Here is a 57,671-nt window from a genome sequence, read left to right on the forward strand (position 1 = left end):
AAAGTCCCCCCCGGTCAGACCTGCCGCCATAATCTCCACCATGAAGGCGAGTGCTGCCCCCTTTGCGTCACCCGCCGGGATCATGGTGCCCGCCATTGCCGCCTCTGCGTCCGTCGTTGGTTTGCCATCGATATCGAGCGCCCAGCCCTCGGGGATTTTTACGCCTTTCTGCCGGGCGGCCATGACCTTTCCGCGCGCCACTTTGGACAGTGCCAGATCGATGACCAAGGGGTCCTGACCGGAAACCGGCGCTGCAAAGGCAATCGGGTTGGTGCCAAATAGTGGTTTGGTGCCACCCCATGGTGCAATTGCCGCGGGAGCATTGGCGACCATCAGTGCCACCAGACCCTGCTCGGCAAAACGTTCCACGGTCAAGGCCATGACACCCGCGTGGTGTGAGCGCGAAATGGCAGCCAAGGCAATGCCCTGCTCCCTGGCAATAGCTGGCAGTTCGGAAACCGCTGCATCCAGCGCTGGATAGGCGTAGCCATGGGCAGCATCGATAGCCAGAACGCCCGGTTTCAAACGTCTCGTTGTCACGACAGCCTTGCCGTCAACCTTGCCGGCGCGTGTCTGTTTGACATAGGCCGGAATGCGTCTGAACCCGTGACCGCCCTGCCCGGCAGCTTCTGCTGCAACAAGCGCTTTTGCGGTGGAGCGGGCGCTTGTGGAAATCACACCATTCTTTTCAAAAATATCGGAAACAAAATCTTCCGCATCGGAAATACTGAACTTCATAAAATGCTGGCCTTTTCTCAAATGCACCGCAAACAAACGTCTACGGAAAAGCACGTCATGACAAGCGATAGCAAGCTACCCTTGTCATGACCAGACGAGCATTCGGGATCATCCGTTGTAAATGCAGTTCACCACTCAGCGAATGGTGAACTGCACCGGTGCGACAATCGTCTTGCTGACGCCAGGTGGCGGGGCCGGAACCGGTGAGGCACGACGGACCATGGAAACGACTTCTTCGTCCAGTGCAGCAGAACCGGAAGAACGCGACAGCGAAACCGACAGGACATTGCCGCCCTCATCAATCTGGAACCGCACATAGGCCGTTCCCTGTTCCTTGCGGGAGCGAGCATCTGACGGGTAACGCTTGCGACGCTCCAGATGCGCCATTACTCGGTTTTGCCAACGGGCAGGTGAGACGGAAGACGAGGATGAACCAACACTGGTCTTCTGGGCCGCGGTACGATTGGACTCGGTCGCATCGACCTTGGCCATCTGCGAGGACTTTGAAGCTGGCGGCGGCTTTTTAGGTTGCGTGTCAGGCTTCTTTTTCTTGTCTTCGACCTTCTTTACTTCAGCCTTCTTTTCAACAGGTGGCGGCGGACGGCTGACCGGCAACGGTACTTCCACATTTTCAAGTGCAGCAACCATTTCCTGCTGAATCGGATCAATTTCTTCGATCGGTTCCGGCAGTTCTTCCGGCAGAGGTTCTGCAACCTCTTCTACCGGCTCAGGTGGTGTTTCCTCGACAACAGGCTCCGGGATAGGCTCTGGCTCAGGTTGCGGCTCAGGGGGCGGAGGAACCTCGGTCACTTCTTCGACTGGTTCTACCGTGTCACTCTTGATATCTTCTGCTTCAGCCGTATCGGGATTGATGACATTTTCCGTCGTATCAACCGATTCCGGCAGGGCAGCCATTTCAATCATGATTGCTGCCGGAGGCGCGTCCTGTGCCGCAGTCGGTACTGGTTCCAGCAACAGCAGTGCCGCAAGCCCTGCATGTGCCGAAAGCATAACGACGGCAGCGAAAGACCAGACCAGGATTTCTCCTACTCTGGAATGTCTTGCCTGCGGCTGACGGAGCGTTGTCATTGAGCCGTTCCCGTTGTTCCAGCGTTTGGCGCAGTTCCGGTTTCACCCGGCGCCGTTTGAGAAACCGGTGCGGGCAATGCTTCAAGCCCGACCAATGCGATTTTGAGATAACCCGCATCACGCAGCGCATTCATGACTTCCATGAACTGCCCGTAATCGACAGTTTTGTCTGCGCGCAGAAAAATGCGGGCATCCTTGTTGCCCTGCGTCTTGCCATCCAGCATCGAGGCAAGATTGGCCTTTTCGACGGGATCATTGCCAAGATTAAGGCTCAAGTCTTCCTTCACCGTCAGATAGATAGGTTCATCGGGACGCTCTGCAGGTTTGGCCGTCGAGGCCGGCAGGTCAACATTGACGTCGACCGTGGCCAGAGGTGCTGCCACCATGAAGATGATGAGCAGCACCAGCATGACGTCGATAAATGGCGTGACATTGATCTCATGGTTTTCGGAGAGATCGTCGCCGCTTTCTTCACGAATGCCGCCAGCCATAATCCTTATCTCCCAACAAGCGAAACGGAAGGTTTGTTGTCGCTAGGGGGAACGCGACGGAAATCGAGATCACGGCTAACGAGACGCTCGACACCTGCCGCAACGTCTGCCAGCAGGTGGCGATAACCGGTAATCGAACGGGCAAAGACGTTATAGATCACAACAGCAGGAATAGCGGCGACCAGACCGATCGCAGTTGCCAGCAGAGCTTCAGCGATACCCGGTGCCACAACGGCAAGGTTGGTGGTCTGCGATTCCGAGATGCTGATGAACGAGTTCATGATGCCCCAGACCGTGCCAAACAGACCGACAAACGGTGCGGTGGAACCAATGGTCGCCAGTACACCCGTACCGCGCGACATGCGACGCCCGCCGTGGCTTTCAATACGCGACAGGGCAGAGGCCACGCGCTCCTTGATGCCGGCGCCATCGGTGTGTTCGACAACTGGATCGGAAACCTTCGTTTCAAACGATGCCACCTTCAGCATCAATGCTGCAGGGCCGCCCTTGTTTTCAACCGCCTGAACAGCTTCCTCCAGCGAACGGGCACGACGAACAATGCGCAAGGCGGCGCCAACGCGCACGCGCGCACCGGCCAGTTCGATAATCTTGGCAAAACCAACGGTCCAGGTGACGATCGATGCGAAAGCAAGCCCGATCATAACCGCCTTGACCACCCAGTCCGCTGCCATGAACATGCCGACAGGCGACAGGTCGTGCGGAATGTCGGAGCGTTCGCCTGGGCTCTGGAAAATCTGCTCCAGCATGGTAGCGGGCTGCTCAGCTTCTGCTGGCGCAGCTTCTGGCTCCTGCGCTGCTGGCTCGGACTGCGGAGCAGCCGCTGGCTGTTGTGCGGGACCAGTCTGGGCCGCATTCGGCGCAGGTGTAGCAGCAGGTGGTGTCTGTTCACTGCCTGTTGCTGGCGCGTTGGTTGATGGCTCGGCGGCCTGCGGTGCAGGTGTCGCTGCCGGTGTTGTAGGAGCCGCCTGAACCGGAATTGCTTGCGCAGGGTTTTGCTGGGTCGATGTTGCCGGCGCCGGCGATACCGGGGCGGTGGTCGCTGCAGGTGCCTGGACAGCTGCCGGTTGTTCAGAACTTACAGAAGGAGCCGAAGTCTGCGCCGCGACACTACCCGCAGTCATAAGAGCTGCTAAAGCGACAGCGTAAAAAGACGCAATGGATGTATTGCTGCGTCGCGCGCTGGTAGCAGATGAGGTGATGGACGTTTCGGCGAGCATGATATTGGTTTCCCGGTCTACCGTAAAAAAAGAGCACCCATGAATACCGTCAAGCCTTTGGCTCAATTGAGCGAGGATGCCCCGGCTCTCTTTCATAGCAGTCCGATAATAAACATGAGTACGTTTGGCAACTATATATTTACCGATTTGCAGAGTCTTGTACTTTTTGGATGTTTTTGTACGAACCATGGCCTTGACCTGCGGGGATTTGCCCACAAGCCCATGTGAAGATCACAAATTGGTGTAGCGCGACCGCAACCACAGGTGACGCATACTGCGCCCTATCCCTTGCGTTCAGGGCCGATTGAACCGAGAGGCTGCGATGTAAAGTTGCAGTGATCAGGGGAATGAGCCTACAACAAAAGCTCAAGCATTCTATTTTGAGTCGGACCCGACCCGCGCATCACCACGGCTCGCCGGCCCGCGAAACCTATTCGCAGTCGAGCAGATCATGACACGACAAAGACGCCGCTCTCTTATCAAGGCCAAACGCACCGGCATGGGTATTGCCCTTGTCGCTACCCTTTCCTTTATCGCCGGCATGACAGACGCCATAGGTCTTCGCATGTCCGGCGACTTCGTCTCATTCATGACAGGCAACACAACACGGGCAGCCATGTCATTGCAGGACGGTAACTGGGGCCATGCCCTGAAACTGTTGGGGGCTATTGCCACCTTTGTGCTGGGAAATGCGGTGGGGATTGTCATTGCGCACAGGGCCGACAACCGCATCTTTGCGGTGCTTGCCGCAGTTGGTGCAACATTGGCCGTCGCCTCGGTCATGCCGACCAGTGAACTGCCGCTTGTACAATTCTATTTGGTGGTTCTGGCCATGGGCATGATCAATGCCGCCGTCGAGCATGTCGAAGGCCTGCCGATCGGGCTGACCTATGTGACCGGGGCGCTGTCCCGCTTCGGGCGTGGCATTGGCCGCTGGCTGATCGGTGAGCGCAAGATGGATTGGACCATCCAAATTGTACCGTGGCTTGGCATGTTGAGCGGGGCTTTATGCGGTGCTGTTGTCGGGGCGTATATGGACTATGCGTCCCTTTGGATCGTTGCCGCTATCGTCACGCTACTGGCCTTCATCACCATGCTGATGCCGCGCTCACTGCGGCATCGTTACAATCAGCGCGTGACGATAAGAAAGATGCCTGGCCCCTGAAACGGGTGCAGGCGGATCAGTTCTTGGAAATGGTCACAAAACGGGTGCCGCGCACGCGAACCGTCATCTCGCACTGGCGCTCATCGGTGCGTTCGCAATATTTCGGATGCATCTTGAATACGAAGACCATGTTGCCGAAACGCTTGATGAAGTCATAGCTGTAGAGCTGCGCCGTTGCGATCATGATATGACCGCCTTCCTGAACCTGGACATAGAAGTTGTAGGGGCAACCTTCGTCGGTGCAGCTCATGCCCTTCTCACCGTCGCAGGTGATTGCGCCGTGATTGGTAACCACATCCATAAGGCCGTCATTATTGATGTCCAGTTGCGTAATGAAGTCATCCCCAAACTCCACTTTCTCGCAGACCTTGCTGAAGTGGGCTTGTTCATATTCGGCAGGATCCCGCACCAATTCCTGCTGCGCCAACGCACCTTGCGAAAAAAAGGGCAACATGAATATCAACTGAAGCAGGATTACGATTGGCAATCTCACGGCATTTTCCTTTGCATTGCTTTCCGCTATGGATGTCTGCGAAGCTTGGCCCAAGAAATTAAGCCATTGTGCTTGCGTGACACTGACGCCGTTTTGCTGAATTCGAGGTAAATTGCATGACCCTGCTCGGTTTTCTTGATTATGCAGGCGTTGCCGTGTTTGCCGCGACGGGCGCTCTTGCCGCATCCCGCAAACAGCTCGACTTTATCGGCTTCATGTTTCTGGCTGCCGTAACAGGTATTGGCGGCGGCACGTTGCGGGATCTAGTCCTTGGTCGCGCTCCGGTCTTCTGGGTCCTCAACCCGACATACATTCTCGTTTGTGTCTCGGTGGCTGTCCTGGTGTTTTTTACCGCACACTTGTTCGAGTCACGGTACCGTCTGCTGATCTGGCTAGATGCCATCGGTCTGTCGGCCTATTGCGTGATGGGCGCCGCCAAGGGCCTTGCCGCCACCGGCTCACCGACCGTTGCCATTGTTACCGGCACACTGACCGCAACATTCGGCGGCATCTTGCGTGATCTTCTTGCGGGAGAACCATCTGTGTTGCTGCGCCCTGAGGTCTATATAACCTGCGCACTGGCAGGCGCCTGCGTTTTCACAGCAGCCAATGCCATGAGCTTTCCGCTTTATGCTGCATCGGCCGCTGGCGTGACGACTGCATTTGCGATCAGAAGCGGCGCATTGATTTTCGGCTGGACTTTCCCGCGTTATCGCACACGTCCAGGCCGACCGCCGGAAGACGTTCTATAATAAAGACAAGAAAGTCGAAAATTCGCGGTTCAATCGCGGGTGCGGCGAAGCCTGATGACAACATCCACATGGGCGATTTCCATGCCCGGAGGAGGCTCCGGCAGATTATCGATCTGAATGTTGCTGACCGGGATGTCGAGCACTTCATTGTCGTCTTCGACAAAGAAGTGGTGGTGGTCAGACACGTTGGTATCGAAATAGGTGCGCGCACCTTCCATGGCCAACACACGGATAAGCCCGGCTTCGGTAAACTGGTGAAGCGTATTATAGACGGTAGCCAGAGAAACCGGTACGCCAGCCAACACGGCTTCTTCATGCAGTTCTTCGACTGTCAGGTGGCGGTCACCCTTGGCAAACAACAGGTCACCCAGCGCAACACGCTGCCGTGTTGGGCGCAAGCCATAACGGCGAAGCCGGGAACCGATATCGATATTTGCGTCTAGTGACATACAGGCCGTTCCTAAAAACCATCCAATTTCAGGTTAATCTCTTAAAGCATATAACTTTTACAAGAATACGTTTCAATAGCTTCTATAGCCTGCAGAAGCTGCAACACCTGTGAATTGGCCGTGTTTTTGATTTTTTCTCTGGTTCATAAGGACTGCTTCCTGTATGCGGACCGGAAAGAACATTAGGATTTGTTATTTGCATGCATCATGATGACGCGCCGCCGACCCCTTGCAACGCTTCATTTTGAACCTCACATGCTCTAGACAGATTTGAGTTGAATAGTATTGGGGAAACGGAAAAGAGCATGACGACGAGGCAATCAAGCTACAATTACGAGGAAATCCTGGCATGCGGCCGCGGAGAGCTTTTCGGCCCCGGCAACGCGCAGCTCCCTCTGCCTCCCATGCTTATGGTTCACCGCATTACTGAAATATCCGAAACCGGCGGCGCCTTCGACAAGGGCTACATTCGTGCAGCTTACGACGTGAGCCCTGACGACTGGTATTTCCCTTGCCATTTCCAGGGCAACCCAATCATGCCTGGCTGCCTTGGCCTCGACGGCATGTGGCAGCTGACTGGTTTCTTCCTTGGCTGGCTAGGTGAAGAAGGCCGCGGCATGGCGCTTTCCACCGGCGAGGTGAAGTTCAAGGGCATGGTTCGCCCACACACCAAGCTTCTCGAATACGGCATCGACTTCAAGCGCGTCATGCGTGGTCGCCTTGTACTGGGCACCGCAGATGGCTGGCTGAAAGCCGATGGCGAAACCATTTACCAGGCATCCGACCTTCGGGTTGGTCTTTCGAAAGAAAAGACTGCCTGAACCTGGCAGTTAGAGTCTGACAGGCGCCCGGCGGTATTTTGACCGCCAAGCGACAATCTAAAGAAAAGGTCCACGTTCATGAGACGCGTAGTTGTCACCGGCCTCGGCATTGTTTCTTCCATCGGCAGCGATGCCGCAGAGGTAACAGCATCCCTCAGAGGCGCAAAGTCCGGCATTTCCTTCTCGCCAGACTTCGCCGAACACGGTTTCAAATGCCAGGTATGGGGCAAGCCTTCGCTTGACCCGACCGACCTGGTTGATCGTCGCGCCATGCGCTTCCTGAGCCAGGGCGGTGCATGGAACCATGTTGCCATGAAGCAGGCGATTGCGGATTCCGGTCTTGAGGACAAAGACATCAGCGAAAACGAGCGCACCGGCATCATCATGGGTTCCGGCGGTCCATCCACGCGCACCATCGTTGAAGCATCCGACATCACGCTGAAGAATAACAGCCCGAAGCGCATCGGCCCGTTCGCCGTGCCGAAGGCGATGTCTTCAACAGCGTCCGCGACACTTGCCACCTGGTTCAAGATCCACGGCGTCAACTACTCGATCTCTTCGGCCTGCTCGACATCCGCACACTGCATCGGCAATGCTGCTGAAATGATCCAGTGGGGCAAGCAGGACATCATGTTTGCTGGCGGTCATGAAGACCTCGACTGGTCGATGTCCAACCTGTTCGACGCCATGGGCGCAATGTCTTCCAAGTACAACGACACACCTGAAACGGCTTCGCGCGCTTATGACGCAAACCGCGACGGTTTCGTCATCGCCGGCGGCGCGGGCGTTCTGGTTTTGGAAGAGCTGGAACATGCCAAGGCACGCGGCGCAAAAATCTACGCGGAAGTCGTCGGTTACGGCGCAACCTCTGACGGCTACGACATGGTTGCTCCGTCGGGCGAAGGCGCGATCCGCTGCATGCGTCAGGCTCTGTCGACCGTAAAGGGTGACGTAGACTACATCAACACACACGGCACCTCGACACCTGTTGGCGACAGCAAGGAAATCGGCGCGATCCGTGAAGTGTTCGGTTCCAACATCCCGCACATCCAGTCTACCAAGTCGCTCACGGGTCACTCACTCGGCGCTGCTGGCGTACAGGAATCCATCTATGGCCTGTTGATGATGCAGGAGCGTTTCATCGGCGAGAGTGCCCATATTTCCGAGCTAGACCCGGAATTTAATGGCGTGCCGATCGTTCGCAGCCGTATCGACAATGCAAAGATCGATACCGTTCTGTCCAATTCCTTCGGTTTCGGCGGCACCAACGCCACGCTCGTATTCCAGCGCTACAACGGATAACAGCCATGAATGGCATCATGCAGGGAAAACGTGGCCTCATCATGGGTGTGGCCAACAACCATTCTATTGCCTGGGGTATCTCCAAGGCGCTCTCTGCACAGGGTGCCGAGCTTGCCTTTACCTACCAGGGCGAAGCACTGGGCAAGCGCGTAAGACCGCTTGCGGCAGAGCTGAATTCTGATTTCGTGGTGCCATGCGATGTTGAAGACATTGCTTCTGTCGACGCGCTTTTTTCGACTTTGAAAGAACGTTGGGGCAAGATCGATTTCGTCGTTCACGCTATCGGCTTTTCCGACAAGAACGAGCTGAAGGGCCTTTACGCCGATACGACGCGTGAAAACTTCAGCCGTACCATGGTCATTTCCTGCTTCTCGTTTACGGAAATTGCCAAGCGCGCTGCTGAACTGATGACCGATGGCGGTTCCATGCTGACGCTGACCTATAATGGTTCGCAGCGTGTAATCCCGAACTACAACGTCATGGGCGTTGCTAAGGCCGCTCTTGAAGCGTCTGTACGTTATCTGGCTGCGGATTATGGTCCGCGCGATATTCGCGTCAACGCGATCTCTGCCGGCCCGGTACGCACACTTGCTGGCGCAGGCATTTCCGATGCACGCGCCATCTTTGCCTGGAACCAGAAGAACGCCCCGCTTCGTCGCACGGCCGACATCGAGGATATTGGTGGATCTGCACTTTACCTGTTGTCCAACCTGTCACGTGGCGTGACCGGTGAATGTCATTACGTCGACTGCGGCTTCAACATCACCTCGACGCCAACGCTTGAGGTAATGTCGAAAGCCGATCACGACTGATCCAGTTTCAGACGACACGATCACAGCCTGCCGTTTTATCAACGGCAGGCTTTTTGTTTTGAAACCGGTCATTTCAGCAAAAAAAATGACCGTTAAAGCTACATTTGCGTCGCATTCTTCCGACCAGCGCAAGATATTTTAAACATTGAGCTTCTAACGTGACCGCGTATTGCCGTTGATGAGCATCGGCAGGCGCCATGCATCATGAAGATAGTCACGCCTCATGCGTTCAGTATTCAGATTTTTCGGACAGATCAGAAAACTGCGGAAATCGAGCGATGGCGCCGCCGCGATAGAATTCGCAATTCTTGCCATTCCCTACTTCATGATCATCTTTGCGATCGTTGAAACCTTCATTGCCTTTACCGGCGAACAGCTGGTTTCCAATGCCGTTGAAAACATGTCGCGCAAATTGCGCACGGGGCAGATCACCTACAAGATCGATTCCACGACGGACAAGGAAGCCGAACAGTTTCGCCAGCTGTTCTGCAATGAAATTGCCATCATGATCACTTGCTCCACGACGGAGGCAAAGACACCACAAAAGCTGTTTATCGACGCACGTACCTTTACCAATTTTGCCGATATGCCAAGCTCAGTGCCCGTCAAGAACGGTGATCTCGACACGTCGGCATTCAAATATGAACCCGGCGGTCCCGGCACGATCAACATGCTGCGCGCCTATTACAAGTGGCAGGTCATTACTGACCTTATCCGGCCTTATATCAGCAATATTCGCCCGACGGATGCCTCCGTACCGTCCTATTTTCTGATTGTCGCAACATCGGCCTACCAGAATGAACCACGATTCAATTGAGCGGACGATGAAGCAACAACGTAGCTTTTCCGGAATATTCAGAAGACTGGCGAAAGATCGCGAGGGCATGGGTGCCGTCGAGTTTGCGATTATCGTGCCCATTTTGCTGATGGTCTACATCACATCTTTCGAGTTGACGATTGGCTTGAGCGTGGCAAAACGTGCGACGCGTGCGTCCGGCTCAATCGCCGATATCGTGACGCAGCAGACCAGCGTCAACAAGGCCTATCTGAAAACCATGATCAATGCTGCCGACGGCATTTTTGAGCCTTACGGCATCACCGGGCTCAAGCTGAAAATTACTGGCATTTCCATTGATGCGTCATCAAAACCGACAGTCGCCTGGTCTTGGGCACAGGACGACTCGCGGCCTTATGCTGTGGGTGCAGCTGTGACCATTCCAAGCGCCCTTACAGTTGCCAATACGTTTCTTGTCCGGTCGGAACTGACTATTCCGCATGAATTGCTGATGTTCATGCCAAGCGTTATGCCGCCGCAGGTCAAGACGGTGAATATTTCGCGGGAAGACTTCTTCCGTCAGCGTGCTGGTACGACGCTTGCCTGCACAAATTGCTGATCAATCCAGGGATATCCGCAGCAACATTCCGTAAAATCCTCAAGGCCGCCCCCGAGGATTTTTTCTTTCAAGGCAATCAATAAACGTCGCGCAGATATCGCTTCTCGCGCTTCAGCCCATTGACGTAATCACCCGCTGCTTCCGCTGACAGGCCGCCATGGCTGGCAACGATATCATGCAAGGCATCGTCGACATCCTTGGCCATGCGCGTTGCATCACCGCAGACATAAAAATGGCCGCCCTCTTCCAGCCAGGCATAGAGTGCCTTGCCATTTTCCTTCATGCGGGTCTGCACGTAGATTTTTTCTGCCTGATCACGGGAGAAGGCCAGATCAAGGCGTGTCAAAACGCCGTTGCTGCTCATTTCGCCCAGTTCCTGCTCGTAGATGAAGTCATTGGCACGATGCTGGTCACCGAAGAACAGCCAGTTCTTGCCCTTGGCACCACGCTGCTGCCGTTCCTGCAGGAAGGCACGGAATGGTGCAATGCCGGTGCCCGGACCAACCATGATCATGGGTGCGTCATTGTTGGCTGGCACCCGAAAGGCCTTGTTCTGCGACACGAAGATGCCAGCATTTTCTCCCTGCGCAACACGGTCGGCGAGATAGGTTGAGCAAACACCACCATGATCACGACCCTGCGCGTGGTAACGCACGCTGGCAATGGTGAGATGCACGCTACCTTCGGCGGCAAGTGGGCTGGACGAGATGGAATAAGCGCGATGCTGCAGCGGCTTCAGCAGCTTCACAAAATCTGCCGCGTTCAAATCCATCGCCGAGTTAAGCGACAGGAGATCAAGTGTGTCCTTGCTCCATAGGAAGGCGTCCAGCGCCTGCTTGTCACCATTGCGCAAGATATGGTTCAACTCTTCATGATTGGCACGCTTGCCAACATCCTGCACCAGTTCGCGAGACGGGGTCGAAATTTCAAACTGTTTCAGCAGGGCATCGCCAAGTGGCTGATCGAGACCGGCAACGGCATCATCGGCTTTGGCACCAAGACGCTGGAGAATGGCGTCAACCAGCGCCGGATCATTTAATGGTACAACACCCAAGGCGTCACCGGCTTCATATTCCAGACCACTGTCACCGAGATCGAATTCGTAATGGCGGATTTCCTTACCGGAATCGATACCCGACAGGCGACGATTGACCGAAACAACCGAAGAGAACGGGCTCTTGCGGTTCCATGTCGATTTCACCCTTGCCGGTTCCGCAACAGCGAATGGAACTGCATTCGCCGCGGCATCACCACCATCGACAGCGCCAGCGACGGGCAGTGCCTCACCAATCCAAGCGGCAGCGGCATCTTCATAATCGATATCGCAATCAAGGCGGGCATGCAGACGCTTAGCACCCAATTGTTCAAAGCGTGTATCGATCAGTTTTCCGGCCTGGCAAAAGCCGTCATAGCCGGTGTCACCCAGCGCCAGCACCGCAAAATTCACGGCCTCCAACCGTGGCGCGGTATCGGCGGAAAGCGCATCCCAGAACAGTTGGGCATTGTCAGGCATTTCACCTTCGCCATAGGTCGAGGCAACCACGATCACCCGCTTCATAACGGCGAGGTTTTCCATGGAAATATCGTCCAATGCGGCGACAACCGGCTGCATGCCCTGTGTGCGGGCAGCGGCCGCAATATCCATCGCCAGTCCTTCGGCATTACCTGTTTGCGTACCGTAAAGTACATTCAGTACCGCAGCTGCGGCCTTCGGCGACTGACCTGCGACAACGGCTATACCGCTTTCACCACCAATACTGATGCGTGAGTGCAGGCCGGCCAGAAAACCGGACAACCAAGCACGCTGGTCGCCATTGAACGGAGCATCTTCTGGAATGTAGGGTATCTTCATCGTTCTCACTCAGTTCAATCTGTCTCAGTCAGTTCTGTCTGGCTGCGAGGGCAAGGTCCGGCAACGCATTGGCTGCGAACAGTTCCTCGAAGCCCGGCAGGCGTCCGATCTTTTCAATGTTTCTGGCATTCTGCTGAATGATCCAGCCATAGGTGCCCGGGCTGTCCATAGACAGTATGTTGCGCTTGGAAAGCGCCTGCCTGTAGTCGTCCAGTCGCTTGGCGGCGATCATCACAGCAAGCTGCTCGTCATTGTGGCCGGCCAATGCTTCACGTGCATATTTCAGCAGGCGTTGCATCAGCGCAAAATCTTCGGTCAGAATGAGGTTGCGTACCGCCTTTTCAATCGCCGGATCGGATGGGCCACGCGCCAATGGCACACGCTGCATGGCAATGGCCTGCGCCATGCTGAGCACCGTGTAATTGTTCAGAAGAGCATACATCTCCTCGGTATCGGTCTCGCCATAACCAGGTACCGAACCGTTCAACACCGCCCGCTTGTCACGATAGGCCAGCTTGAACTTGCGAACCTGATGGGCAGCAAGCGCCGTTGCCAGTTCCTCCAGCAGTTCCTTGCGGGGCTTTGCCTTCAGGATTTCGTTGCTGTCCTGGTAAAGCAGCAAGGCGCGCGGCATGCCGTACACGAAGTTATGCTGCTCGCTCTCCCAGTTTTCCAGAAGCCATGCGGCCTTGGCAGAGCCGGTTTCGGCAACATGCCAGCTCAGCAGCTGGTGAACGGCCTGATTGTGGATCGCGGCCTGTTCATCATCACCGGTGATCGAGCCCAGAAGAATGGAATCGTGGCTGACCTTCTTTGGCAGATCGCCATAGGGGTCATACTGGTAAACGAAACCGCCACTCATGCCGTTGCCGAACCCCTTGCCGAAGCTGCCGAGGTTCAGGACCGCACCATTGGTCATGTATTCGCAGGCAAAGTCGCCCACACCTTCAACAACCGCTGTCGCACCGGAGTTGCGCACCGCAAAGCGGTCACCCGCCTGCCCTTCAACAAAGGTGCGACCACCCGTTGCTCCGAACAGGGCGAAGTTGCCAACCAGAACATTACCACCAGCCTCGGCCGAACCGCCACCTGGCGAACGCACAACAATGGTGCCGCCGCAGGCACTTTTGCCAACGCCGTCGTTGCAGGTGCCGGTGTGAACCATGACCATGCCGTCGTTGCAGAAGGCACCGAAGGATTGACCGGCAGACCCCGATGTGGCGATACGCACGGCACCGGGCTCCAGAAAACGACGACCACGTTCATCCTGGCGGACGGCAGGCAGTGTCGCCACCTGTTCATCACTCAGTTCATGGTTCAGAATGCGCTCGATATCGACCGCAAGCTGACCGCCAACACTCTTGTTGCAGTTGTTGAGGAAGCGGTTGCCACCAAGCTCGATGGTGTCACGCTTGCCATCAACCAGGGCCGAACGCACCAGTTCGATGAAAGCATCATCGAGGGCGAAGTCCTTTTCCATGTAAACCGGGTTGGCGATCTTCACCTCCTCAACCACAGTCAACATTGCCCGGAGGTCAAGCTGGCCAACGCTGGATGGATGGTCGAGAAGGTGAAGAAGATCGGAACGGCCACGCGCCTGCGCCAGAGACTGCAGACCAAGGGCCGCCAGGATCTCGCGTGTTTCGTGGGCAATGTTCATCAGATACTGCGCCAGAGCGCGCGGGTCACCATTGAACACTTCCTGGTTTGTGGTGAGACCAGCCGGGCATTTGATGTTGCAGTTCTTGGCCATGACGCATTTCAGCATCATCAGCGCCGTGGTGCCGAATTCGAAGCTGTCGCCACCCAGGAGCGCTGACTTGACGACATCACTTGCGGTCTGGTGTGCGCCGGAGCAACGCAACAAAACCTTGGCACGCAGACCATTGGCGCACAGTGCCTGATGCACTTCGGCAATGCCGATTTCCGCCGAACGGCCGGTATATTTCAGGCTGGTAACGGCAGCAGCACCCGTACCGCCGGTGTTGCCGGCAACGTTGATGACATCTGCACCGGCCTTGGCAACGCCAACCGCAATCGTGCCAATGCCTTCCGACGATACGAGCTTGACGATAACCCGGACACGCGCCGCTTTGGCATCATGGATCAGCTGCGCCAAATCTTCGATCGAATAGGTGTCGTGGTGCGGTGGTGGCGAAACCAGTTCAACGCCCGGCGTGCCGCCACGAGCTGCGGCGATTTCCACCGTGACCTTTGGTGAAGGCAGCTGACCACCCTCGCCTGGCTTTGCACCCTGACCGATCTTGATCTCGATCTCTTCCAGCATCGGGTCAGCAAGATAACCTGCCCAGACGCCAAAACGACCGGACGCGAACTGCTTGATACGCGAGGCACGTATGGTGCCGTAACGCGAGATATGCTCACCACCTTCGCCGGAGTTGGACATGCCGCCAACCATGTTGGTGCCATGCGCCACCGCTTCATGAGCGGCGGCAACCAGCGCGCCATGGCTCATGGCGCCGGAAGCGAGAAGTCTGGTGATGTCACTTGCCTTTTGAACATCCTCAAGCGGGATGCTGGCAGGCGCAGTGTGGATCAGCGACAGGTAATCCAGTGCCTGTCCCTTGACCTGAACGGCCAATGCGCCGCCCTCCAGCCAATGACCGACAATATCCTGCCCGAAACGGATGACCAGTGATTGGCCAAGGGCAGCAAGCCGTGTCAGGTCACTACCGGACGGGCCGGTCAGACGCAGGCGGAACTCTTCGTCACCAACGCTCTCAACCGTCAGCCCACGCACCATGAAGCTGTTGTTGCCCTTGCGGGAAAAACGGCCCATTTCCTTGCGGAATTCTGCTGGCGAATTGGCAAAGGTGACGTCAGCTGGCAGGTCCAGCACATCGCGCAACGCAGACGGACGGCGCATACGTTCTTCGCTCATCATGCGGGTAAAGGCACGATAACCCGGCGTGATCTGAAACTTGTCGATTGCCTCCGGTGTCAGACGGTCGAAGCTGTTGTGGTAATAGGCGGAATCGTTGAGGCCGAAGGCATCTTCCAGCCGGTTGAGCGGCAGCAGGCGCAACACGTCTTCGTTTTCGCCAACGCCGTTTTCGGCGTCCTTGTCGAACGTGATCTTTTCCTCGGTCATGTCAACGAAACCACGCACAGCCGTGGTGCCATAGGAATGGCCAGCACCTTCGGCACGTTCCTTGAACAAGCCAAGCAGCGGAATGTCGTTCTCACCCTTGACGGTCAACGCCTTGCGGTGCCAGTCGGCGACGGCCTGCGCGATAACGGCAAAGTTGACACCACCAACCGGCGTCTTGACATTGGGGAAGTACTTCTTCAGCACCGGATCGCCGGTGTCGAGAAAGTTCGGTTCAAAGAACTCACCGCCGATATAGCTTTCAGCCGTGCAGAGCCCGACCTTGCCCATGGTCTTCATCAGAGACTTTTCAGCAGCCTTGGCGAAACGCTTGAAGGCCTTGTCGGCATCCGCACCAAACTTTTCCTCGGCGCGGAACTGCACACCGAGCGGATAAACGCCGGATGCACCAAAGCCGAGAGCCGCTGCAATGTGATGCGACGAGGAGAACTGACCGCTTTCGGCAATCAGCGACACGCGAAGGCGCAGGCCTTCCTCGATCAGCTTCTGGTTCAGGGCAGAGATCACAATGATCATTGGCAGTGCAGCGCGATCAGTCGCAACGTGGCGATCGGTGATGACAGCAATGCCACCCTCTTCTGCGGCGAAGGATGCGACCTTGTTGCAAACACTGTCGATACCCGCCTGCAACGCGGCCTCGTTGGCCTTGGGATCGTTGTAAACCGGGGTGTAGAGCATCTCAAAACGACGAACCGGCGTTTCCGTCTGTTCACGGATTTTCAGCATGTCGAGATGAGTCAGGATCGGCGAGCGCACGACGATCTGGCGGGCAGCCTTTGCGTCGATATTGGGCTTAGCACCCAGCGCAACGCGCAAGGTCATGCCGTCTGCTTCACGGATACTGTCAAGCGGTGGGTTGGTGACCTGCGCAAAACGCTGCGAGAAATACTTCGCAACGCCGCCTTCCTGATCCGACAGCGCATTGATGGCGTTGCCGTAGCCCATGGCGGAAATTTTTTCAGCGCCGGTCGCCAGCATCGGGTCCATCAGGAACTTGAAGCTTTCCTGATTGTGCGAATAAGCGACATAACGCTGATGGCGTTCCAGATCGCCATTGTAACGCTGGGGCGATCCCTGATTTTCTGCAGGAATCTCAGGCAGTTCTTCCAGCGTGACACGGGCTTCACGCAGCAACGTTGGATAATCGCGGCGCGATGCCAGCATTTCCAGCGCTTCGACGGTCGACCATGCACGGCGCTCAGCCTGATCGAAATACAGCATGCCGCCGGCTTCGATACGCCCGCGATGGATGACACTTTCCGGCGGGAAGGCAATCTGGCCTGCTTCCGACATTACGCACAGATACTCGTCTGTTTCGACCGTGCGCAGTGGGCGTAAGCCCAGACGGTCCAGGCGCGCACCGACGATGGTGCCATCGCCAAAGATCAGCGCGGCGGGACCATCGTTCTTCTCTTCGTAAAGTGAGAAATATTCAAACATCGCCCGCACTTGCGGCGACAATGTCTCGTCATTTTCCCAGGCTGGCGGCATCATCGAAACAACAGCCGTTACGAGGTCAAGCCCGTCTTCCATAACGCGGGCCTGCAGCGTCTGGTCGAGACGGCAGCTATCCGACTGCCCCTTGGGACGGATGATGCTGGCATTGCGTGCCAAGGCGACAGCAGCTTCAGACAGGCGGTTCTTCTTGTCGGTGTTCAGTTCGCCATTATGCGCCATCAGGCGGAATGGCTGCGCCATGGATGGATGCGGGTCGGTGTTGGTGGAGAAGCGGGTGTGAAAGTACATCGTGTGTACTTCATGGCGCGGGTCCACCAGGTCGCAGAAGTATGGCATGACTTCCGTCGAATTGAGACGACCTTTGAAAACCTGGGTGCGGGCACTCAGCGACAGTGGGTAAAAACCCGACAGTTCCGGGCGCGTGTAGGCAATGGCTTCGATGGCCAGCAAGGCCTTATGGATACGCCAGTCAAACTCGCCACGATCGCGGCAACCTGCATGGGCCGAAAACACCCATTGGCGAATGGGAAGCTGGTAACGAACCGCAGCTTCACGAATGGCGCTGTTATCAACCGGGACGTCGCGCACCAGAAGCACGGAGAAACCCTGCTCCTCAAGCGCCTTTTCGATGATCTCTATAGCCTTATCATGGAAGGCGGCGTTTTGCGGCAGGAAGAAATTACCGACACCAAACCGACCGGCTTCCAGTTCGACAGAGCCGGTCAGTTGACGAAAAAAAGACAGGGACAGATCCACCGAGATACCGGCACCATCACCAGCGCCTTCTGCCGACATGCCACCGCGATGCGGCACGGCACAAAGCGCCTCGTGGCCACGCTTCAGCACGTCATGGGTCTGTATACCGTCTTTGCGCGTAATAAAGCCAACGCCGCAGCTGCTCTTTTCGGCAGCAATGTCATAAAGGCCATAATCAGGGTCATTCACGCTCATCGGTCTCTCCCGTTCCGGCGCAGTTGCGCAGCGAGGCGTCACCTTTTTCACCCGCAGGCGGAGCCGCAGGTGACCTGACTGCTCCTTTTCAGATTTCTGTTATCGGCGTTTCGCGGCGCGAATAATCGACGTGCGCGTATTGGCTGGCAACGCGGTGCCGGCAATCGCCGCTTTCATCGATTTTATGGTCGAAACGTATTTCATGACCCGCGCCAAACTGTGCTGTCGACACGAACATCGCGCCAATTTATGTCAGCATGACTTACATATCTATGTTGATTTCAGAAATCAAGATTAATTAACGTCGGCGCAATAAAAATACGAAAAGCCGTGAAATCCTTTACGAATTTCACGGCTTCAAGGTTACTTAGGTTAGTTTGTTACTAAAAATCAATCAGGTCGCATCGAGCGTTGTGCTGAATGCAAGAGCAATAAGCGTTGCGACCGCGCCGGACAGCAAATAAAGTCCGGCCGCTATGAGACCAAATTCTGACGAGAACCCGAGAGCCACCAGCGGTGCAAAACCGGCACCGATGAGCCAAGAGATGTCCGATGTCAGAGACGCACCGGTATAGCGGTATTCACGACTGAAACGCGAAGCAAGCGCACCGCTTGCCTGACCGAAGGACAGACCCAGCAGCGAAAAGCCGATCAACACGAACAGGTAACGGCCAATATCACCCGAGTTAAGCAACAGTGGCGTTACGAGACTGAAGAGCGCGATCAGAACAGCAGCCGCGCCGAGCAGTTTGCGACGGCCGAATTTGTCAGCCAGTACGCCGGACACGACAATCATGCCACCACAGATGATGGCGCTAACGAACTGTACGAACAGGAAGTCTGAAATCTTCTGGTTGGTGTTGAGCGTGACCCAGCTGAGCGGGAACACGGTGACCAGATGGAACAGTGCAAAACTGGCCAGCGGAACGAAGGCACCGGTCAGAACGATGCGTGACTGCGACCGCAGCATTTCGAAAACCGGCCTGGGTTCCAGCTCATGGCTTTGCACCATGGCCTGGAATTCCGGCGTCACGATCATGCGAAGACGGGCAAACAGCGCCAGCACATTAAGTGCCAATGCCACGAAGAACGGGAAACGCCAGCCCCATGCCAGGAATTCAGCATGTGACAGTTGAGTGAAGAAAACGATGAAGAAGGCGCTTGCCAGGCCAAAACCCATGGCCGCACCGATCTGCGGCATCATGGCATACCAGCCACGTTGTTTCGCAGGTGCGTTCATCGCCAGAAGCGAGGTGAGGCCGTCCCATGCACCACCAAGACCAAGTCCCTGCCCTATACGGAACACGGCGAGCAGGACTGGCGCCATCATGCCGGCGTCCGCAAAGGACGGCAGGAAGCTGATCGCCATGGTGGAACCACAGAGTGTAAACAATGCGACGGTCAATTTCGCCGCACGCCCAAACTTTCTGTCGATCTGCAGCGAGATCATTGAGCCGATGGGGCGGGCAATAAAGGCCAGTGAAAAGACCGCGAAGGAATAAAGAGTTGCTGTCAGTGGATCTGCATATGAGAAGAAGACGTAGGGAAAAACCAATGCCGATGCGATGGCGTAGACAAAGAAGTCAAAAAACTCTGTCATTCTTGCCAGAATGACCGCGATGGTGATGCGGTCCGGATCGACTGTCGCAGGTGTTTCAGGATAGGTCTGCGAACTATTGATATAACTCATTTTATTCCTCCTGCGTATGGCGCACCATGTTGGGTAACGCGCTGGCTCCTCTTCCGTTGCGTTACCTGCGGCGGATTGTCACACAGTCTGCGCACAGCCGTCAAATGAAGATTACAGGAAGGGCTTGCTCCAAGGGCCTTCTATGAGATAATGCACCCAGCCATGCCGTGGCTGTTGCGCTGCGGCGATCCCGCTGCACCGCGACAAAATACCTCATTACAATAATGACGTTTGGCAATTATTCGCGGTACAATTGAAACAGTACGAGTTTTAAGAACGTGCCCACGATCAAGAAATTTTCTTCTGCCTTCATGGCATTTTCGTCGTTGCTGCTGCTCAGCGGCTGCGATCTCGTGGTTATGAACCCTTCCGGGGACATTGCCATCCAGCAACGTGATCTCATCATCACCTCAACAGTGTTGATGCTGCTCATCATCGTTCCGGTTCTTGCATTGACGCTGTTCTTTGCATGGAAGTACCGTGAATCGGCGAAGGCTGAAGATTACGATCCAGAGTGGCACCACTCCACGCGCCTTGAAATGGTGATCTGGTCTGCTCCCGTTGCCATCATTCTCATGTTGGGAACCGTGACTTGGATCGCAACCCACCGTCTGGATCCGTACCGCCCGATCGACCGCATTGATGCGGACCGTCCTGTGACAGCCGAAACCAAGACCCTGACGGTCGAGGTTGTGGCCATGGACTGGAAGTGGCTGTTCTTCTACCCGGAACTGGGCATTGGCAGCGTCAATGAATTTGCTGCCCCGATCGATGTTCCGATCAACTTCAAGATTACCGGCACCACGGCGATGAACTCGTTCTACGTGCCTGCACTGGCTGGCCAGATTTACGCCATGGGCGGCATGCAGACCAAGCTGCACGCAGTCATCAACAAGGAAGGCGTTTATGACGGCTTCTCGGCGAACTTCTCCGGCCCTGGCTTCTCGCACATGCGCTTCAAGTTCCACGGTCTGAGCAATGAAGGCTTCGACCAGTGGGTTGCCAAGGTCAAGGACGGCGGCAAGGGCTTTGGCCGTATGGAATACCTCGAATTCGCCAAGCCGAGCGAGCGTAATCCTGTCGAGTACTTCGCCAGTGTCGACCCACAGCTGTATGACGCAATCCTCAACCGCTGCGTAGAGCCGAACAAGCTTTGCATGCGTGACATGATGCACATCGACGCCAATGGGGGCGGCGGCAAGGAAGGCATCGATATCGCCAAGGCGCTGAACTCCGTGATCTGCACCCCGCTTTCGCCTTACGGCATGGCATCCGGTTCGCAGTCCACGCCAGCGGCTATCGAAGGCCAGACATTCGTTCCTGCTGCTCTGCCTGACATCAAGGCTGCCCTGCCGGAAAGCAAACCGGTTGCCGGCTGACTGGCATCACTGACTTTCAACGGCGCGGAACCCCCGCGCCGACATTTGTTTTGAATCGCAAGAGGCTAAAATGGTCGTCAATTCCGATCAAACGTCCTTCCTTTTCGGGAAGCTGACGTGGGAGTCCATCCCGCTCCACGAGCCAATTCTCGTTGTAACTTTCGCGGCTGTTGCCCTCGGTGGCGCGGCACTTCTCGGTATTCTCACCTATTTCCGCGTTTGGGGCTACTTGTGGAAAGAATGGTTTACCAGCATCGATCACAAGAAGATCGGTATCATGTACATCATTCTGGCCCTCGTGATGCTGCTGCGTGGCTTTGCCGACGCCATCATGATGCGCATCCAGCAGGCCATCGCCTCAGGCGGATCCGAAGGTTATCTCAACCCGCACCACTATGACCAGATCTTCACGGCGCACGGCGTGATCATGATCTTGTTCGTGGCAATGCCGATGATTACCGGTTTGATGAACTTCGTCATTCCCTTGCAAATCGGTGCGCGTGACGTTTCTTTCCCCTTCCTCAACAACTTCTCGTTCTGGATGACGACAGCTGGCGCTATCATCACCATGATCTCGTTGTTCATCGGTGAATATGCACAGACAGGCTGGCTGGCCTATCCGCCGCTTTCCGGCATTGAGGGCAGCCCTGGCGTTGGCGTGGATTATTATATCTGGGGTCTACAGATCGCCGGTGTGGGAACGACGCTGTCAGGTATCAACCTGATCGTCACCATCATCAAGATGCGCGCACCGGGCATGACCATGATGCGCCTGCCGATTTTCGTCTGGACATCGCTGTGTTCCAACATCCTGATCGTGGCTTCGTTCCCGATCCTGACCGGAACGATCGCCCTGCTGACGCTTGACCGTTACGTTGGTACGAACTTCTTCACCAACGATCTCGGCGGCAACCCGATGATGTACGTCAACCTCATCTGGATCTGGGGCCACCCGGAAGTCTACATTCTGATCCTGCCTGCCTTCGGCGTTTTCTCCGAAATCGTCTCGACCTTCTCGCGCAAGCGTCTCTTCGGTTACGCTTCGATGGTTTACGCGTCGGTGGTGATCACCATTCTGGCCTATATCGTTTGGCTGCACCACTTCTTCACCATGGGATCCGGCGCCAGCGTCAATGCCTTCTTCGGCATAACGACGATGATTATCTCCATTCCCACGGGTGCCAAGATCTTCAACTGGCTGTTCACCATGTATAAGGGCCGCATCAATTTCGATGTCCCCATGCTGTGGACCATCGGTTTCATGATCACCTTCGTCATCGGTGGTATGACCGGCGTTCTTCTTGCCGTTCCTCCAGCAGACTTCGTGCTGCACAACTCGCTGTTCCTGATCGCCCACTTCCATAACGTGATCATCGGCGGCGTGCTGTTCGGCGTTCTCGCCGGCATCGTCTACTGGTTCCCTAAGGCATTCGGTTACCGTCTTGATCCGTTTTGGGGTAAACTGTCCTTCTGGTTCTGGTTTGTCGGCTTCTACTTCGCCTTTATGCCGCTCTACGTTCTCGGCCTGATGGGCGTAACCCGCCGCCTCAGCCAGTTCGAAGACACGTCGCTGCAGATCTGGTTCATCATTGCCGCATTCGGCGCGTTCCTTATCGCACTCGGCATTGCCTGCTTCCTGATCCAGCTCTTCGTAAGCTTCCTGAAGCGTGACCAGTTGCGCGACGTGACCGGCGACCCCTTCAACGGTCGTACGCTGGAATGGTCCACGTCTTCTCCGCCACCGGCCTATAACTTCGCTTTCACGCCTGTCGTGCATGAAGTCGATGCCTGGGCCGACATGAAGAAGCGCGGTGCAGAACGTCCTGTGGAAGGGTTCATTCCTATTCACATGCCGAAGAACACCGGTACGGGCGTCATTCTCAGCGCCATCAGCATTGCACTTGGCTTTGCTCTGGTGTGGCATATCTGGTGGTTGGCTGCGCTATCATTGCTTGCCATCATTGGCGTCTCCATCGCTCATACCTTCAACTACAATCGCGACTACTACATTCCGGCTTCGGACGTGACCAAAGTAGAAGCGGAGCGCACCAAGCTGCTCGCAGAACAGGCGTAACAGAATGGCCCAGACACACGCACCAACCGCCGATACAGGCGAAGCGCCGGTCTTTTACCTGAAGGAAGACCACCACCCGGAAAACGGCACATCGCTGGGTTTCTGGCTCTACCTGATGAGCGACTGCCTCATCTTCGCAACCCTGTTTGCAACCTATGCCGTGCTCGGCCGCAGTTATGCGGCCGGTCCTTCCGGTGCAGACCTTTTCGACCTCAAGCTGGTTGCCATCAACACGGCGTTCCTGCTTCTTTCCTCGATCACCTATGGCTTTGCCATGCTGGAATCGGAAAAGAAGAATATCAAGACGACGTTGATATGGCTTGGCATTACCGGCGTGTTCGGCCTCGCCTTCCTATGCGTTGAACTTTATGAGTTCTACCACCTGATCCACGAAGGTGCGACACCGCAGCGCTCCGCGTTCCTCTCGGCGTTCTTCGCGCTGGTTGGTACACACGGTCTGCACGTGACCTTCGGTATCATCTGGCTGGTCACACTGATGTTCCAGGTTGGCAAGCACGGCCTTATCCAAGCCAACAAGCGTCGTCTGATGTGCCTGTCCATGTTCTGGCACTTCCTTGACGTGGTCTGGATCGGCGTATTTTCCTTCGTATATCTGATGGGAGTTCTGTGATGGGTTCCGAAACACACACACACCACGATGATCATGAACACGATCATCACGATGGCGCAGATCACGGCAGCTTCAAGTCCTATATGATCGGCTTCATCCTGTCGGTTCTTCTGACAGCTGTTCCGTTCTGGCTGGTTATGGGCGACGTTCTTGACAACAAGACCTTCACCGTTCTGCTGATCATGGGCCTCGGCGTCATCCAGATTTTCGTTCATATGATCTACTTCCTGCATATGAACACAAAGTCTGAAGGCGGCTGGACCTTCATGGCGCTGATTTTCACCGTTGTTGTAGTGATGATCACGCTGATCGGCTCGCTCTGGGTCATGTACAACATGAACAAGAACATGATGCCGACCATGACAATCGAGCAAATGCGAAACTTGCCCTGATCTTTCAGGGCAATGTCAGCGCCGTGCATTCACCCGAATGCGCGGCGTTTTTCTTTCCGGCACAGACATTGAGTGCAGGGCCGGAACAGGCAGGAAAGATCCCCATGACCATCCCGACACCCCATTCCACGCCAGTTGCGCACCGTACCGGCCCTTCACGTCTGGCTATTGCCGTTCTCTATACGCTGTCCGCCTGCCTGATCACCTCTCTGTTGGCGCTCGGTACATGGCAAGTGCAGCGGCTTGGTTGGAAGGTGGATCTGATTGAGCGCATCAATGCGCGTGTGCATGCCGAGCCTGTTGCACCACCCGCACGCGCTGAATGGACGGCTCTGAAACCCGAAGATTATGAATATCGCCGCGTTCAGCTTTCTGGTGAGTTCCAGAATGACAAGGAAGCGGCCGTTTATACAGTTACCGATTATGGCCCAGGCTATTGGATCTTGACGCCACTGCGGATCGAGGATGGCTCCACAGTCATCATCAACCGCGGTTTTGTGCCAACGGACAAACGCTTGGCCGAAACGCGCCAGCAGGGCCAGATAACCGGTTCTGCGACGGTGGTTGGCCTGATGCGTGCACCGGAACATGGCGGACTTTTCCTGCGGACGAATGATCCCGCCAATGCCCGCTGGTATTCGCGCAATATTGAAGAGATCGCTGCCGCGAATGGTCTGAGCGATACTGCGCCATTTTATATTGATGCCGATGCCACCCCAAACGATGGCGGCGTGCCGATCGGCGGCCTGACACAGTTGAAATTTCCCAACAGCCACCTCTCCTACGCTATCACCTGGTATGTCCTTGCGCTGATGGTTGCGGTTGCAACATGGTATGTGCGCCGGAATATGAACACCCGCCGTAAGCCAGCTGTGGAAGATTAACAACGGAAAGCCCATATTTATCACGGGACTAGCGAAAACTTTGGCGGCTAATCAGCCGTCATTTTTTTTAACCGTGAAATTCCTCAAAAAAAATGCTTTCAGGCGCTGGACATGGCCGAACAAGATGTTATAACCCCGCTCACTTTCGGGAGAGCAAAACTCTCGGTGACCTGAAAAGGTCGAGCCTCACACGAGGTAAAGTGCCCGAATAGCTCAGTTGGTAGAGCAGCGGATTGAAAATCCGCGTGTCCGTGGTTCAAATCCGCGTTCGGGCACCACTTCTTTTCTCAAAGACTTTCAGATTGATGTGGCACAGCAACAGCCTGCTGATTGTCCGATCATTTGCTCTGAGCTCTTCGCCATATTCAACTCTACCATGCGCCTTGAACGCAAATGAAAAGCGCAGCAAAACTCGCGACTGCAGACATTCAGTTTTTGATATCAGGGAGAAATGGTGCCGCTTACGTGACTCGAACACGTGACCCCGTCATTACGAATGACGTGCTCTACCAACTGAGCTAAAGCGGCACTTTCGTTATCCGTGAACGGATAAACATCATGCGGGGGCTGATACAGATAATGACGGTGGATTTCAAGTGCTGAAATAACGGCAGGTCAATTTTCCATTGCCATGCCACCGCCAATTTGAGCGACGCAAAGCCCCATTTGCGCAACGTCAAATTTGCCAGTCGGCAGCATGCCTCCGTCAATGTTGCCGGCACATTCCGAGTGCATTTTTCGAGCACCATAAACCCCGTCAGAAGCGGCAAGATTTCATAGCGCCAGACGCTGACGTGCCTCCTGGTATTCAGCCTCCAGCCGGTCAACAAGGGCGGCAACACTGCCCACACCATCAATCGAACCAACGCCCTGCCCAGCACCCCAAATGTCTTTCCAGGCCTTGGCGCCGGTGACGGCAGCGCCAAAGTCCATCTTGGAGGGATCGGCCGAGGGCAGATTGTCTGGATCAAGCCCGGCTGCCGTGATCGACGATTTGAGGTAGTTACCGTGAATGCCGGTAAAATAGTTCGAGTAGACAATATCACCGGCACGCGCCTCGACCAGCGCCTGCTTGTAGGCGTCCGTGGCGCGGGCCTCTTCTGTGGCGATGAATGGCGTGCCGATATAGGCCATATCAGCGCCCATGGCCTGCGCTGCCAGAATTCCGCCTCCTGTGCCAATCGCACCGGCCAACAGTAGTGGGCCATCAAACCAGCTGCGTATTTCCTGAACCAAGGCGAAGGGTGACAGCGTTCCCGCGTGACCACCGGCGCCAGTTGCTACCGCAATCAAGCCGTCCGCCCCCTTGCGAATGGCAGACTGCGCGTGGCGATTGTTGATAATGTCATGCAGGACAATGCCACCATAAGAATGAATGGCGGCATTGACCTCTGGAACCGCGCCCAGCGATGAAATCACAACCGGCACCTTATATTTCACGCAGAGCATAAGATCATGCTCAAGGCGCTTGTTGGAGGTATGGACAATCTGGTTCACGGCAAATGGCGCGGCCGGGCGTTCCGGATGCGCCGCATTATGTGCCGCAAGCTCTTCTGTCAGCTGGGCCAGCCACTCATCCAGCTGGCTTTCCGGGCGGGCATTCAAAGCGGGAAACGCGCCAATCACACCGGCCTTGCATTGCGCCAGCGTCAACTGCGGGTGCGAAATAATGAACAGCGGCGATGCCACAACGGGCAGCCTCACATTGTTTTTCAGCACTTCTGGCAGCATTCGTTTCCTCCACCTTACGTTTACGCACACGTCAACAATATAAGAGTGAACGTGCCACACAAGTCAAAATCATTGATGGCTTAAGTGTTTTGCGCGACCATCCAAAGGCCAGAGTGCTTGTTTTCCCGGGATCAATGATGCATTTGATTAGCTTGAAGCTTGTGATTGCCAAAATCTGACGGTAGCGATTGCAAAAGAATCAACTGTGACGTCAAAAAAGGACCCTTTGTGAGCGGACTGGAAACGGCAATTCGCAATGCGCTTGAGAAATCGGACCGGGCAAATCCTGAGGTTCGCGCGCGCATTTACCAGTCATCACGTCAGGCCCTCGAAGCGGGCATGCGTAAGCAAGGCATAAATGACCCAGAGGTCATTGCCCAGCAACGACACCGTTTGGAAACACTGATCCGCGAGATAGAAACCCAGGAACGCGACAGGCTGCTCGACAAGATCGAGTCCCATATGGTCAGGCCCCCATCACCGGCTGCCCCTGCCGTCGCGCCAGCCGTCTCCGCTCAGAAAACCGCGCCAACCTTCACGGAATCCGTTCAGCCAGAAATGCGCTCCGCTCCGGTGGATGAGTATGACGAGGCACCTAGCCTTGATGATCACGACAGGGATTATCCGCAGCCTGAAGCGCCATCTCGTGATGTTTACGCAGCTGAACCAGCACAACAGCGCACAGCGCCATCGGAAGGCGGCTCGCTGGCCTTCAAGCCAGAACGTGCAGTCCGCCCCAGAAAACGACGCGGCTTTTTCGCTCGCCTTCTGCTGACCTCCGTTACTCTTGCCTTTATCGGCATGGGGGCATGGTGGGTGTATTCCTCCGGGCTGCTGCTCAGCGAAGCGGAGCGCGACACCAGCGTGCCGAACCCACCAGCGCAGGTCGAATCGGAAGATTTTCAAGGCAACGCCCCTACGCCTGCTTTTGATCCGGCACGTGGTTTTTCTGACGACTGGGTCGAAATCTACCACGCCGACAAGCGCGGACAGGGCATGAAGGCCGGTTCCAACGCCAGCATCGAGCAGATTGCCACGGCCGCAGGCGTAGCCAGCCGCATTACGTCCAGAACGCCGTCGGAACAGGGCAACATCAGCATTGAAGTGCCTGTCAATGTACTGCAGGAAATGGCTGGCAAGTCCTCAACGATTGCGGTGACGCTGCAATCCTCGACTGATCGCCAGACGCAAGTGGCCATCAGCTGTGATTTCTCAAGCCTGGGTGATTGCTCACGCCACCGCTTCACGGCAACACCTGAAAAGGCTGATCTGCTGTTCCGCGCGACGTTTGAACGGTCACTCGTGCCGAACTCTCCCGGCCAGTTGCTGATCAACAGCGATATCGATGGCAACGGCTTGCCGATCAATATTTATTCGGTGCGTATTCTGCCGGGCCAATAAAACTTTTCCACATACTGAAAAGATTAGCTTTGACGTGAGGGGCGACTGCGCCTCTCTCAGCGAACGCAAAAACGCGTGATTTAACACAATAAACCGAATTCCGGTTAAACCGAAAATCATAAGTTATTTTAAGGAGGTAAATGGTGCTGCTAGAGAGATTTGAACTCTCGGCCTCTCCCTTACCAAGGGAGTGCTCTACCCCTGAGCTATAGCAGCATCTGGTGTCTGACTTGGTCTCGACACTTCAAGCGTGGCGCCTATTGCCATAGGTTTTTCCCGAGCGCAAGCAGCAATTTGATAGTTATTCACATAGTGGTGCAAAAAATAGCCGGCTCTATGGATTTGAGGATTTTTCCGATAATGTCGAAACATGACTGAAGACACCACAAAACAAGGGCTCGAGCCCATTTCCTCCGCCGCTGATGACACAGCAGATACCCTTGAGCAAAAAATTGCGAAAAAGGGCGACCGCAAAGATCAGGTGAAAGAACGTGAGGAGCAGCGCAGGGCGCGGGCGGCACAAAAGCTGCGTGAGAACCTGCAACGGCGCAAACATCAGGCCCGGGCACGACGTTCCGGTGCAGAAGATGAAACAATCGGTTTGCCTGCCGCAAAAACGGACGAATCGTGCTGACAAGAAAATTGACTGCCAAAATTGCAACGCTGCAGGATTTCGTCTAAGGACACCAATCCTTCACAAAGGCACGAGAAAGGCGGGCGCAAAGCCCGTAGGGACGTATGGATCGCATCAAAGTAACCGGCGGCAACAAACTTAACGGCATTATCCCGATTTCGGGTGCCAAGAATGCTGCCCTGCCGTTAATGATCGCCTCGCTGCTTACCAGTGATACCCTGACACTTGAGAACGTGCCGCATCTGGCCGACGTGGAGCAGTTGATCCGCATTCTCGGCAACCATGGCGTTGATATTTCCGTCAATGGCCGCCGCGAAAGCCAGGGTGAATCCTACTCGCGTACCGTTCACTTCACCTGCCGCACCGTTGTCGACACGACAGCACCTTACGAACTGGTTTCCAAGATGCGCGCCAGCTTCTGGGTTATTGGCCCGTTGCTTGCCCGTGAAGGCAGAGCCCGTGTTTCGCTTCCCGGCGGCTGTGCCATCGGCACACGCCCGGTCGATCTGTTCATTGACGGCCTAGAAGCGCTCGGTGCAACGATGGAAATCGATGGCGGCTACATCACTGCCACTGCCCCCAAGGGTGGTCTTGTTGGCAACAGCTACACTTTCCCGAAAGTTTCGGTCGGTGCCACGCATGTCATGCTGATGGCGGCCACACTCGCCAAGGGTACGACGGTTATTCACAACGCGGCCAAGGAGCCGGAAGTTGTTGATCTCGCCAAGTGCCTGACCGCCATGGGCGCAAAAATTGAAGGCGCCGGCACCTCGACAATTACCATTGAAGGCGTGACGTCGCTTTCCGGTGCACGCCACCGCGTGCTGCCAGACCGCATTGAAACCGGCACCTATGCCATGGCTGTGGCCATGACCGGTGGTGACGTTGTGCTGGAAGGCACCACTGCTGCCCTGCTGGACACAGCCCTTGAGACCATTCGCCGCTCTGGCGCCACCATTACCGAGACCGAAAGCGGTCTGCGTGTGGTGCGCAACGGCAATGGCATTCAGCCGGTTGATATTGTCACCGAACCTTTCCCCGGTTTCCCGACCGACCTGCAGGCACAGTTCATGGCGCTGATGACCCGCTCGCAGGGCGTGGCCCATGTGACGGAAACCATTTTCGAAAACCGGTTCATGCATGTGCAGGAACTGGCGCGGCTTGGCGCAAAGATCACCCTCTCCGGCCAGACGGCCCGCATTGAGGGCACCGAGCGCCTGCGTGGCGCACCAGTCATGGCAACAGACCTTCGCGCCTCTGTTTCGCTGGTCATTGCCGGTCTCGCAGCCGAAGGTGAGACAATCGTTTCCCGCGTCTACCACCTTGACCGTGGTTTCGAGCGGCTTGAAGAAAAGCTGACCCGTTGCGGCGCGCTTGTCGAGCGCATCAGCGACTAATAACGGGCCGTATTTCCGGCAAAGCATGTGTTGCGCAGCTTCATTCCCCCGTTGCGCAACGCCGCCTGATTTCCTATCTCCTTGATAAAGCATTTTCTGTTTACACCGAGCCACCAGTGCGGCAGCACTGGGCTCGGCAGGATTTGCGCTCAAACAGGTGCGGCGCAGCACGGCGCCGCTATGCCACAAGGAATAGAACAATGGCTGATCTTAAACTTCTGGCACTCGACGGCGAGGATCTCGCGGTTATCTCCACCCATATGCAAGACAGTGTCTTCAAGTTGGTGGATGCATCCTATGACGCTAAGCGGGGCCAGTTTGCGCTTTCGGTCAACCGCTTTGTGTGGGAAACGGCGACCGTTAAAAACAGGCCTTTTGAGCGCAGCCGCGCTGTTCTCGTTCTAAAACGCGTTCAAGCCGTGCGATCTCACGACATCGATCGCAGCAACAAGGATCAGGTTCATTCGCTGCTGGCCATTCGTTTCACCGCAAAGGGAGATGGTCCGGATGGCACGATCGAGTTGACGCTGTCCGGTGGCGGTGCAATCGCGCTTGATGTGGAGTGCATCGAAGCGCAACTGGCTGATGCCATCGGTTCCTGGGAAACGGCATCAAAGCCCCAGCACGTAGACGAGTAACATCTGGGCGAATAACACTCCGGATGTTGCACAAAACATCCGTTTCGATCTATGCCACAGCCCTGAAATCGCTATACACTTACTGCGATATGCAATACCCCGCCAATCGATGTGGCGGGGCATGAGAGGGTTATACGACGTGGCAATCTGGCTGGAGCAGACATCCGAGACGTTTGAAAAGACTTTTGCGGATTTCCTGACAACCAAACGAGAAGTTTCCGAAGATGTGAACGCAACCGTCCATGCCATCATTGATGATGTCAGGAAACGGGGTGATGCAGCGCTGGCGGAATATTCGCTGCGGTTCGATGGGCTCGACTTCTCCAAGGTGCCGATGCGCGTCACCAAACAGGAAATTGCCGCCGCAATCGATTTGGTCGATCCGGCCGTTGTCGATGCCTTGAAGCTGGCTGCAAAACGCATTGAAAAGCACCATGCCCGCCAGATGCCAAAAGATGATATCTACGAAGACGATATCGGCGTTGGTCTTGGGTCCCGCTGGACAGCCATCGAAGCGGTTGGCCTTTACGTGCCCGGCGGTACGGCAAGTTATCCAAGCTCGGTGCTGATGAATGCCGTTCCGGCCAAGGTTGCCGGCGTAGAGCGCATCGTCATGGTTGTGCCGGCCAATGGCGGCAGCATCAATCCCGCCGTTCTCGCTGCAGCGCATATTGCGGGCGTTGAAGAAATCTACCGCATTGGCGGTGCCCAGGCCGTGGCAGCCCTTGCATACGGTACGGAAAGCATTGCCCCGGTTGCCAAGATCGTTGGCCCTGGCAACGCCTATGTAGCTGCTGCCAAGCGCCAGGTATTCGGCACGGTTGGCATCGACATGATTGCAGGCCCCTCAGAGGTCCTTGTTATTGCTGACAAGGACAACAACCCGGACTGGCTGGCCGCCGACCTGCTGGCGCAAGCCGAACATGACCGTGGTGCGCAATCCATTCTTATTACCGACGACGCGGAACTCGGTCATGCGGTGGAGGCGGCTGTCGAGCGCCAGTTGAAATTGTTGTCGCGTGCAGAAACGGCAACGGCGAGCTGGGCCGATTTTGGCGCCATCATCATCGTTCCGGATCTGGCAACCTCCGTTCCGCTGGCAAACCGTATTGCCGCCGAACATCTGGAACTTGCCGTGGAAGATCCGGACGCCCTGATCAGTAAGGTCAGAAACGCCGGAGCGATCTTTGTTGGTCGCCATACACCTGAAGTGATCGGCGATTATGTCGGTGGTTCGAACCACGTTCTGCCGACCGCGCGCTCGGCACGGTTTTCGTCCGGCCTTTCGGTTCTCGACTTCGTCAAGCGCACCTCTATTCTGCGGCTTGGCGCCGAACAATTGCGACAGCTGGCACCTGCTGCCATTACCCTCGCCCATTCCGAGGGACTGGATGCGCATGCCAAGTCAGTTGCCATACGCCTCAATCCTGAAGGGTGATGAATGGCCACAGGCGCTTTCAGGCTTTGCGACGTTATTCTGGATGAGAGCATTGGCCGCTCTACGCCGGATGTCGAGCATGAACGCGCCGTTGCCATTTTTGACCTGATCGAGGAAAACAGCTTCGAGCCGCTTGGCCATGCTGGCGGCCCTTACCGGCTGTATATTTCGCTGGTGGAGGCCAAGCTGGTCTTTTCCATCAAAAGCGAAGACGACAAGGATGTGGCAACACATATTCTTTCGCTGACGCCGTTTCGCCGGATCATCAAAGACTACTTCATGATCTGCGAAAGCTATTATGAAGCCATTCGGTCTGCGACCCCAAGCCAGATCGAAGCGATCGACATGGGACGGCGCGGTATCCACAATGACGGCTCCCAAACTCTGATGGACCGCCTGTCCGGCAAGATCAAAGTTGATTTCGATACGGCACGTCGCCTGTTCACCCTTGTATGCGTTCTCTACTGGCGGGGCTAGGTCGGGCGATGAGCGATCCTTCAGTCAGCCACACAGAGCCCAAAGCACCGCGCGCCATTCTATTTATGTGCGGTATGAATTCCATCCGCTCCCCCATGGCCGAGGTCATTGCCAAACAGCTGATTGTGCCGGGCATCTATATTCAATCGGCCGGTGTACGCTCAGGCGAGCGCGATCCCTTCGTTGATGCGGTTCTGGATGAGGTTGGTCTGACGCTTGGCAAACACAAACCGAGAACACTTGAAGAAATCGAGGATGATTTTTTCGATCTTATCATTACATTAACACCGGAAGCCCATCACTCCGCGCTGGAATTGACCCGCTCCAATTCGCTCGATGTGGTCTACTGGCCGACCATGGATCCGACCGTCGTAACCGGCACACGCGAGCAGATTCTCGATGCATATCGTGACGTGCGGGATTACCTGACACGCATGATTACAGAGCGATTACCCACCCGTGGAAAACCGTTCTCGGAGACGGTTTGAAACAATTGAAGATTTCGTGAACTGCAAGGTTCACAAATGGGTGGCGATTGTGTAGTTTCCGCCCAATTTTCCCGGACTTATCTGTCCGGTATAGATAGAACAGAAAGAAAACCTCCACATGACAAAAGAAGAAGTCCTCGAATTTCCGGGTGTCGTCACCGAACTCCTGCCTAATGCGACCTTTCGCGTGAAGCTGGAAAACGAACATGAGATCATTGCCCACACCGCTGGTCGCATGCGCAAGAACCGCATTCGCGTTCTGGCTGGCGACAAGGTTCTGGTTGAAATGACACCATACGACCTGACCAAGGGCCGTATTACATACCGCTTCAAATAAGACGACAAGGCTGGCGCATCGATCCGGACATATGAAGCGATTTTCGGAAACAGCGTTGCGCCGATAAAACAGGGTTGAGCGCCGCAAGCGCACGACACTCGAGAAGCGGCTGGGGCATTCATGACGGCACTAACTCAAAAGCTGATACTGGCTTCCGGCTCTCCGCGCCGGTTGGATCTTCTCAATCAGATCGGAATCAAGCCTGCGCGTTTGATGCCGATGGACATTGATGAAACACCAGTACGTCTTGAGCATCCCAGAACCCTATGCCGCCGCCTGTCTCTTCAGAAGGCGCAAGCCGCTTACGCCGCCATCAAGGGTGAGCTGAGCTGGAGCGATGCCTATGTGCTTGGCTCGGACACTGTTGTCGCCGTTGGCCGTCGCATTGTCGGCAAGGCGGAATATGTCGAGGAAGCATCAGCTGCACTGCATCTTCTTTCCGGGCGCAGCCACTGGGTTTACACCGGCATCTGCCTGGTGACACCCGGCGGCAAGATCCGGCAGAAAATTGCTGAAACAAAGGTGCGTTTCAAACGCCTTTCCAGCAGTGAAATCGACAATTACATTGCCTCGGGTCAATGGCGCGGCAAAGCCGGTGCCTACGGCATTCAGGGCATTGCTGGCTGTTTCGTCCAAAAATTGACCGGTTCCTATTCCAATGTCGTGGGACTGCCACTTTATGAAACAGCAACATTACTGGCTGGAGAAGGCTTTGATGTCGTATCCGGCTGGGCGGAAGGCTGAGACGGATGACGACGACAGGAAATGTAACGCCCTTGCGCAAAACGCAGCCGTGCCCGGAATGCGGGCATCCATCTACGCGGGATAATTATCCTTTCTGTTCGGATCGCTGCCGGTCTCTTGACCTCTCACGCTGGCTTAAGGGCTCCTATGCCATTCCGGTGGCAGAGGATGAAAGCAAAGCCTCCGCCGAACGTCAGGGTGACGAATAAGACAAAGCGTTTCCGGGGGCAGTTCGGATGGATAATCATCCTCTCAAACGAAAAAGCCGAACGCTTCCAATCCTGATTTCCGTTGCATTGGCCTGTGCCGCGATTGGCACGCCGTTACTGTTGGCCAATGACAAACGGCACCTGCGCGCTCTGCTCGACTACTTCCATATTGACTGGCTGCACCCAAAACCTTCAGTGGAAGTTGCGCCGGATCAAAAGACAGAGCGACCACAGGTCTCCCAGCTGCCGCCAGTGCCCGAGCGGTTGCTGCTGCACACACTCAACGATCTGCCTTCGGCTTTTGTGCGCCAGTTCCGTGTTCCCGGCCAGAGCCTGTGCGATGTCTTTGCGCACAGCGGTTTTATCATTGCCGGTAGCGGCTGGCAGGCCAGCCCCTATGACGCCAATACCTTCGAATGCCTTGCGGAAGAAATGCATGAGGCAACCGATGGCACCACCGACTTTGCCTCGTTTTTTCTGGACATAAAGGGTGCGGCTGACGGACGGGTGACGTCACTGCGCATGAAAATTGCCAGCCCTGCGACTGACGACGGCAAACGCATGCGTGAGCAGCTGGACAAGGCTTTGACGCTTGCTGCCCAGCAATTGCGCTGGACGGACCTGCCCCAGACCATTCCCGCAGAAGACTATGATACCGACCATTTCGGCATGCGCGTTTCAATCAAACGCGAATTCAGCAATCAGGACCGCTACAATATTCTGATTGTGCCAACCGACCGGACGGCCGAGTTGAAGCGCACGCGCAACTTTTTTGATACGGCGCAATGGCTTGTCGCTGCGGCACCGGAACGGGACATGCCTTTCCGGCATCAACCCGCCCACAAGGCGGCACCGGGCTGACATTTACAGCCCGGCTGTTTCGGTCGATTTAACGATAGCCGGCGACCGCCAGCTTGCGCTGAATTCTGTCCAGATCGCCTGCACGCTGATCTTCCAAGGTTTCCTCCCAAGCCAGCGCTGTGCGGATGATCAGGTTCAGGTCATCGTAACGCGGCTGCCAACCGAGTTCAGTTTTGGCAACGGTTGAATCAGCCATCATGCTGGCCACATCACCTGGACGACGCTGGCAATAATTCACCTTGATCGTGCGGCCGTATTCCTGCTGGACCGCAGAAATAACGTCCATGACCGAATAGCCGTGGCCATAACCGCAATTGGCAACCAGGGGCTGGCCACCGGCGCGCAGATACTCCAGAGCGCGGATATGCGCATCGACCAGATCGTTGACATGAATATAGTCCCGCACACCCGTACCGTCATGCGTGTCATAGTCGACACCATAAACGTCGACATGGTCACGTCTGCCGGTTGCTGCCTCACAGGCAACCTTGATAAGGTGTGTCGCACCTTCGGCCGACAGGCCTGTACGTCCCTGAATGTCAGCGCCCGCCACGTTGAAGTAACGCAGCGCCACATAACGCAGATCATGGGCGGCAGCGGCATCGCGCAGCATGATTTCCGACATCAGCTTGGAAAGGCCATACGGGTTTTCAGGGCTCAAAATGGCGGTTTCTGCGACCGGGCCATTTGCATGCTGGTTGCCGTAGACAGCAGCCGTCGAAGAATAAACGATGTTCTTCACGCCATGCGCCAGCGCCGCGGACACCAACTTTCCGGTTTTGCTGGTGTTGTTCTCGTAATAATCGAGCGGGCTGGAAATAGAATCCGGTACAATCACCGATCCTGCAAAATGCATGACCGTATCGATGTCATTTTCAGAGAAGATCTGGTTCAGCAGTTCGCCATCGCCGACGTCGCCCAGGTAGAAACGAGCCTGCGGTGCGACAACCCAGCGAAAGCCGGTCGAAAGACGATCCAGAACGATGACGTCTTCGCCTGCATCCAGCAGTGCCCAGACCATATGGCTGCCGATATAACCAGCCCCACCCGTAACCAGAACAGACATTTATGTACTTCCCTGTTTCTTTTTGTTGGAAGCACAAAACCATTCAACTGTTCACTATTCATTACGTTACGGGTGCGCCGGCAGAAAACGGCAAGTAATTCAAAAAACGTTACTTACAAGCCGTTTTCAAAACCGATAAAATTTTATCTGATCTCCTATCGGCTCAAAATATAGGACGACAGGCGGTCTGCGGCGTCGCGAATGTGGTCAGGATTGCGCAGGAAGCAGGCGCGCAGGAACAGTTCTCCACCCTTGCCAAACGCGGTTCCCGGAGCAAGGCCGACACCTGTTTTATCGACGATATCAAACGCCGCTTCACGACTGTTGGTGACACCGTCAATTTTCAGAAATGCGTAGAGGGCACCGTCCGGCTTCAGCGTTTCTACCCGGTTGGTAGCAATCAAAGCATCGCAGAGAATATCGCGTGATAACCGTGCACGCTCATAGTTTTGCCGTACAAAGTCATCGCCCTCATCCAATGCGACTACCGCACCACGCTGCATGAATTGTGCCACGCCCGACGTAGAATATTGGATGAGGTTCTCAATCACTTGGCCGATCTCTGGTGGTGCCACCACCCAGCCAACGCGCCATCCGGTCATCGACCAGTTCTTGGAGAAGGAATTGGCGAAAACAATGCGATCACCTTCGTCCATCACATCAAAAAACGATGGAGCGCGACCCTCGCCATAATAATATTGGGCGTAAATTTCGTCAGCAATGATCCACAGGCCATGTTTTCTGGCCAGCGCCAGAATATTGGTAAGGTCTTGATGGGTGGCGACCCATCCCGTCGGGTTGGATGGTGTGTTGATGAAGAGCGCTCGGGTTTTGGGTGTGATGGCGTCTGCAATTTTCTCGATGTCCAGCGACCACTTGCCATCGGCAAAATCGATGCCCACGCCAACGGCACTCGCGCCAGCAACACCGATGGCAGCGACGATATTCGGCCATGTCGGTGAGAGGTAGATCATCTCATCACCCGGTGATGTCAGAGCCTGCACGGCAAGCGCGATGGCCTGCATGCCCGAGCCGGTGACCAGAAAACTGTCCTGCGGCAGGGAAACGGAGAAGTGGCGCTGGTAATAACGCGAAAGCGCATCGCGCAATTCCGGAATACCGCGCTGCCAGGTGTAGAAAGTTTCACCGGCATTTAATGCTGCTACGGTGGCGTTGCTGATGAAATCAGGTGTCGGCAGGTCGCCTTCGCCAGTCCACAAAGGCAACAGGCCTTCGCGGCCACGGGCATATTTGACGATTTCAATGATACCGCTGGCAGGCGCGGCGAGAGATCTGGCACTCAAGCTATTCAATAAAGACATAAAGGACACACTCCGTTTGTCCTTTATTACGCAATCACCCTGCCCTCTTCCATGGAAATTACGTGAAGATCATATCGCATTTTGTGATGGGTCGAGAACCGGCCAGCCCTGCAACTGCCCGGTTCAAAAATCGATGGACGCCTAGGCTGAAAAAGATCAGCGCGTCTTGAGAAGATCGCGGATTTCCGACAGCAGCTTGATGTCTTCCGGTGGTGGTGCCGGTACAGCTTCTTGCGCTGCTTCCTTACGTTCCACACTGGCGCGGATCTTGTTTACACCCTTGACCATCAGGAAGATGATCCAGGCAAGGATCAGGAAATTGATAGCGACGGTAAGGAAGCTACCATATGCGAAAACCGCACCCTGCTCACGAGCGGCCGCCAGCGATACTGCTGTTACATTTGAGCTAAGTGGCAAGAAGTAGTTCGAGAAATCAAAGCCACCGAAGATCGCGCCGACAATTGGCATGACGAGGTCGTTGACGACTGATTCAACGATCTTGTTGAAGGCCGCGCCGATGATAACGCCGACAGCAAGGTCCATGACGTTGCCTCTGGCGATAAAGGTTTTAAATTCATTGAGCATTCAAGATGTCCCCAGTTAGATCAGTCCAACGAACGCCAGACTGCTTCATAATAACATGCTAAACCGAAGTTTAAATGCTTCTCTATCTATGCGCGTGATTATCTAGCCAACGCCAAACCATTGACGACCAAAGAGTAATTTCCAACCTCGTGCATTTGTCCTATGGTTTGCCTCGGAGGATCATGAAAGCCTGTCATTTTTACCGGGCGATGGAGGACATGTGCTTCCCGGGTGGATTATCTTAGTTGCGGCATTTGCCTATATTCTGCTGTTGTTTGTTGTCGCCAGTCTTGGTGACCGCAACAGCCGCAGGACAAGTGTTTCCAAACGCGGCCGCCCGATCGTCTATGCGCTCAGCCTGGCGATTTATTGCACGTCCTGGACGTACTTCGGTGGTGTTGGACTTGCAGCAACACACGGGCTGGAATTTCTAGCCATCTATATCGGTCCGGTGCTTGCCTTCACCATCGGCATGCCGGTTATCAGGCGCATCATTCAATTGGCTAAGGCCGAGAAACTGACATCTGTTGCTGACTTTATCGCAGCGCGCTATGGCAAGAACTCAGCCGTCTCAATCATCGTAGCGTTGATCTCGCTGATCGGAGCCATTCCCTACATCGCGCTACAGCTGAAGGCGGTTTCCAACTCGGTTGCCGCCATGGTCAACCCATCCGATTATGGCATTGGCAGCGGTAATCTCTACTTTCTCGACCTTGCCTTCATCGTCACCGTGTTGATGGCGGGTTTTGCGGTGATTTTCGGCACGCGCCACACCGATGCGACCGAACATCAGGACGGGCTTATCCTGGCCATCTCGATGGAGTCGCTCGTCAAGCTTTTGGCGATCTGCACGGCCGGCATCTACGTAATATTTTTCCTGTTTGACGGTCCTGTGCAGCTTTGGGAACTGACCCGGCAAAACGAGCAGGCCATGGCAGCGCTGACCTATCAAACGCCGATCAGCCGCTGGATCGTGCTGACCATGCTGTCATCCTTTGCGATCATCATGCTGCCGCGCCAGTTTCATGTCACCGTTGTTGAAAACCGCACCAGCGAAGAACTGCGCATGGCAGGCTTTCTGCTGCCGCTCTACCTCGTCGCCATCAATGTGTTTGTGCTACCCATCGCCATGGCGGGTGTGATCACACTCGGCAATGCTGGCGAGGCAGATCTGTATGTGCTGCAACTGCCGCTGACTGGACAAATGCCTGTTGTCACGCTGATCACGTTCATCGGCGGGTTTTCTGCGGCCACCGCCATGGTAATCGTAGCGTCGGTCGCACTTTCCATCATGATTTCCAACGACATCGTGATGCCGATTTTCCTGCGCCACAAGCTGATGAGCCGCACCACGCATCGCGCCGATTTTGCCAAGACGCTGCTGAACATCCGCCGCACCGCGATTTTTGCCGTTCTATTGTTGGGATATGCCTATTACCGCGCTGCCGACAGCACCACCGGTCTCGCGTCGATCGGCCTTCTCGCCTTTGCAGCTATCGCGCAGATGGCGCCGTCGCTATTTGGTGGCCTGTTGTGGCGCAGAGCAAATGCGCGCGGTGCCATTGCCGGTCTGGTGTCAGGTTTTCTGGTCTGGGCCTACCTGCTGTTTTTGCCAAGCCTTGGCGGACCCGACTATTCACGGGTTGCGGCAAGCATTCTCGGTTTCGTGTTTCCTGGCCTGTCGCTGTTCAATCCGGAAAACCATGATCCGCTTGTCAACTCGGTTATCCTTAGCCTGATCGTCAACAGTCTAGCCTTTATCCTGGGCTCCCTGTCGCGCAATCCACGGCCGGTGGAGCGCATCCAATCCGGCATTTTCGTCAAACGTCACTCCCGATCGCAGTTTGCGACACGTGGCTGGAAAACACGGGTCAGTGTTGGCGACCTTAAAAGTGCAGTGGCCCGTTATCTCGGCGAAGAGCGCATGCAGCGTTCACTGGCTACCTATGAAAAAACCGCCGGACGAAAGCTGGATGACGATCAGCCAGCCGATATGGCCCTTATCCATTTCTCCGAACAGTTGCTCGGCAGCGCCATCGGCTCGTCATCCGCACGGCTTGTGCTGTCGCTTATCCTGCAAAAGGCGGAAGATACCAATGCCGATACGGCCTGGTTGCTCGATCAGGCCAGCGAAGCGCTGCAGTATAATCAGGACATGCTGCAAACTGCGCTTGCACAGATGGATCAGGGCATTGCGGTTTTTGACAGCTCCCACCAACTGACCATCTGGAACAGGCGTTTCAGAACCCTGCTTGACCTGCCGGAACAGTTTGGTCGTGTCGGTCTGCCGCTTTCCGACATTGTCGCCATGCTGCAGGCGCGCGGTGATGTTACTTCGCGGGATTCCGATCAGCTTATCGGCAACTTCCTGACACTCGACATGCCATTCTCGATAGTCCTGTCGCAGAGCGGACGGATCATTGAAGTCCGCTCCAACGCGATGCCGGACACCGGCATCGTCGCGACCTTCACAGATATTACCGAACGGGTGGCCGTCGACCGCGCCCTACAGCAGGCCAATGAGACACTCGAACAGAGGGTGGCGGAGCGCACCAGCGAGTTGACGCGGGTGAATTGTGAACTCGCCGAAGCACGCGCCCTTGCCGATGAAGCCAATATCGGCAAAACCCGGTTCTTTGCGGCAGCCGGCCACGACATTCTACAGCCGCTCAACGCCGCGCGGCTTTATTCTTCGGCACTTGTTGAGCGGCTAGGCACGTCCGATGACAGCACACTGGTGCAGAATATCGACTCGTCGCTCGAATCCGTGGAAACGATCCTCGGCGCAGTTCTCGACATTTCCCGCCTTGATACCGGCGCCATGAAACCCCGCTTTGCATCTGTGCCGCTCAATGATCTGCTGCGGCGGATCGAGACGGACTTCGCACCGATTGCCCGCGAAAAAAATCTGAAGCTGGTTGTCATGCCGACCTCGCTTTCCGTGCGCTCCGACCCGAACCTGCTGCGTCGCTTGGTGCAAAACCTGGTTTCTAACGCCATCAAATATACGCTGTCGGGCAAAGTACTTGTCGGTGTGCGCGGTGACGGGAAGAATGTTGTGCTGCAGGTGATGGATTCCGGCATCGGCATTCCAGCCTCCAAGTTCCGCACTGTCTTTAAAGAGTTTGCGCGCCTTGAGGAAGGCGCCAGAACGGCAACTGGGCTCGGGTTGGGGCTTTCTATCGTGGATCGCATTTCTCGTGTGCTGAACCACCCTGTGCAGCTTTCTTCGACGCTCAGTAAAGGCACGACCTTCCGTATCAGCCTGCCGCGCGACAAGTCCGAGAATACCAGCGTCACCGCCCTGCCAATCGGCAATGCCGGGGGCATGCACGAACCGCTGGTCGGTTTGCGGGTGCTGTGCATCGACAATGAGCCGAAAATCCTTGAGGGCATGGCGCTGCTGATCAGCGGCTGGGGCTGCGAGGTGCTACAGGCCGATGCGATTGCTGCGCTTGATCTGTTGCCCGTGACATCACCACAGCCGCCAGACCTGATTATCGCCGACTATCATCTCGGCGATGGCAGTGGTGTTGGTGCCATCCTGCTTTTACGCGCACTCTATAAGGCGGACATCCCTGCGCTATTGATCACGGCCGATCGCACACCAGAGGTGCGCAACGAGGCCGAAAAACACAACATCACCATTCAGCACAAGCCGGTGCGGCCTGCGGTGCTGCGCGCTTACATGACGCAGCTTTCAGCGCGTATTCGTGCAGCAGCAGAATAAGGTCCTGGAAATACCCTGCCAATAAAAATGCCCCGCAATTACGTGCGGGGCATTTGTTATTTTGGCGATTTCTTCGAATGGATCAGGCTACGCGTGCAAAGTGCTCACCGCCGTAGGATTGCGATGCCTGTTCGATGCGGAACTGCTGCACAAGGGCCAGAAGCTCCTGCACCTCATTGGCCAACATCTGGCTTGCGGCACTGGATTCTTCTGCCATGGCTGCATTCTGCTGGGTCATCTGGTCCATCTGGTTGACGGAGCTGTTGACCTCATGCAGCGCAGATGACTGGTCCTGCGCAGCGGTTGCGATGGTTTCAACATGTTTGCTGACATCCACGATCTGACCGCTGATTTCAGACAGAACTTCACCAGCCTGCTGCACCAGCAATGCGCCGGTCTCAACTTCATTGCTGGATTGGTTGATGAGACCCTTGATTTCACGCGCCGCATCGGCGGAGCGCTGTGCCAGTTCGCGCACTTCCTGCGCCACGACCGCAAAACCTTTGCCAGCCTCGCCCGCGCGTGCTGCCTCAATACCGGCATTCAACGCCAACAGGTTCGTCTGGAAGGCGATGTCATCGATGACCTCGATGATCTGCTCGATCTTCTTGGAAGCGTCTTCGATACGGCCCATAGCGGCGACGGCATTGCTCACCACCGTGCCGGAACTATCGGCACTCTGGCGGGTGCGGTTGACAGCCTGATTGGCTTCACGGGCGCGCTCAGCCGACGATTTGACCGTGATGGTGATTTCTTCGACAGCGGCGGCGGTTTGTTCCAGAGACGCTGCCTGCGATTCCGTGCGACGCGAAAGATCGTTTGAAGATTGCAGCATTTCGTCGCCATTGTGCTGAATGGTCAGCGTACGTTCGCGGATTTGCTGCAAGACGTTTTTCAAATGAGCGAGCGACGTGTTGAAGTCCATGCGCAGTTGATCAAGACGGCCGGAGAATGGCTTGTCAAGTGTGCGGGTCAGGTCACCTTGTGACAGGCGCGCCAGACCAGACGCAAGTTCGGTCACCGCAAATTCGATCTGCTGATCGAGTGTGCGCTTTTCATCATCGTTGCGGGCGCGTTCTTCATCAGCGGCTATCCGGTCTGCCTCACTGCGACCTTCTATAACCAGCTTCTCATGCGCGTTGGTGCGGAACACTTCCAACGCTTTGGCAATATTGCCAAACTCATTGGATCGATCTGCATAGGGGATGACAGTATCGAGATTGCCGCTCGAAAGCGAATTGACGGCACCAGTGAGCACACCGAGGGGACGCAGTGCGCGACGGATGACGAAGTAACCCAACAGGCCCACGGCGCCCATGACAAGCGCGCTGGAAAGCAGGATCATAGTCTGAAGCCCAGCCAGATGATCGAAGAATACTTGCATTGGAATACCGACAAACAGGATGCCGACAGGCGCGCCCGACTTGGATTTTACCGGGATGTAGCCGGTCATGTATTCGCTGCCAAACAGGGTCGCTTTGCCAATGTAGACTTCACCCTTGCTGATTTTTGCATAGGCTTGGCTGTCGGTTGCCAGCTTGGTGCCGATAGCACGCTCGCCGTTTTCCTTCTTAACATTTGTAGACATGCGGACGAAATCTTCGCCCTGCTTCTGGAACACTGTGGAAACGCCACCGATGATCAGTGCCGTGCGATCCACCAGATCCGTATCACGCAATGTACCGATGCTTGCACGATCAACACTGACAAGGTTTCCATTATCGATGTTCAACGTGGCACCACCAACCTTCAGCTCATAGAGAACCGCCATGGCGCGGGCTGCACTGTTCGTCTGGATCTCCGCCGTCTCCATGACGTCTTCTTCGAGACTGACATAGGTCGAGACACCGATGGCCGCGATACCCAAAAGAACGAGGCAGGCTGTCAAAGCAATGATTTGCACTGCGACGGGTGCAGAAAGGAGCTTCTTCATCTCGGAGTTCCCCAATTTTTTACGATTGAAGCATCGTAAGGGGAAATCGTTAAAATTGAAAAAATTTCAAAAAATAACTAATCCGCTAATATTCAAGGTGACTTGATTAGGTGACAAATATCAATTTCTAATATTCAGCAATACTTCAAAACGCAGATAATACTACAATTAATGAATGTAGCCCATGCGAATTGCTTTGGCGATTGCTTGAATTCGATTGACGGAATCAAGCTTGATTGTCGCTGAGCCAAGATAGGCGTTGACCGTGTGAACGGACAGGCCAAGCTTGACGGCGATTTCTTCACTGATCTTGCCATCACCTGCCAATTGCAAGCAGGCAATTTCGCGCTCGCTTAGCGCTTCTGTCGGAGTCGAGCGGCGCTCATCCAGCGCCAGAAGATCAATCATCACCTGACAGCACTTCAGGTGGTGATCAATGGTCGTGCCGCAGTCGAGCTCGAGAGCCGTGCCGCAGAAGACAACCAGACCATTACCGATGTTGCCGAGTTTGATCGGCAGGGCCACACCTGCATAGGGCAGATCGGTATTGTCGGCCTGCTTTAACATCGGCACCATTTCAGGTGTTATGGAAATGCCCTTGCCCTGATCGGTAGACCAGATCAGTGGCAGCAACGAGCCGTCAATATGCTCCAGAAGTGTGGTGCCGAGTGCCGAAACCAGAGCATTGGTCTGCTCGGCTGCGCCCATTCCCCAGTTCTCGAGTTCACACACCAGCTTGCGCTTGTTGGGAAAGCTTGAAATCGCAGCACGGAAGACGGCAAAATTTCTTGCCCCCATTTCCTTCTGCATACCAATCAACATTGGAAAAAGATCTGATCGATTGGACGTGCGGCTGACGCGGACAATCTGTACTCCGCCTTGCTCATCCGTGGTGGTGTCTCTCGAATAAGCCATCAATCAACCATCAAACAAGATTGTTACGAACCGCGTAAGCGATTGCTTCGGAGCGGGTTTTCGTCGCGGTTTTACGCATGACGCTAGTAATGTAGTTGTTGATTGTATTACGCGAAATTCCAAGAATAGTCGCCATTTCGTCACTGGTCTTGCCTTCGGCAATCCAGTAGAGGCATTCAAGTTCGCGCTCGGTCAGATCAATGTCACGCTCGACCTTGAGATCATAGCCAATACCGAAGCTGGCGCTATAGCCGCACAACAAGCCGACTTCACGCAAACGCTCCATGGAAGGCACTGTACCTTCTGGGAACATCAGCAGAAGTGCAAAGCGTATGTTGCCGACGCAGAACGTCATTGCGCAATACTGTCGGTCCGTACCTTTGGGGATGCATCCCTCATCGGGCAGGATATGCAGTTGCGGCTGAAGGAGCGAGAGGCACTTTTCCATCTCACTCACGCGCGCTTGGCTGGCAGCAAGCGTACCACCAATCTTCTTGACGAGATCAAATGGCCAGTTGGATGTGATGACGAAGCTTAGACCATTCTCCTGAAACATATCCTCGCGGGCCAGCATATAATATGAAGCGCCCGCATAGGTGGCCAACACATCAAGAGAACCGGACATGTCCCCCGTTCCGGCTATCTCGCCCATCCAGCTGATGACTTGTACCCGCGATGAAGGTTGCACCGCTGGGTTCAGCGGTTTTACCGTCAGTCTGCGAATATCCACATCTGCCTTCAACTGATGAGTTTCCTTTAGGAAGGCCAGACCGGCCGGAGGTGCACGCATTGGTATCACCTCTGAGCCGCCCAAAAGCATTTTCAAATTTCAGCCTACGAATCACCTCATTCTAGGAGACGGTCAAGGAAATACCACTATCAGAATTTGGCATTTCCACTCCTTTCACCGGGCGACATGGAACAGACCATGAATGCTGTACCAATCTGGCGTTGGTGTTTCATGTCATGGCACAGATCTGGTTTGTGATCTTCTGGAATACCGCTGGAAACCGAGACATCCTCACATTTTTCAGGCGGTTTTGAAGTCTGCCCTGCGTAAGCGTGGCTGGCGTCAGACGATTCGGTGATGGTGATAATGCGCATCTCCCCGAAAAAGTTCCTTCGCTCCTATCATTAATGTCCGGCAAAACCGCGGCTGACAGTTGTCAATTATCGAAACAATGCCGGAATGGAAAAAGGCCGGGGAAAACCCGGCCTTGTTATCAAGCGGCCTTTTCGATGGCCCATTTGCGGAGTATCTTGGCAGCTCTTTCTTCGCTGATCTCCACCATACGCGACAGGCGACGTTCTGGCCCTTCGCGTACCCGGCGGTTGAAGCCGCCGTTGGGATCTTCGCCAGACAGCAGGTCGTCTGCGCTGTCGAAGCCGAAGTCTGCACCAAAGCCTTCCATGAGACCACCACCACCGCCGCCCATTGCTGGCGAGAAGTCTGGCAGTTCGAGGCCGGCTGCATCCTGTGCCAATTCCGCGTTTGCCGAACCATTGCCCATGACAGAGCGGACAACCGGGCGAATTCCAAGCCACACGATGAGGAAAGCCACAGCGATGAAGGCGAAGGAGTTGATGATACCTGCAGAGTTGCGTGTCAGGACTTCCATAAAACTTGGGCCGCTTGGTGCTTCATCAAGAAGCTGGCTTTCCAAGAAGGTCATGGCGGTCAGCGTTACATTGTCGCCACGGTCAGAGGAGATGCCCGCCGCAGAGGTAACGATCTTCTGCATCTCGGCGAGATAGGCATCGATCTTGGCTTGGTCGACCGGTTCGCCAACCATACGGGCGATACGGTCCTTGTTGACCACGACAGCGACGGAGATTTTTTCGACCTGATAGCTGTTACGAACCGTGGCAATTGTCTTGCTGTTAATTTCGTAGTTGGTCTGCTCTTCCTTCTTGTCGGATTCGTCAGACGATTCAGGACCACCGCTACCACCTTGTGGGGCCGCCTGCGGAACGTTCTGTTCAACCGTGGCTGCCGTGTCAGGGGTACGTTCCTGAGACTTCTGTGCTTCCTTGATCGTTCTGACCGAACGCTCGACACGTGATTCAGGATCGTAGACGGTTTCCTGAATTTGCTGGCTGTCGGTGTTCAACTGTGCAGTCACGCTGGAGCGGAAGTTGTCCATGCCAAGGAACGGTGCGAGCGCCTTGTCAATGTTGGTTTCAATTTCCTGCTGTACGGACTGCACAAGTGTCAGCGAACGGCTCATTGCGCCGTTGGCAGCATCGTCGCCGGAGGCCAGAAGCTGACCGGTCGAGTCGAGGATGGTGACATCATCAACCTCAAGTCCAGGCACTGCCGATGCGACGAGGTGGCGAATAGAAGCCGCAGCCTTGCGACCTGCTGTCGCGCTGGCCCGGATCATAACGGAAGCCGTCGGCTTCTGTTCGCCACGGCGGAAGTTACCCACATCGGGCATAACGATGTGAACGCGTGCCGCAGTGATGCCGTTGATCTGCTGGATGGAGCGGCTGATTTCGCCTTCAAGAACGCGAACGCGGGTTACTTCCTGCATGAAGGAGGTAAGACCAAGCGAACCGACATTGTCGAAAAGCTCATAACCGGCATTGGCGCTGTTTGGCAAACCGCGTTCGGCAAGCAGTACGCGTGCGCGGCTGGTCATGCCAACCGGCACCTGGATGCTTGTGCCGTCGGAGCCGACTTCAAACTGGAAGTTGGATTCGGCAAGCGCAAGGCTGATCTTGTTCAGGTCGGCATTTTCGAGGCCGACATAAAGTGTTTCGTAAGCTGGCTTATTAACGTAAACAGCCGCCGCAATGACCAAGACCATGGAGACGATACCAACGCCACCAAGGAGCAACAAGCGCGTTTGGCCTAGCGCTGCAATATTTCTTAAGACCTGAGGGACTTGATTTAACAGATTCATTCTGTTCCGCACCGTCATTCATGGAGTCATAGACCGAATAGTCCTAGTGGCAACCTAGAAGACGAAGCTTGCGCGAGCGTTTCGCGCAGTGCGGTTTGTCAAATTGATGCTATTGGGGCTTTCACACCCGCCGGATCAGAACAGGTCGAAGTCTCCGGAAACCTTGTCCAGCGGCTGCGAATGGCCGTGACGTAAGCCGGTGCCCAGAGCCTTCTGCATTTCGGCAAGCTTCACCAGGCTGAGCGCTGTGGTGACGTCGATCACCCACTCGGTTGGAATGGTACCGGTAATCGTGTCGATAAATTCCGCCAGGCCACGGGTTTTCTGGACTGCAAGGTCAATGCCCTGCAGCAGTTTCAGACCATCTTCGGAGATGGCGCCATCGGCCATTTCAAGCAATTGGGGTTCGATACGCTCAATCAGATAGGCAACGTCATGAAGTTCACTCACAACGCGCATCAAGACATCGGGCAGAGCTTCTTCTAATGGTGCCACCCGTGAATGCTCGGCAATATACATAAAATAACCCCGTTACTAGAAAAACTCGATATCGTTGGCCACCGGCTTGGGCGCCGGCTGCGGCCGGGCTTCCAAAGCGACGGTTTTTTGCGCTTCCGCACCGGTAAGCGGATGTTGGCGGGCCCGTCCGGAAACAGGCCAGTACTCAACCTTGCGACCATGATCCCCGCCCGTTGAGGAACTGATCACCGGTATGCCTTCATCCTTCAGAAACTGCATGGCAAACAATGCGTTCTGCTCACCGACATTGGAGAAGCTGGCAATGGTTTTTGCGCCGCCAAAGATCTTGGCTTCAAGCCTGTCCCTGCGCGCACCCTGCTTGAGCAGGCCGTTGATCAGCAACTCCATAAGATGGACACCGTAACGGGTGGCATCCCCGCCGCTCACTCCCCCCGTACCCGGCAAAAGGAAGTGGTTCATGCCGCCTACACCGGCGACAGGATCTCTCATACACGCAGCCACGCACGAACCCAGGATCGTCGTCAGAACCACATCGGGATCCTTGATGACCTTGTATTCTCCTTGAATGATATGCACGCGCTTGGCTGCAGCTTCCATCATTTAAGCGATCCGAATACGGCTTCGATAGCAGCCTTCATTTTTTCGATGGAGAACGGCTTGGCCAGCACGTTGTTGGCACCCAGCTGTGCAGCCTTCTGTACCAGCGCGCGGTCACCCTGCGCCGTCAGAATAATGAATGCAGCCTTCTTGGTGTTCGGGTTGGTGCGCACAGCCTGCAGGAAACCCAGACCGTCCATCTTCGGCATGTTGAAGTCGGAGATAACCAGGTGGTGAGGTTGCTGCTCCATAATCTTCATGCCCTGCTCACCGTCACCGGCGGACGTGATCTGCTTGAAACCAAGCTGGGTCAGCGCGTCACTCAGCAACAGTCGGCTGGTTACCTGATCATCAACGATCAGAACTTTGATTTTCTCTGCGATAGACATTATTCAGAACCTTCTTTCCGGGCAGCAGTTAACTTCAAAATTTCCTCGCCAATCGCGGTTAACGGCAGCTGTTGCTCGACGGCACCCAGTTCGTAGGCCACTCTTGGCATTCCATATACGACACATGTCTTTTCATTCTGTCCGACGGTGCGCGCGCCGGCATGCCTCATTTTCAAAAGGCCTGCCGCACCATCACGCCCCATGCCGGTAAGGATGACCCCTACTGCATTTCGGCCTGCCAGTTCGGCAACAGAATCAAAAAGCACATCGACCGATGGGCGGTGGCCGTTTACCGGCTCCCGCTCCAACAACCTGCAACTTGGCGCAGAGTGATTGACAACTTGCAAATGCCGCTCCCCACCGGGCGCTAAGTAAATTTTACCAATCTGCAATCGCGCGCCATCCGTTGCCTCTTCCACCACCGGTGCACACAGGCGGTTAAGCCGTTCTGCAAAGCTCTTGGTAAAGGTCGGCGGCATATGTTGGGTGATAACGGTCGGTGGGCAATTGGCCGGAAATTTCTGCAAGACAGTAATGAGAGCTTCCACTCCGCCGGTCGAAGAACCGATTGCCACGATCTTGCGACCACCGCGATAATCATTCACGGACATGGCCTTGGGTGGTGCTGGCCGCTCGGCAACCGGTGCAGGCGCGGTGCGATAGCTGACAAGTTGAGACCGTGCGGCAGCCTTCACCTTTTCGGCAAGATCCCCAAACGGATTGCGATCGCCAGGTGCTGGTTTGCCCACACAGTCAAAAGCCCCGATTTCCAGCGCGGTCAGAGATGCATTTGCACCATGATGCGTTAGCGTAGACACCATGATCACCGGCATTGGTCTCAGGCGCATGATCTTTTCGAGGAATTCGAGGCCATTCATATCTGGCATCTCGATATCAAGTGTCACAACATCAGGATTAAGTTGCTTGATTGCAGCACGCGCTTCCATGGCATCGCCAGCCTGACCCACGACCTGAACGTCCGGGTCAGCTTTCAAGACAGCCGTGATCAATCCGCGCATGGTCGGAGAATCATCGACAACGAGAACTCTGGCTGGAGCACCCATTATTTCCTCCCCTTTCCGATATAGCGGTAGGTGGTGATGCCGATATTATCGAACACGTTTTTGGCGTCGCCAGACACGCGTTCGGAATGACCGATGTAAAGATGTCCGCCTTCAGGAAAGAGGCCAGCAAAACGATTCCAGATTTTCATCTGGGTCGGCTCATCAAAATAAATGACGACGTTGCGGCAGAAGATGATGTCGAAATTTCCCTTGAAGGGCCACTGCGTCATCAAATTAAGTTCGTTGAACGTAATCAGACGTTTTACCTTGTCGCTGATCTGGTACTTCTTACGACCACCAGCATCAACCTCGGTAAACCACTGCTTGCGCATGGATGCAGAGACCGTCTCAAGCGCCGTTTCATCGTAAACACCAGCGCGCGCCAATGCGAGAATCTTCGGGTCGATATCGGTCGCCAGGATCTTGAAATCGTAATCCGTGACATTGGGGAACATCGCCAGGACCGTCAGCGCAATCGAATAGGGCTCCTGCCCGTCGGAGCATGCAGCCGACCATATACGAACGCGTCCACCGGCTTTCGCACGGTTGATCAGGCCTGGCAGCACTTCGTCACGCAGGTGGTCAAAGTGATGGTTTTCACGGAAAAAACGCGTGAAATTGGTCGTCAGATGCGACAGCATTTCACGACGCGGCTGCGCTCCCTCTGGAGAGGCGACAAGCGCGCAATATTCCTTGAACCCACTCAAGCCAAGATTGCGGATATGCTTCGACAGGCGAGAATAAACAAGCGACGCTTTGGAATCGTTGAGATAAATCCCTGCATCGGCGTAAATCATCGCCGCAATATCCGTCAGATCGCGCCTTGTCAGCGGATATTCTCCGCTGGCAAGCACTTCATCAGGCGACTGTCGTTGATCGTTCAACTTGAGCGACGTCATTCATCACCGCTTTCAACCGGTTGCAGCAAGAGACATCTCTTGCTTCAGGGACTGGCCACGCGATGCGCCAACTACGGCATCGACGTCGAGAATAAGAGCAACGCGACCGTCGCCGAGAATGGTTGCAGCAGCAATGCCCGGAACGTGGGTGTAGTTTGCCTCAAGCGACTTGATAACCACCTGGCGCTGGCCCTGGATCGCATCGACCATCAGGGCGCGCTGGCCGCCACCTTCAGATTCCACCAAGAGAGCAACACCTTCGACCGGGTTTGCCTGGGTTGCGCGGAAGTTGAGGATACGACCGACATCCACCAGTGGGCAGAAGCTGTTGCGGATCGAGATCAGACGCTGGTTGGCACCGAACGAATGGATGCTCTGCGCTTCCGGCTGTAGTGTTTCGACAATCGCCGTCAAAGGTACAACGAGCGTCTGCCCGGCAACCGTAACCACCATGCCGTCGAGAACGGCCAGTGTAAGCGGAAGGCTCATGGTAAAGGTAGAACCAAGACCCGGACGCGAGGTGATGCTGATACGACCGCCAAGCGCCTGAATGGAGCGCTTGACAACGTCCATGCCCACACCACGACCCGAAATATCGGAAATCTTGTCAGCGGTGGAGAAGCCCGGCATGAAGATCAGGTTGTCGATCTCTTCATCCGACAGGTTTGCGTCAGCGGCAATCAGATCGTTGTCGATGGCCTTCTGGCGTACGCGCTCGCGGTTGATACCGGCGCCATCGTCCTGCAATTCAATGAGAATGCGGCCAGAACGGTGCTTTGCAGACAGCTTGACTGTGCCCTCAGGGTTCTTTCCGGCAGCTTCGCGTTTTTCCGGTGTTTCAATACCGTGGTCGACGGCATTGCGGATCATGTGGGTCAGCGGCTCGGCTAGCTTGTCGATAACCGTCTTGTCCACTTCGGTGTTTTCACCTTCGGTAATAAGACGGATTTGTTTGCCGATCATGTCGGCAACTTCGCGGACGATACGCGACATACGCTGGAACACAGGCTTAACCGGCTGCGCGCGGATAGCCATAACGCTATCCTGAATTTCGCGGGTCAGTTGCTGAAGTTCTTCCAGACCCATGTTGACAGCTGAGGTGCCGGTCGTGTCGTTCTCGATCACGCTCTGCGACAACATCGCCTGATTGATGACCAACTCGCCAACCAGGTTGATGAGGCGGTCAACGCGATCAAGGTCAACGCGGATTGTCTGGCCAGCACTGGCATTTGCAGCAGCAGCAGCGTTGGCAGGAGCAGCCGCTTCCTTGGCAACTTCTTTCTTTTCAACCGCAGCAGAGACTTTTCTCAAGACGTCGCTTGCAGCACCAGCGGTTGAAACGGCATCGTCAGCAGCAGACAGTACCGCAGGCTCTTCGATAGCCTCTTCATCCAGGATAGAAAGGTCGAAAGGAACAGGCACCATTGGCAGTTCTTCAGCCGTGGCTTCCGGCTCCGGAGACGTGATTTCGAGATCACAATCCCACTCTGCAAACTCGAACACGCTGCGAACGTCTTCCGCGCTCTTGTCCGTCTTTACGGTGATAGTCCAGGAAAAATAGGCTGCTTCAGGATCGATATCTTCCAGCGATGGCAGCGTGGACATGTCGCAGTTGATGCCCATTTCGCCAAGACGCGAAAGGTCGCGCAACAGCAAAGCGGCCTCATTGCCCTTGGAGTAGAGCGATGCCTTTGGCTTGAACACGACATTGTATACCGACGGCTCCATGAGCGGCGTGATATCGTCTTCAAAATCACTGAAGGAGAATGCGACGGGCTGGAAACCGCTTTCATCGGTTGGTGCGGGTGCATCTGCGACTTTTGGCGCAGTAGCTTCCGGCGCACTGGACGCGCTTGGCATTTCACCATTCGCAAGTGCTTCAAGTTCTTTAACCAGACCACGGGTGCGGGTTGCCTCGACCTGGCCACCATCGCGCGCTGCGTTGGTCAAATCGGCCAGAACGTCTGCCGACTTCAGCATGACCTTCAAGACGTCCTGATTAGGCTCAAGCTTGTTCGAACGCACGCAATCGAGCGTGGTTTCGAAAACATGGGCGAAGGCAACCAGATCGTCCAGACCAAATGCGCCTGCGCCACCCTTGATGGAATGAACGGCTCGGAAAACGGCATTGACTGTCTCGGGATCACGATCGCCGTCGTTCAGCTTCAAAAGACCTGATTCCAGTTCGGCGAGCTGTTCCTCGCATTCCTGGAAGAAGATTTCTTTGATTTCGTTCATATCCATTGTGAAAAATCCCGTATCAGGCAGTTACACGTTCAATGGCATCAATAAGTTTGGCAGGATCGAAGGGCTTGACGATCCAGCCGGTCGCTCCGGCCTGCCGCGCACGGTTCTTCTTTTCCGCATCACTTTCGGTTGTCAGCACCAGGATCGGTACTGCACGGAACTTTTCGTTCCGGCGCACACCTTCGATAAAGCCGAAGCCATCCAGGCGCGGCATGTTGATGTCGGTTACGATCACATCCGGATTGCTCTGCTCGAGAACCTCAAGGCCCTCAACGCCGTCTTCAGCCTGCACAGTCTCGAAACCGGCATTGTTGAGCGTTACCAGCAGCATGTTGCGGATCGTGCGGGAATCATCCACCGTCAGCACTTTTTTCTTCATTGCCGTATCTCCTTCGGGAGCAGATGATCTATGTTGACGCCGATCAATTGGAGCGTTTTTGCAAAAGCATCCGATGCTTTCGCGAATGTGATTGCCTTGCCGTCGGTTTCCCATGTCTTGATGCCGGCCATCAGCACCTGAACACATTGAACGCCAACCCGCTCGACTGCCGATGCATCAATGGCAAGCGCAGAGCCGCGCAACTCCATCAATTTACCGCGCAGTACCGACGCTTCGTTGAGGTCCAGCACCGCGCTCAACTGCAATGTTGCCTGCGTGCTTTTTCTGCCTGCCATCAATTCACTCCTTGCCGTCTGAATTGCTGTATCTGTTCTTGGAAATATCTCGGGCTGCTCACGACCGGCTCCGGTTGAGTTTTCGGAGCGGCAACCGTTGCAGCCTGATGGTAATTCTGGTGCGAAATGTGGAATTCGCGAACCGTGCGGCCTAGCTCCAGAATAACCGTGTGAAGGTCATCGGCTTTTGCCGCGACATTGACGGTGCGCTGCGCACTCGCGCTGGCTTCGGAACCCAAAGCATTGATTTCGCTGGCCGCTGATTTCAGGTGACCGACATTGTCGCTAGTCATGGCTGTCATGTCGGTAATCATGCCGCTGACGTCAGAGACCTGACGGACAACACCTTCGATGGCATTCTGGGTGCGGTTGACCGTTTTCACGCCGGAATCGACTTGCGTTTTCGTCTCGCTCACCAGAGTTTTAATTTCACGCGCCGCATCGGCGGAACGTTGCGCGAGGGCGCGAACTTCCTGCGCGACAACAGCAAAGCCACGGCCACTGTCGCCAGCGCGTGCCGCTTCAATGCCGGCATTCAATGCAAGCAGATTGGTCTGGAAGGCAATCTCGTCGATAGTGCCGATGATCTTGCCAATCTGTTCGGCGGACTTTTCAATGTCAGACATGGCATTGATGGCTTCGCCCACAGCCTGGCCACTTTCCTGCGCCGACAGTTTTGCTGAAGATACCGCCTTTTCAGCGGTTTCCATCTTTTCAGCGCCATGTCTGAAAGCCGAGAGAATATTTTCAATGATCGAGACGGCATCCTGAAGACGTTCGGTCTGCCGCGATGCATTGCCGGAAAGCGCCTTGCCTTCCTGAATGAAGTCATTGCTCAGCGCATGGGCCTCGTCAGCATTTCTGCTCACCGCCGCAACAGCGTCTTCAATGCGATCAAGCGCAAAGTTAAACAGCTTCACAAGCTCGCCGTAGGCTTCCGGCAGATCGTCATCGGCAACACGTGCCGACAGGTTGCCATCGGCAATCGCCCGCAATGTTCCTTCGAGAATGGTGACGGTGCGGGCCTGCTCTTCATTGCGCAAGCGTGCCAGTTCTTTTTGGTGGTTGATGCGCTGCTCATTAAAGCGCAGCGAAACCGCAATTTCCGTATCTGTCATGACCAAACGGACGACAGCTTTCACCAAATCTGCAAGTTCGTTGACCCGTTTGCGAGAACCCGGAAAAATCGAACGCGGCATGCCCTGCTGGATCAGGCCAACCAGCAGATGCTCCAGCACCAAGGCGTGGCTTGCAACGTTCCAGCGCGGGTCGAGACCCATGCGCGTTTCACTGTCGGACAGAACCTTCACACGCTCTGCATAAAGCGCATCAAAACGGGCATCGGTCAGCACACCCCAATGGGCAGTTTGCAGATCGTGCAGCCGGTCAAGCTGGTGTTCACTTTCGAATGACGGAGAACAGTCCGGCAGCGACTGGAAGCGCAGCATCAGATCGCGCAGGCCGCCACGAGCCAGGGGCTCAAGTGTCATGCGGTTACGGCGCAACAGCTCACACTGCTCTTGGTCGAGCCCAGCAAAACGCAAACGTCCGCCAAGGCTGCTGCCCTGCGTCTTACGCGACTGATCTGACGGCAGTTCATGCCCCAAGAGACGACCCCAAATCCTTATACCGGCCCACGTTCCGGTATATTTGCCTGTTTGCAGTCAGTTTTGGCGGCATCCGGCCAAGCGAAACCAAAATGGGTTTCCCAAGCCGACACTCAAAACTGCTATAAATTTGAAACGAGAATACCGGATCAGTCCCGGTACGGCAGAGCGGCTTCATGCCTAGGAGGAGTTGGAAAACTCCCTTTTCGCCGTGAATACAGGTAATCTTTATGGTTAATTCCTTGCTCGAAGGTTAAGAAACAATAACCGCCGCGTCAAACGGTAAAATTTGTTTCGACTTTGACCTATTGGCCTCATAACCACATTCAAAATTGCGATTTTTTCTGAAAAGACAGCGCATTTCTTGTCCCTATGTGCTGGACAAGGCGTCCGCCCTTACCCTAAAACAAAATCAACGGGATATTACGAGCGGCGCGGATCGAACGAATAAAGGAGATGTAACCTTGCCATGGATGGGGAAAAGCCAAACAGCCCTGCGCCATCCTTACGGGTTCATCGTTCTTGCAACCACCTGCCTGTTCGTTCTTATCAGCGCTCACGTCGGGCTTAGCCAAGGCTCCCCGATAAAGCCGTATCGTCTTGAGCGGCTGCAGCCACAAGAACTGGTTCGCAAGTCATTTACCGATGACGGAACGTCGACCTGCGCAGCACTCAACCGGTTTGATACACCGTGTGATTTGCGAAAAAGCAACTCCGACATAGAGGGTTTACAAACGGCTGTCATAGACAGCCTTGTCAAAGCCGGTAAAAAAAAACCGAAGGGTCGTTACGCGCAGGGCATTCCTGAATCACCTTATTCAGTTGTCAGGGTTCCGCGCGGTCCCCCTTCCGGAGCCTCATAACCGTAAGGCATACTTTTCTACTGGTTCGCATTCAGCGAGGTTGCGGTTTGAAGAGAGCCCTCGGTTCAGAGACACCATTTGCCCCTGAAACCCGCTTGATGAATGACCGCCGCCTATGAATCCTGAATACCTTCTGCCACTGCTGATTTCCTTGCCCTTCATCGGCAGCATCGTCACCGGGATGATGCTGCGAACGAGTGCGGCAGCAGGTCCAGCATCGGTGGCAGGCGCAGTCGCCCTTTGTGGACTGCTGATCAGCCTGTTCCTGTACCCGACCGTCGCCGGTGGTGCCGTTCTGCGTTACGACGCCGAATGGCTGCCGCAACTTGGCCTGAACTTCACGCTGCGACTTGATGGCTTTGCGTGGATGTTCTGCGTGCTTATCACCGGCATCGGCCTGCTGGTTGTGCTCTATGCACGTTATTATATGTCGACCGAAGATCCGATCCCGCGTTTCTTCGCCTTTCTACTGCTGTTCATGGGTGCAATGCTCGGTGTCGTCGTTTCAGGCAACGTCATCCTGTTGTCGATCTTCTGGGAACTGACCAGTATCTTCTCCTTCCTGCTAATCGGTTACTGGCACCACAATGCAGCCGCTCGCGATGGTGCGCGTATGGCGCTGACCGTCACGGGCATCGGTGGTTTCTGCCTGCTGGCCGGTCTGCTTGTTCTTGGCCATATTGTCGGAAGTTACGATCTCGACGTTATCCTGAAATCCGCCTCCGTTGTGCAGTCGCATTCGCTTTATGTGCCGGCACTGGTGCTGATCCTGATTGGTGCGCTGACCAAGAGTGCGCAGTTCCCGTTCCACTTCTGGCTGCCGAACGCCATGGCTGCGCCGACACCTGTGTCG

53 protein-coding genes and 3 tRNA genes (2 of these 56 running past the window's edge) are annotated in these 57,671 nt (G+C 55.3%); 27 read left to right on the top strand and 29 right to left on the bottom strand.

Going from position 1 to position 57,671, the window contains the following annotated elements; translation table 11 throughout:
- The 4 genes from M2418_RS15490 to exbB all read right to left on the bottom strand — a co-directional run.
- Window positions 1-738, bottom strand: the 5' portion of a protein-coding gene (locus M2418_RS15490; RefSeq protein WP_250983465.1) for an Ldh family oxidoreductase. 252 nt of this gene lie to the left of the window's left edge; only the first 738 of its 990 coding nucleotides appear in the window; the start codon lies at window positions 736-738; its stop codon lies beyond the left edge, outside the window.
- Window positions 739-873: 135 nt separating this feature from the next.
- Complete coding sequence (locus tag M2418_RS15495; RefSeq protein WP_250983464.1) at window positions 874-1,827, bottom strand: energy transducer TonB; 954 nt, start codon at window positions 1,825-1,827, stop codon at window positions 874-876.
- On the bottom strand, window positions 1,824-2,318 hold the full coding sequence (gene exbD / locus M2418_RS15500) for a TonB system transport protein ExbD (protein WP_250983463.1): 495 nt from the start codon (window positions 2,316-2,318) through the stop codon (window positions 1,824-1,826). Before exbD ends, M2418_RS15495 begins: the two co-directional genes overlap by 4 nt.
- Before the next feature lie 5 nt (window positions 2,319-2,323).
- Complete coding sequence (gene exbB / locus M2418_RS15505) at window positions 2,324-3,556, bottom strand: tonB-system energizer ExbB (RefSeq protein WP_192486858.1); 1,233 nt, start codon at window positions 3,554-3,556, stop codon at window positions 2,324-2,326.
- 451 nt (window positions 3,557-4,007) lie between these two features.
- Between exbB and M2418_RS15510 the strand changes: the two genes are divergently transcribed.
- Window positions 4,008-4,721 carry a YoaK family protein gene (locus M2418_RS15510; protein ID WP_250983462.1) on the top strand — a complete coding sequence of 238 codons (714 nt, stop codon included), beginning with the start codon at window positions 4,008-4,010 and terminating at the stop codon, window positions 4,719-4,721.
- A gap of 16 nt (window positions 4,722-4,737) precedes the next feature.
- On the opposite strand, the gene M2418_RS15515 is transcribed toward M2418_RS15510, so the two are convergent.
- Window positions 4,738-5,214 carry a hypothetical protein gene (locus M2418_RS15515; RefSeq protein ID WP_405049436.1) on the bottom strand — a complete coding sequence of 159 codons (477 nt, stop codon included), beginning with the start codon at window positions 5,212-5,214 and terminating at the stop codon, window positions 4,738-4,740.
- Window positions 5,215-5,330: 116 nt separating this feature from the next.
- On the opposite strand from M2418_RS15515, the gene M2418_RS15520 reads away from it, so the two are divergent.
- Window positions 5,331-5,966 carry a trimeric intracellular cation channel family protein gene (locus M2418_RS15520; RefSeq protein WP_259147707.1) on the top strand — a complete coding sequence of 212 codons (636 nt, stop codon included), beginning with the start codon at window positions 5,331-5,333 and terminating at the stop codon, window positions 5,964-5,966.
- Window positions 5,967-5,995: 29 nt separating this feature from the next.
- Here the strand turns inward: M2418_RS15520 and irrA are convergent, their stop codons facing one another.
- Window positions 5,996-6,415 (bottom strand): iron response transcriptional regulator IrrA, encoded by a 420-nt coding sequence (gene irrA, locus M2418_RS15525; RefSeq protein WP_192486855.1) that lies wholly within the window; start codon window positions 6,413-6,415, stop codon window positions 5,996-5,998.
- Between the two features lie 305 nt (window positions 6,416-6,720).
- Between irrA and fabA the strand changes: the two genes are divergently transcribed.
- From fabA to M2418_RS15550, 5 genes are all read left to right on the top strand, one after another.
- On the top strand, window positions 6,721-7,236 hold the full coding sequence (gene fabA / locus M2418_RS15530; RefSeq protein WP_259147709.1) for a 3-hydroxyacyl-[acyl-carrier-protein] dehydratase FabA: 516 nt from the start codon (window positions 6,721-6,723) through the stop codon (window positions 7,234-7,236).
- A gap of 78 nt (window positions 7,237-7,314) precedes the next feature.
- A complete protein-coding gene (fabB, locus tag M2418_RS15535) occupies window positions 7,315-8,538 on the top strand; it encodes a beta-ketoacyl-ACP synthase I (RefSeq protein WP_250983460.1) in 1,224 nt (407 codons plus the stop codon).
- Window positions 8,539-8,543: 5 nt separating this feature from the next.
- Entirely contained in the window at window positions 8,544-9,350 is an 807-nt protein-coding gene (fabI, locus tag M2418_RS15540) for an enoyl-ACP reductase FabI (RefSeq protein WP_259147710.1), read from the top strand.
- A 223-nt stretch (window positions 9,351-9,573) separates the two neighbouring features.
- Window positions 9,574-10,167, top strand: coding sequence for a TadE/TadG family type IV pilus assembly protein (locus M2418_RS15545; RefSeq protein WP_192486851.1), 594 nt, complete (start codon window positions 9,574-9,576; stop codon window positions 10,165-10,167).
- 7 nt (window positions 10,168-10,174) lie between these two features.
- On the top strand, window positions 10,175-10,744 hold the full coding sequence (locus M2418_RS15550) for a TadE/TadG family type IV pilus assembly protein (RefSeq protein ID WP_259147711.1): 570 nt from the start codon (window positions 10,175-10,177) through the stop codon (window positions 10,742-10,744).
- Window positions 10,745-10,820: 76 nt separating this feature from the next.
- On the opposite strand, the gene M2418_RS15555 is transcribed toward M2418_RS15550, so the two are convergent.
- The 3 genes from M2418_RS15555 to M2418_RS15565 all read right to left on the bottom strand — a co-directional run bounded on the left by M2418_RS15555 (window position 10,821) and on the right by M2418_RS15565 (window position 19,825).
- Window positions 10,821-12,596, bottom strand: a complete 1,776-nt coding sequence (locus M2418_RS15555) for a sulfite reductase subunit alpha (protein WP_259147712.1) — start codon at window positions 12,594-12,596, stop codon at window positions 10,821-10,823.
- 28 nt (window positions 12,597-12,624) lie between these two features.
- Window positions 12,625-18,135, bottom strand: a complete 5,511-nt coding sequence (locus M2418_RS15560; RefSeq protein WP_259147713.1) for a glutamate synthase-related protein — start codon at window positions 18,133-18,135, stop codon at window positions 12,625-12,627.
- A 394-nt stretch (window positions 18,136-18,529) separates the two neighbouring features.
- A complete protein-coding gene (locus M2418_RS15565; RefSeq protein ID WP_250983455.1) occupies window positions 18,530-19,825 on the bottom strand; it encodes an MFS transporter in 1,296 nt (431 codons plus the stop codon).
- A 311-nt stretch (window positions 19,826-20,136) separates the two neighbouring features.
- Here M2418_RS15565 and cyoA point away from each other — a divergent pair, with 311 nt between their 5' ends.
- From cyoA to M2418_RS15595, 6 genes are all read left to right on the top strand, one after another.
- The gene (cyoA, locus tag M2418_RS15570; RefSeq protein WP_192487819.1) at window positions 20,137-21,204 is read left to right on the top strand and encodes a ubiquinol oxidase subunit II; all 1,068 of its coding nucleotides are present in this window, start codon (window positions 20,137-20,139) and stop codon (window positions 21,202-21,204) included.
- 70 nt (window positions 21,205-21,274) lie between these two features.
- Window positions 21,275-23,278, top strand: a complete 2,004-nt coding sequence (cyoB, locus tag M2418_RS15575) for a cytochrome o ubiquinol oxidase subunit I (RefSeq protein ID WP_250983454.1) — start codon at window positions 21,275-21,277, stop codon at window positions 23,276-23,278.
- Window positions 23,279-23,282: 4 nt separating this feature from the next.
- Window positions 23,283-23,909 (top strand): cytochrome o ubiquinol oxidase subunit III, encoded by a 627-nt coding sequence (cyoC, locus tag M2418_RS15580; RefSeq protein WP_250983453.1) that lies wholly within the window; start codon window positions 23,283-23,285, stop codon window positions 23,907-23,909.
- Window positions 23,909-24,301, top strand: a complete 393-nt coding sequence (gene cyoD, locus M2418_RS15585; RefSeq protein WP_259147717.1) for a cytochrome o ubiquinol oxidase subunit IV — start codon at window positions 23,909-23,911, stop codon at window positions 24,299-24,301. Before cyoC ends, cyoD begins: the two co-directional genes overlap by 1 nt.
- A 104-nt stretch (window positions 24,302-24,405) precedes the next feature.
- Window positions 24,406-25,185 carry an SURF1 family protein gene (locus M2418_RS15590; RefSeq protein ID WP_259147719.1) on the top strand — a complete coding sequence of 260 codons (780 nt, stop codon included), beginning with the start codon at window positions 24,406-24,408 and terminating at the stop codon, window positions 25,183-25,185.
- Window positions 25,186-25,387: 202 nt separating this feature from the next.
- Window positions 25,388-25,463: transfer RNA gene (locus M2418_RS15595), tRNA-Phe, on the top strand.
- A gap of 174 nt (window positions 25,464-25,637) precedes the next feature.
- Here the strand turns inward: M2418_RS15595 and M2418_RS15600 are convergent.
- Together M2418_RS15600 and M2418_RS15605 are read right to left on the bottom strand one after the other, a co-directional pair.
- Window positions 25,638-25,713, bottom strand: a tRNA-Thr gene (locus M2418_RS15600).
- A 246-nt stretch (window positions 25,714-25,959) separates the two neighbouring features.
- Window positions 25,960-26,916 carry a nitronate monooxygenase family protein gene (locus tag M2418_RS15605; protein WP_259147721.1) on the bottom strand — a complete coding sequence of 319 codons (957 nt, stop codon included), beginning with the start codon at window positions 26,914-26,916 and terminating at the stop codon, window positions 25,960-25,962.
- A 228-nt stretch (window positions 26,917-27,144) separates the two neighbouring features.
- On the opposite strand from M2418_RS15605, the gene M2418_RS15610 reads away from it, so the two are divergent.
- Window positions 27,145-28,317 carry a hypothetical protein gene (locus M2418_RS15610; RefSeq protein ID WP_259147723.1) on the top strand — a complete coding sequence of 391 codons (1,173 nt, stop codon included), beginning with the start codon at window positions 27,145-27,147 and terminating at the stop codon, window positions 28,315-28,317.
- Between the two features lie 141 nt (window positions 28,318-28,458).
- On the opposite strand, the gene M2418_RS15615 is transcribed toward M2418_RS15610, so the two are convergent.
- A tRNA-Thr gene (locus M2418_RS15615) sits at window positions 28,459-28,533 on the bottom strand.
- Window positions 28,534-28,687: 154 nt separating this feature from the next.
- Between M2418_RS15615 and M2418_RS15620 the strand changes: the two genes are divergently transcribed.
- The 10 genes from M2418_RS15620 to M2418_RS15665 all read left to right on the top strand — a co-directional run bounded on the left by M2418_RS15620 (window position 28,688) and on the right by M2418_RS15665 (window position 35,540).
- Window positions 28,688-28,951 carry a hypothetical protein gene (locus M2418_RS15620; protein WP_250983446.1) on the top strand — a complete coding sequence of 88 codons (264 nt, stop codon included), beginning with the start codon at window positions 28,688-28,690 and terminating at the stop codon, window positions 28,949-28,951.
- Between the two features lie 104 nt (window positions 28,952-29,055).
- A complete protein-coding gene (gene murA / locus M2418_RS15625; RefSeq protein WP_192486840.1) occupies window positions 29,056-30,348 on the top strand; it encodes a UDP-N-acetylglucosamine 1-carboxyvinyltransferase in 1,293 nt (430 codons plus the stop codon).
- A 200-nt stretch (window positions 30,349-30,548) separates the two neighbouring features.
- Entirely contained in the window at window positions 30,549-30,986 is a 438-nt protein-coding gene (locus M2418_RS15630; protein ID WP_259147726.1) for a DUF2948 family protein, read from the top strand.
- Between the two features lie 139 nt (window positions 30,987-31,125).
- On the top strand, window positions 31,126-32,424 hold the full coding sequence (gene hisD, locus M2418_RS15635; RefSeq protein ID WP_259148028.1) for a histidinol dehydrogenase: 1,299 nt from the start codon (window positions 31,126-31,128) through the stop codon (window positions 32,422-32,424).
- Window positions 32,425-32,427: 3 nt separating this feature from the next.
- Window positions 32,428-32,901 (top strand): UPF0262 family protein, encoded by a 474-nt coding sequence (locus tag M2418_RS15640; protein WP_259147728.1) that lies wholly within the window; start codon window positions 32,428-32,430, stop codon window positions 32,899-32,901.
- An 8-nt stretch (window positions 32,902-32,909) separates the two neighbouring features.
- A complete protein-coding gene (locus M2418_RS15645) occupies window positions 32,910-33,389 on the top strand; it encodes a low molecular weight phosphatase family protein (RefSeq protein ID WP_192486837.1) in 480 nt (159 codons plus the stop codon).
- A 118-nt stretch (window positions 33,390-33,507) separates the two neighbouring features.
- Complete coding sequence (gene infA / locus M2418_RS15650; protein WP_027673809.1) at window positions 33,508-33,726, top strand: translation initiation factor IF-1; 219 nt, start codon at window positions 33,508-33,510, stop codon at window positions 33,724-33,726.
- Between the two features lie 120 nt (window positions 33,727-33,846).
- Entirely contained in the window at window positions 33,847-34,470 is a 624-nt protein-coding gene (locus M2418_RS15655; RefSeq protein ID WP_192486836.1) for a Maf-like protein, read from the top strand.
- Window positions 34,471-34,475: 5 nt separating this feature from the next.
- Complete coding sequence (gene yacG, locus M2418_RS15660; protein ID WP_259147736.1) at window positions 34,476-34,679, top strand: DNA gyrase inhibitor YacG; 204 nt, start codon at window positions 34,476-34,478, stop codon at window positions 34,677-34,679.
- 27 nt (window positions 34,680-34,706) lie between these two features.
- The gene (locus M2418_RS15665; RefSeq protein WP_259147737.1) at window positions 34,707-35,540 is read left to right on the top strand and encodes a DUF6030 family protein; all 834 of its coding nucleotides are present in this window, start codon (window positions 34,707-34,709) and stop codon (window positions 35,538-35,540) included.
- 28 nt (window positions 35,541-35,568) lie between these two features.
- Here M2418_RS15665 and galE read toward each other — a convergent pair whose 3' ends face one another.
- The 3 genes from galE to mscL all read right to left on the bottom strand — a co-directional run bounded on the left by galE (window position 35,569) and on the right by mscL (window position 38,513).
- The gene (galE, locus tag M2418_RS15670; protein ID WP_250983440.1) at window positions 35,569-36,606 is read right to left on the bottom strand and encodes a UDP-glucose 4-epimerase GalE; all 1,038 of its coding nucleotides are present in this window, start codon (window positions 36,604-36,606) and stop codon (window positions 35,569-35,571) included.
- 155 nt (window positions 36,607-36,761) lie between these two features.
- Window positions 36,762-37,928 carry a pyridoxal phosphate-dependent aminotransferase gene (locus M2418_RS15675; RefSeq protein WP_259147739.1) on the bottom strand — a complete coding sequence of 389 codons (1,167 nt, stop codon included), beginning with the start codon at window positions 37,926-37,928 and terminating at the stop codon, window positions 36,762-36,764.
- A gap of 156 nt (window positions 37,929-38,084) precedes the next feature.
- Window positions 38,085-38,513 carry a large conductance mechanosensitive channel protein MscL gene (mscL, locus tag M2418_RS15680; RefSeq protein ID WP_250983438.1) on the bottom strand — a complete coding sequence of 143 codons (429 nt, stop codon included), beginning with the start codon at window positions 38,511-38,513 and terminating at the stop codon, window positions 38,085-38,087.
- Window positions 38,514-38,733: 220 nt separating this feature from the next.
- Here mscL and M2418_RS15685 point away from each other — a divergent pair, with 220 nt between their 5' ends.
- Complete coding sequence (locus tag M2418_RS15685) at window positions 38,734-42,243, top strand: PAS-domain containing protein (protein WP_259147741.1); 3,510 nt, start codon at window positions 38,734-38,736, stop codon at window positions 42,241-42,243.
- 82 nt (window positions 42,244-42,325) lie between these two features.
- Here the strand turns inward: M2418_RS15685 and M2418_RS15690 are convergent, their stop codons facing one another.
- The 14 genes from M2418_RS15690 to M2418_RS15755 all read right to left on the bottom strand — a co-directional run bounded on the left by M2418_RS15690 (window position 42,326) and on the right by M2418_RS15755 (window position 55,955).
- Window positions 42,326-44,176: a methyl-accepting chemotaxis protein gene (locus M2418_RS15690; RefSeq protein ID WP_259147742.1), complete on the bottom strand. Its 1,851-nt coding sequence runs from the start codon at window positions 44,174-44,176 to the stop codon at window positions 42,326-42,328.
- 168 nt (window positions 44,177-44,344) lie between these two features.
- Entirely contained in the window at window positions 44,345-45,091 is a 747-nt protein-coding gene (visR, locus tag M2418_RS15695; RefSeq protein ID WP_192486828.1) for a transcriptional regulator VisR, read from the bottom strand.
- Between the two features lie 10 nt (window positions 45,092-45,101).
- Complete coding sequence (gene visN / locus M2418_RS15700) at window positions 45,102-45,881, bottom strand: transcriptional regulator VisN (protein ID WP_405049437.1); 780 nt, start codon at window positions 45,879-45,881, stop codon at window positions 45,102-45,104.
- 89 nt (window positions 45,882-45,970) lie between these two features.
- Window positions 45,971-46,195, bottom strand: coding sequence for a hypothetical protein (locus M2418_RS15705; RefSeq protein ID WP_259147744.1), 225 nt, complete (start codon window positions 46,193-46,195; stop codon window positions 45,971-45,973).
- Window positions 46,196-46,314: 119 nt separating this feature from the next.
- Complete coding sequence (gene fliF, locus M2418_RS15710) at window positions 46,315-47,997, bottom strand: flagellar basal-body MS-ring/collar protein FliF (protein ID WP_250983435.1); 1,683 nt, start codon at window positions 47,995-47,997, stop codon at window positions 46,315-46,317.
- Window positions 47,998-48,132: 135 nt separating this feature from the next.
- Window positions 48,133-48,516, bottom strand: a complete 384-nt coding sequence (locus M2418_RS15715; RefSeq protein ID WP_259147745.1) for a hypothetical protein — start codon at window positions 48,514-48,516, stop codon at window positions 48,133-48,135.
- A gap of 15 nt (window positions 48,517-48,531) precedes the next feature.
- Window positions 48,532-49,077: a chemoreceptor glutamine deamidase CheD gene (gene cheD / locus M2418_RS15720; RefSeq protein WP_192486824.1), complete on the bottom strand. Its 546-nt coding sequence runs from the start codon at window positions 49,075-49,077 to the stop codon at window positions 48,532-48,534.
- Complete coding sequence (locus M2418_RS15725; protein ID WP_192486823.1) at window positions 49,074-49,463, bottom strand: response regulator; 390 nt, start codon at window positions 49,461-49,463, stop codon at window positions 49,074-49,076. The genes cheD and M2418_RS15725 overlap by 4 nt, the downstream gene beginning before the upstream one ends.
- Entirely contained in the window at window positions 49,463-50,527 is a 1,065-nt protein-coding gene (cheB, locus tag M2418_RS15730) for a protein-glutamate O-methylesterase CheB (protein WP_192486822.1), read from the bottom strand. Before cheB ends, M2418_RS15725 begins: the two co-directional genes overlap by 1 nt.
- The gene (gene cheR, locus M2418_RS15735; RefSeq protein ID WP_192486821.1) at window positions 50,527-51,426 is read right to left on the bottom strand and encodes a protein-glutamate O-methyltransferase CheR; all 900 of its coding nucleotides are present in this window, start codon (window positions 51,424-51,426) and stop codon (window positions 50,527-50,529) included. Before cheR ends, cheB begins: the two co-directional genes overlap by 1 nt.
- 12 nt (window positions 51,427-51,438) lie before the next feature.
- Window positions 51,439-53,670, bottom strand: coding sequence for a chemotaxis protein CheA (locus M2418_RS15740; RefSeq protein ID WP_250983433.1), 2,232 nt, complete (start codon window positions 53,668-53,670; stop codon window positions 51,439-51,441).
- Between the two features lie 16 nt (window positions 53,671-53,686).
- Complete coding sequence (cheY1, locus tag M2418_RS15745) at window positions 53,687-54,052, bottom strand: chemotaxis response regulator CheY1 (RefSeq protein WP_250983432.1); 366 nt, start codon at window positions 54,050-54,052, stop codon at window positions 53,687-53,689.
- Window positions 54,049-54,348 carry an STAS domain-containing protein gene (locus M2418_RS15750; RefSeq protein ID WP_192486818.1) on the bottom strand — a complete coding sequence of 100 codons (300 nt, stop codon included), beginning with the start codon at window positions 54,346-54,348 and terminating at the stop codon, window positions 54,049-54,051. The genes cheY1 and M2418_RS15750 overlap by 4 nt, the downstream gene beginning before the upstream one ends.
- Complete coding sequence (locus M2418_RS15755) at window positions 54,348-55,955, bottom strand: methyl-accepting chemotaxis protein (protein WP_259147746.1); 1,608 nt, start codon at window positions 55,953-55,955, stop codon at window positions 54,348-54,350. Before M2418_RS15755 ends, M2418_RS15750 begins: the two co-directional genes overlap by 1 nt.
- A 332-nt stretch (window positions 55,956-56,287) precedes the next feature.
- Between M2418_RS15755 and M2418_RS15760 the strand changes: the two genes are divergently transcribed.
- Both M2418_RS15760 and M2418_RS15765 read left to right on the top strand, forming a co-directional pair.
- Window positions 56,288-56,818, top strand: a complete 531-nt coding sequence (locus M2418_RS15760) for a hypothetical protein (RefSeq protein WP_259147747.1) — start codon at window positions 56,288-56,290, stop codon at window positions 56,816-56,818.
- Between the two features lie 115 nt (window positions 56,819-56,933).
- Window positions 56,934-57,671, top strand: the start of a protein-coding gene (locus M2418_RS15765) for a monovalent cation/H+ antiporter subunit A (protein ID WP_259147748.1). 2,178 nt of this gene lie beyond the right edge of the window; the window shows 738 of its 2,916 coding nt (coding positions 1-738); it begins with the start codon at window positions 56,934-56,936; its stop codon lies beyond the right edge, outside the window.

This window comes from Rhizobium sp. BIGb0125 (genome assembly GCF_024810055.1).
GTDB lineage: Bacteria > Pseudomonadota > Alphaproteobacteria > Rhizobiales > Rhizobiaceae > Agrobacterium.

Excerpts from the sequence above, each read along its gene's own strand:
- M2418_RS15495 (WP_250983464.1), bottom strand. The coding sequence starts at position 1,827 with ATGACAACGCTCCGTCAGCCGCAGGCAAGACATTCCAGAGTAGGAGAA.
- exbD (WP_250983463.1), bottom strand. The coding sequence starts at position 2,318 with ATGGCTGGCGGCATTCGTGAAGAAAGCGGCGACGATCTCTCCGAAAAC.
- exbB (WP_192486858.1), bottom strand. The coding sequence starts at position 3,556 with ATGCTCGCCGAAACGTCCATCACCTCATCTGCTACCAGCGCGCGACGC.
- M2418_RS15510 (WP_250983462.1), top strand. The coding sequence starts at position 4,008 with ATGACACGACAAAGACGCCGCTCTCTTATCAAGGCCAAACGCACCGGC.
- M2418_RS15520 (WP_259147707.1), top strand. The coding sequence starts at position 5,331 with ATGACCCTGCTCGGTTTTCTTGATTATGCAGGCGTTGCCGTGTTTGCC.
- irrA (WP_192486855.1), bottom strand. The coding sequence starts at position 6,415 with ATGTCACTAGACGCAAATATCGATATCGGTTCCCGGCTTCGCCGTTAT.
- fabA (WP_259147709.1), top strand. The coding sequence starts at position 6,721 with ATGACGACGAGGCAATCAAGCTACAATTACGAGGAAATCCTGGCATGC.
- fabB (WP_250983460.1), top strand. The coding sequence starts at position 7,315 with ATGAGACGCGTAGTTGTCACCGGCCTCGGCATTGTTTCTTCCATCGGC.
- fabI (WP_259147710.1), top strand. The coding sequence starts at position 8,544 with ATGAATGGCATCATGCAGGGAAAACGTGGCCTCATCATGGGTGTGGCC.
- M2418_RS15545 (WP_192486851.1), top strand. The coding sequence starts at position 9,574 with ATGCGTTCAGTATTCAGATTTTTCGGACAGATCAGAAAACTGCGGAAA.
- M2418_RS15550 (WP_259147711.1), top strand. The coding sequence starts at position 10,175 with ATGAAGCAACAACGTAGCTTTTCCGGAATATTCAGAAGACTGGCGAAA.
- M2418_RS15555 (WP_259147712.1), bottom strand. The coding sequence starts at position 12,596 with ATGAAGATACCCTACATTCCAGAAGATGCTCCGTTCAATGGCGACCAG.
- M2418_RS15560 (WP_259147713.1), bottom strand. The coding sequence starts at position 18,135 with ATGAGCGTGAATGACCCTGATTATGGCCTTTATGACATTGCTGCCGAA.
- M2418_RS15565 (WP_250983455.1), bottom strand. The coding sequence starts at position 19,825 with ATGAGTTATATCAATAGTTCGCAGACCTATCCTGAAACACCTGCGACA.
- cyoA (WP_192487819.1), top strand. The coding sequence starts at position 20,137 with ATGGCATTTTCGTCGTTGCTGCTGCTCAGCGGCTGCGATCTCGTGGTT.
- cyoB (WP_250983454.1), top strand. The coding sequence starts at position 21,275 with ATGGTCGTCAATTCCGATCAAACGTCCTTCCTTTTCGGGAAGCTGACG.
- cyoC (WP_250983453.1), top strand. The coding sequence starts at position 23,283 with ATGGCCCAGACACACGCACCAACCGCCGATACAGGCGAAGCGCCGGTC.
- cyoD (WP_259147717.1), top strand. The coding sequence starts at position 23,909 with ATGGGTTCCGAAACACACACACACCACGATGATCATGAACACGATCAT.
- M2418_RS15590 (WP_259147719.1), top strand. The coding sequence starts at position 24,406 with ATGACCATCCCGACACCCCATTCCACGCCAGTTGCGCACCGTACCGGC.
- M2418_RS15605 (WP_259147721.1), bottom strand. The coding sequence starts at position 26,916 with ATGCTGCCAGAAGTGCTGAAAAACAATGTGAGGCTGCCCGTTGTGGCA.
- M2418_RS15620 (WP_250983446.1), top strand. The coding sequence starts at position 28,688 with ATGACTGAAGACACCACAAAACAAGGGCTCGAGCCCATTTCCTCCGCC.
- murA (WP_192486840.1), top strand. The coding sequence starts at position 29,056 with ATGGATCGCATCAAAGTAACCGGCGGCAACAAACTTAACGGCATTATC.
- M2418_RS15630 (WP_259147726.1), top strand. The coding sequence starts at position 30,549 with ATGGCTGATCTTAAACTTCTGGCACTCGACGGCGAGGATCTCGCGGTT.
- M2418_RS15640 (WP_259147728.1), top strand. The coding sequence starts at position 32,428 with ATGGCCACAGGCGCTTTCAGGCTTTGCGACGTTATTCTGGATGAGAGC.
- M2418_RS15645 (WP_192486837.1), top strand. The coding sequence starts at position 32,910 with ATGAGCGATCCTTCAGTCAGCCACACAGAGCCCAAAGCACCGCGCGCC.
- infA (WP_027673809.1), top strand. The coding sequence starts at position 33,508 with ATGACAAAAGAAGAAGTCCTCGAATTTCCGGGTGTCGTCACCGAACTC.
- M2418_RS15655 (WP_192486836.1), top strand. The coding sequence starts at position 33,847 with ATGACGGCACTAACTCAAAAGCTGATACTGGCTTCCGGCTCTCCGCGC.
- yacG (WP_259147736.1), top strand. The coding sequence starts at position 34,476 with ATGACGACGACAGGAAATGTAACGCCCTTGCGCAAAACGCAGCCGTGC.
- M2418_RS15665 (WP_259147737.1), top strand. The coding sequence starts at position 34,707 with ATGGATAATCATCCTCTCAAACGAAAAAGCCGAACGCTTCCAATCCTG.
- galE (WP_250983440.1), bottom strand. The coding sequence starts at position 36,606 with ATGTCTGTTCTGGTTACGGGTGGGGCTGGTTATATCGGCAGCCATATG.
- M2418_RS15675 (WP_259147739.1), bottom strand. The coding sequence starts at position 37,928 with ATGTCTTTATTGAATAGCTTGAGTGCCAGATCTCTCGCCGCGCCTGCC.
- mscL (WP_250983438.1), bottom strand. The coding sequence starts at position 38,513 with ATGCTCAATGAATTTAAAACCTTTATCGCCAGAGGCAACGTCATGGAC.
- M2418_RS15690 (WP_259147742.1), bottom strand. The coding sequence starts at position 44,176 with ATGAAGAAGCTCCTTTCTGCACCCGTCGCAGTGCAAATCATTGCTTTG.
- visR (WP_192486828.1), bottom strand. The coding sequence starts at position 45,091 with ATGGCTTATTCGAGAGACACCACCACGGATGAGCAAGGCGGAGTACAG.
- visN (WP_405049437.1), bottom strand. The coding sequence starts at position 45,881 with ATGCGTGCACCTCCGGCCGGTCTGGCCTTCCTAAAGGAAACTCATCAG.
- M2418_RS15705 (WP_259147744.1), bottom strand. The coding sequence starts at position 46,195 with ATGCGCATTATCACCATCACCGAATCGTCTGACGCCAGCCACGCTTAC.
- fliF (WP_250983435.1), bottom strand. The coding sequence starts at position 47,997 with ATGAATCTGTTAAATCAAGTCCCTCAGGTCTTAAGAAATATTGCAGCG.
- M2418_RS15715 (WP_259147745.1), bottom strand. The coding sequence starts at position 48,516 with ATGTATATTGCCGAGCATTCACGGGTGGCACCATTAGAAGAAGCTCTG.
- cheD (WP_192486824.1), bottom strand. The coding sequence starts at position 49,077 with ATGATGGAAGCTGCAGCCAAGCGCGTGCATATCATTCAAGGAGAATAC.
- M2418_RS15725 (WP_192486823.1), bottom strand. The coding sequence starts at position 49,463 with ATGTCTATCGCAGAGAAAATCAAAGTTCTGATCGTTGATGATCAGGTA.
- cheB (WP_192486822.1), bottom strand. The coding sequence starts at position 50,527 with ATGGGTGCTCCAGCCAGAGTTCTCGTTGTCGATGATTCTCCGACCATG.
- cheR (WP_192486821.1), bottom strand. The coding sequence starts at position 51,426 with ATGACGTCGCTCAAGTTGAACGATCAACGACAGTCGCCTGATGAAGTG.
- M2418_RS15740 (WP_250983433.1), bottom strand. The coding sequence starts at position 53,670 with ATGGATATGAACGAAATCAAAGAAATCTTCTTCCAGGAATGCGAGGAA.
- cheY1 (WP_250983432.1), bottom strand. The coding sequence starts at position 54,052 with ATGAAGAAAAAAGTGCTGACGGTGGATGATTCCCGCACGATCCGCAAC.
- M2418_RS15750 (WP_192486818.1), bottom strand. The coding sequence starts at position 54,348 with ATGGCAGGCAGAAAAAGCACGCAGGCAACATTGCAGTTGAGCGCGGTG.